Here is a 57671-nt window from a genome sequence, read left to right as displayed (position 1 = left end):
AAGAAAAAATTCCGCCTTCTCCGTGGTTGTCGGCTTTTAGCGTAAGCCAAATATATTTGATGGTAGTTTGAAATACAAGTGTCCAGAAAATAAGTGAGACTCCACCAAAAACCAATATTTCATCAATTGGTTTTTCGCCAACGATTGCTTTCAGAACATAGAGTGGACTTGTTCCAATGTCGCCATAAATGATTCCGAGCGCGACTAAAAGTGTTCCGAGTGTTACTTTTTTGGAATGTATGGTTGCCTCAGACATAGAGCAGGTTTTTCTCTATACAAAGCAACCGCAGATTTCATAAATATCATATTAAACTATGAGCGAGAAGCATAAAGATTTTATAAAGATTAATCTTTTGCCGTAAAACGATAGCCAACTCCGCTTTCAGTAATAATATGTGCGGGACGGTTTGGGTCATTTTCTATTTTCTTTCTTAATTGAGCAATGAATACACGCAAGTATTGTGATTGGTTGATATAACCTGGTCCCCAAACCTCTTTAAGCAAATAATGATGAGTTAAAACCTTTCCTTCATTCTTGGCAAATAAAGCAAGCAATTTATATTCGGTTGCGGTAAGTTTTATGATTTCGTTGTTTTTCTTCACCACCCGAACAGATAAATCCATTTGAAAATTATTGCAGTCAATCACTTGTTTTGTTTCTTCTGACGATTGGCTTCGCAGGGAAGAACGAATGCGCGCCAGTAATTCGCGCGTTCGGAACGGCTTTATTAAATAATCATTTGCTCCGTTATCTAATGCTTTTACAATATCGTCTTCATTGTTCTGCACCGAAACAATAATTATAGGCTTCGTATACCATTCCCTGAGTTTTTTTAAAACGGAATGTCCTGATTCATCGGGCAAACCAATGTCGAGCAAAATTAAATCAGGAGGATGGCTTGCTGATAGAGCCAATCCCTCTTTTGCATTTACGGCCTGGTTCACTTTATAGTCATTCGATTGCAAGGTTATTTCAAGCAGTTTGCGAATCTGCGCTTCGTCATCAATAATTAATATCTCTGCGCTATTCATGTTGCCTCACCCCAACCCCTCTCTTCATGGAGAGGGACTAAGGATTTATTCGTGTTTTAGATTTTTCAGATAAGATGTTTCAGCAGGAATATCAATGGTAAATCGTGCTCCACCCGTTGAGATATTTTCCAATTTTATTTTACCGCTCAGCGCTTCTACAAATCCTTTAACGATGGAGAGTCCAAGCCCCGTTCCTCCCGCTTTAGAGTTTTTCAGACGGTAAAACTTATCAAACACTTTTGCTATTTCATCAGCAGGAAATCCATTGCCGTTATCCTCTACTATAATTTGCAATATATCCACATGGCAGACAGCTGTTATTCCAATAGCGCTTTGCTCCGGAGTGTACAGAACCGCATTGGATAATAAATTATAAATAACCTGTTCGATCATTCCTTTGTCCAGTTTAAACATGGGAATTTCCGGATTGATATTGATATTTATTTTCTGTGTGATTTTATTTTCTTCCACTCGTTTAGCCACATTGTAAATTAATTCTGTAATGTCCATCCAATCTTTTTTCGGCTGAATGAATCCCGATTCCAGCCTTGACATGTTCAGGAGATTTTCTACCTGCTGATTGAGGCGGGAAGTGGCAGACGAAATTTCTGAAAGCAATTCATCTTTATTCTGCTCGGAAAGCTTACCAGCATTGCTTTCTAAATTATCAGTTGCTCCCATGATCGTTGCAATGGGAGTTTTTAGTTCATGAGAAAGCGAATTAAGAAGTGTGTTATAAAGCTTTAGTGTGCGTTCTTTTTCTTCTTCCTTCATCGTTTCTTTTTCTATCTGCCTTATTTTATAAGTCAGCACCGCGTTTACTGTGGCAATGAGAAAATACATTAAGAACATTAAAACATCCTCTGTATCTCCGATATGAAAAGTGAATTTTGGAGGAATAAAAAAGAAATTCCAGATCAATGCGCTTAACAATGCTCCCAGAAGAACAGGAAATATGTCAAAAAACATCGCTATGAATGAAACGGTAACAAGTAAAATGAGCGCTACAACTCTATAGCCCATGTAAGGAGAAAACACATAACACAAAGCAGATACAGCAGAAACAAGTAATATACTTATAATAAACTGTCTTGTTTTGTTTCCTTTATATAACAGGTGCTTGTTCATCTATGGCACAAATGTATTGCGCTACTTATTAAGAAAGCATAAAAATACTTAATGGTACATAAAGATTTTATAAAGACTTGCTGTTTGCTGAAGTTACATCCCTATCTCCATTCCGTCCGTATTCACTTTCATGTTTTTGCGCTTGAAGATGGAGGTGTCAAATTTTCCAAAGCGGTAAGAAAAATTCACGCGTACTAAACGAGGGTCACGCAAACGAGAGGTGGTTTGATTGAAGTAGGCGGAGTTGGTAACAGTTTCATTAATATCGGTTCCGAAGATATCGCGAATGTTCACACTTAGGCTTGCGGCTTTGTTTTTCATGAACTCATACTTTATTGCGGCATCCACTGAATAGCGTGCCTTGATGTAACCCTGCGCAGTGGAAGTTGGAGACGATTGAAAACCACTCATGCCTCCGTATTTAGTATCTCCGCGTGAAACAGGAACGCTGGCTTGCGAACGGTATTCAGGATTGAGTTGTATGCTGAAATTTTTCGGAAGCTTGAACGTAAAATTTTCTTTTGTGAACCAACTGAACTGTTCGTTGGTAAGGTTTGCCTCAACATTTTTTGCATCCATTAAGGAATAATATACATTGAAGTTGAACGTGAAATCCAGCCATTTTTTTATTCCGTGCTTGCTGGTGAGTTCTGCACCATACACATAGGTTTGATCTGCATTTTCATAAGTATTGACGATTGCCATACGCTGAAGCGTTGAATCGTATTCTCGCGTTTGGTAACCTGTAATGAGCCCATCTGTGTTTTTGAAATAAACAGTGGCAAGAATATTATTTGAGGAGTTAATTGTTTTGAGATAAGAAAGTTCAAGCGAATGGGTGAACTCCGGTTTCAAAGCGGGATTTCCTCTTTTGAGATTGAGTGAATCGGAATAATCGGTAAACGGAATTATCTGAAAGAAGGAAGGGCGGTTGATTCTTCTTGAATAAGAAAACTGAAAATTATCCTTGCCATTCAAATCGTATGTAGAAGAGCAACTAGGGAACAGGCTGATGGGAAAAATATTTTTGAAGGTCTTGTTGGAGTCAATCAATTCTCCTATGTAAGATGAGCTTTCACCTCTTAAACCAATCTGCCAGCTGAATTTATTTTTATGCATTCCGTAGGTTACATAACCCGCATATACTTGGTCAATGAATTTATAGTGGGTGCTTTGGTTTTTTATGAGATTGAAATCTCCCGTGCTGTCGTCTTTCAGAAAATTATCTGTCTTGCTCAGAAAATCTCTGTACGAACCGCGGATTCCTGTTTCTATTTTTGCTTTTCCGGATGTATCTTTTGAATTCAGCGGAAGAACCAAATCAGTTTGCCCGGTGAAAATTTTGTTATAGCCGTTCCCGCTCATGTTCTGAAAAATGTTCAGCCCGGTGGAATTTCCGCTGGCGTCATAATATTTTGAAGTGTAATCTCCCAGCCAGACAAACTGACTTTGGTTGTAATTCAAATCAGCCGTCCACTCTTCTCCTTCGCGCGGGAAAATATGTTTGTATTGGAACGAAGCGCCTGTGTTGCCAAATCTTCTTTTAGTATTTGAAATTCTATTATAGGAAGAAAAATTTGTATAAACGGGATAGACCGTGTCGGTTTGTGTGTGTAAGCTGTCTTCAGGTTTAAACCTTCCTGTCATATAATTTCCGGAAAGCGTAAAAGTATTACGGTTGTTCATGAAATAATCAACGCCAGCCCGCCCCATTCCGAAATATCCATTGGTGATTGAATTTTGAGTTTGAGAAATAGTTGTAAGCGGATATCCGATAAGATTTTCTCTGTTCGTTTTTCCTGTTGTTAAAGAATAACGCTGATTGAAGTTTCCGCTGATGAAAGCATTTATTTTTCCGTCTCTTGCATTCATGTCGGCTCCTCCATTGAATCTCAAATGCTGGTCAATCCCCGCGCGGATGTTTCCGTTGTAGCCCATGCGCTTCTCTTTTTTCAGAACGATGTTCAGAATTCCTCCTTCTCCGCCAGAAGCGTCATACTTCGCGGATGGATTTGAAATTATTTCCACGCTTTGAATGGCGTCAGCGGGAATCTGGTCAAGCGTTAGCGTGGTGGGTTTGCCATCCACAAAAATCTGTGGAGAAGCATTTCTCATCGTTACGTTTCCATCTGCATCGACACTCACTGAAGGAACCTGTTTCATCACATCTTCGGCAGTTCCTCCTGTCGAAATCATATTCTTCTCCACATTAAAAACTTTTTTATCAAGCTTTAGCTCCATCACGGAAGCTGTTGAAACAATTTCTACTTCTTTAAGTTGTTTTGCCTGCGGTCTTATTTTTATGTTTCCTAAATCTTTATCCATCGCGCTCAACATGCTCATGCCTCCGTTTTTAATTTTTTCCATATCCACATCAAACGAGATGGCAATTTCTTTCAGCGCGTATCCCATCGCGATGATTTTCAATTTGAATTTTCCCATCACATTAATTTTTTCCAAACTGAAATCACCGTTTGCTTCAGTTAATTGCCCCGCTACCACGACATCTTTTTTCATTGTCTTTGTTGTTGTATCAAAGACATTTCCGATAAGTTGAACAGATGCGAATTCAACTCCTTTATTATTTGTGCTGTCAACAATCTTTCCGTAAAAATGTCCAACCTTCATTTTTTCAGACATCTCTTTCCAGTTGCCACCGCCACCGCCCCATTGGGCAAAGAGGCCCATCCCCGTCCCTTCCCAAAGGGAAGGGAGCATAAAAAAAAGTAAAGCAACCAAAAGTCCTTCCTTTCGGGAAGGACTTAGGATGGGCTTCAGAAAATATTTTTTCATAGGATGCAATGATACTGCTTTATTGTTTTTGACAGATGGATTGCACAAAGGTTTAACAAATTTTAACTATGAACTATTTCTTGTTCGCATTGGAAGCAATCACCACCGCCATCATGATGAAACCGACTCCCATTCCAGCGAACATGCATACATTAAAATGACCGAAGAACCATCCCATTGCCATTCCGATGAACATGCAACCTGTGAAAAGAAGACCGCCAGTTTTCTGAGCGTCTTTCTTTTTTTGTTTTTCGATGTCTTGAATTTGTGTTTCCATTTTAGTTGATTTTATATTATGATTATTTTTTATCTATTGAATTAGAAATTTCTTCTTCAATTGAATCAGAAATTTCTTTTTCTATTTTATTTTTCCATTTTTTCTTGTGAACTGTTTCAAGTCCATTGCAGTCTAAACATTTTAATTCTTCCGAACCCATCATCCATCTGCGTCCGACCATGTCGCCATCATACGTGTCGGTTTCGTTATGCACATCGTCAAGAATATCGCTCATGTTTTTTGCGAGGTAAACGGTTTTCCCTTTAGGAATGCGCACTTCAATATGCACTTGCTGGTTTCTCCATTTTTCTTCCCTGGGAATGGAGAAATAGGGCATGAGTTCAATCAAAGAATCTTTTTGAAAGATTTCGTAATTGACATTGCACGCAAAATGAAGCGCTTCTTTTTTGTCTTTGCCCATTGCATTATTGTAAACAACAATCTCCATGCTGTCGGATTCGCTTTTCACTATGTCGAGCGTTGGATATCCGAAATAAATATTTGAACTGTCGGATGAAAACAGTCTGTGCTTTCGGAATGACACGTGAAAATGTTTTTTGTGAGAATAATCCCTCGCGTTATCATTCCAATCCTTGACTTCTCTCACGCGAAGAAAAAGCGTATCGCATTTTGTTTTTGTCATTGTAAATTCTTGTTTGCTTTCTGCTTCTTCTGAAAACTGCTGAGCCACTTGAATTCCCATTGTAATCATCAGAGCGATTCCAATCACCCAGAGAATTCCTGCCGAGAGATTTACAATTCTGTTTCTCGCTCTTATTCCAAGAAGCATTTTCACTCCTCCGTATACGAGCATGATGAGCGGAACGCCAAGGAAAAGCACAATAGCGATGGAGGCGAGTGTCATCTGGTCTCCGCTTTCATAAAATGTGTAGAAGAAATCGTGAAAGGAAAAGGAATGATTATCTATGTGAATCATTCCTGTTCCGCCAAAAAGGGAACTGATGATTGCTACGAGTAAAATCAAACCGAAGATGACGAAAAATACTCCGAGCAGTTTCGCGAACACTTTGAAGAAGGCGCCAAACACTGAGGTGAGAAAATCAACCAACCGGTCAACAAAATCTCTGCCTTTGGATGAAGTGGCTGTCTTCTTTACTTCTTCTCCCCAACTTCCCACTTTCTTTCCGAAATGTTTCATTTCTTCCTCTACTTTTTTTCCGATGTTGGAAACGTTGATGTCTTCTCCGTGCATTTCCAGTTTCTCTGCGGAGGTTTTCGCTTCGGGAATTACAATCCACAATACTATATATAGAAGGAAGCCGATTCCGAATGAAAAGAAGCAAACTACTAATGCAAGTCTCAGCCAGAGCGGATCTATGTTGAAATAATTTCCAATCCCTGAACAAACGCCTCCAAGAATTTTATTGTCTGTATCGCGGAACACTCTTTTGCGTTTTCCTGATGAAGAATAGGTGGGTTGTTCTTTTTTAGTTTCTTCACTGTGAGCTTTATCTCCAGCGAAATCTTCGGGTTTACCCATCACACCGATTACATAATCTACATCTGTCATGAGCACAACTTGCTTTCTGTCAGAAACTTTTTCAGAAAGCATTTCGGCAATTCGGTTTTCGATGTCCGCCATGATTTCATCTCTGCCTTCTGATTCGGAGAAGTATCCTTTTATGGTTGTCAGGTAACTTGACAATTTCAGGTAAGCGTCTTCGTCTATATGAAAGATGATTCCGCTTAAGTTGATGATTACTGTCTTGTTCATTGTAGTTGGTTTTATTGTTTCGTACTTTCGTACAGTTTCGTTTTTCGAAAATTTTATTTTGTGATTTTGTTTACTGATTTTACAAGGTCTTCCCAGTTCGTTTCCAATTCTTTCAGGAATTGTTTTCCAACAGGAGTTAGTTTGTAGTATTTGCGCGGTGGTCCGGATGTGGATTCTTCCCAGCGATAGCTGAGCAGCCCCATGTTTTTAAGGCGTGTGAGCAGGGGATAGAGAGTTCCTTCCACCACTACGAGTTTTGCATCTTTCATCTTTTCAATGATCTCGGTCGGGTATGCGTCCCCGTTCGTGAGTGTGGCAAGAATGCAAAACTCCAGGACTCCTTTCCTCATCTGCGCCTGTGTGTTTTCAATGTCCATGTTTTTATTTTGAGTTATGTTTTTACTGATTGACGAAACAAAGGTATACATAAAACAGTACCATGCAACACATAATACCATGTTTAAGCCTGTACTTTGCATAACTTGTTGAAAATGAGAAAGAATAATTTCAGTTGAAACGAAACTTTTCTGTGTACTTTTGTATTAAACACCGATTACACAGATAAAAATATCTGATTACACCGATTAATTCCATCAGTGTAATCTCTCTTTAAATCTGTGTAATCATTTTCAACAATGGACTTAGCGCAGAACTTTCAGGAACTTTTTTCGGTGCATGCAGTCATCAGCATGCTCACGCTTACCGTGCTTGAGATAGTACTTGGGATAGATAATATTATTTTCATCGCGATTGTAGCAGGAAAACTTCCAGACAGAAAAGATCAGCGAAAAGCGAGAGGAGCAGGGTTATCGCTTGCCCTTTTAATGAGGATTGCGCTTTTGTTCAGCATCACCTGGGTGATAGGTTTGAAAGACCCATTGTTTTATATCAGTGATTTTGGCGCAACAGGACGTGACCTGATTTTATTTTCTGGTGGAGTTTTTCTTCTTATTAAAACCACCATTGAAATTCACAATAAGATGGAAGGGCGCGATGAAGAAGGAATGAACATTAAGAAAATTGCGTTGAATGCTATCATCATGCAGATAGTTTTCATAGATATTATTTTTTCATTTGATTCGATTTTAACAGCAGTGGGATTAGTGAGCAATGTTCTTATAATGATTGGTGCAGTAATTATTGCCATGATCATCATGCTTTGGTTTTCTGAAATAGTAAGCGACTTTATCAATAAACATCCAACCATCAAAATGCTTGCGCTTGCGTTCCTGCTTATGATAGGCATGGTATTGATTCTTGATTCTTTCCATTACCATGTGCCAAAGCAGTATATATATGTATCCATGTTGTTCTCTCTGCTGGTGGAAGGATTAAATATGAGAGTTAGAAGCAAGAGAGCAAAGCGAGACACTCACAAGTAAAGTTCTAGAAGAAAGAAAACCGCAAACACCACACTTGCGATTCCGTTCGTGGTGAAGAACGCCAGATTTACTTTTCGCAGATCATTTGGTTTAACAAGAGTATGCTGATAGATGAGAAGTGAAATAAAGAGGACAGAACCAATCCAATACCAAAGATGAAATCCCGCAAAGTATCCTGCGAACAATACAATTGAAGCAGAAACCAGGTGAAGGATTCTTGAAAGCATCAGCGCATTTTTCTTTCCCAGCAAAACAGGAATTGATTTCAGATTTTGCGAGCGGTCAAACTCTTCGTCCTGCAAAGCATAGATAATATCAAATCCGCTTACCCAGAATAAAACCACAAAAGAGTAGAGTAGAGGAAGCAATCTGAATTCTCCTGTCACAGCAAGAAAAGCTCCGAGAGGAGCAAGCGATAATCCCAATCCTAATATTAAATGACAAAGCGGAGTGAATCGTTTTGTATAGCTGTAGCCAAGAATTACTGCAAGAGCAACCGGTGAAAGAAAAAAACAAATCCGGTTGATGAAGAAAGCAGTAACAATGAAAAGAATGCAGTTTGTGATTACAAACGCTAACGCATTGCCTGAAGAAATAATCCCGCTTGGTATCTCACGGATTTTTGTCCGCATGTTTTCTTTGTCATATTTATTATCCGCCCAGCGGTTGAATGCCATGGCGGAACTGCGCGCAAAGACCATGCAGAGGATTACGAGGAAAAATAGTTTCGCCTCACCCCTCAGTCCCCTCTCCTCAAGGAGAGGGGAAGAATCAGCCAGCCCAAGAAAAAATCCAATCACTGCAAAAGGCATTGCGAAAATAGTGTGGCTGAACTTTACAAGCGAAAGATAATTTTTAATCATATGTGAGCGCAATGCTAATATACTAATGCGTACGAATGATACAAATTTTTACGAATATACAAATGTACATTTCCTGATTAGTATGATTTGTATTATTAGTTTCATTAGTATCAATTTGTATATTAGCATCGAATATGGAAGAGATTATCGTAAGCACATCCAATCCGAGAATAAAAAATGTTCTGAAGCTGAAAGAAAAATCTTCAGAGCGGAAAGCACAGGATTTGATGGTGGTGGAAGGGCTGAGAGAAATAAAGATGGCAAAGGAAAATCGCTATGAAATAAAAACTCTTTTTGTCTGCGACACTATCCATCAAAAAAGAAACAAAGAGATACTTTCAAACATTCCACATCTCGTGTGGGTAAGCAAAGAGGTTTTTGAAAAAATATCGTATCGTGAAAACTCAGACGGGCTGCTTGCGCTTGTCAAACCCAACCATCTTCGGCTTTCTGATTTAAAGCTTTCAGCAAATCCACTCCTTGTAATTCTTGAATCGGTGGAGAAGCCCGGAAACCTTGGAGCGATTCTCCGCACGGTGGATGCGGCAAATGCGGATGCGGTGATTGTGTGCGATGCGAAAACAGATATTTATAATCCAAACGTAATTCGCTCCAGCATAGGTTGTGTTTTCTCCAGGCAGGTGATTGCAGCAGATTCCGATGCAGTGATAAAATTTCTGCGGGAGAAAAAGATAAAATCATTTTCAGCAGCGCTAACGGCAAAGCAGGTTTACACAAAAGCAGATTTCACAAAACCCTGCGCCATTGTTTTCGGAACCGAAGCCGTTGGGCTTTCACAAACATGGCTTTCATTTGCTGAACAGATTAAAATTCCGATGCTTGGTAAAATAGATTCGCTGAATGTATCTGCCAGTTGCGCGGTGATTGTTTATGAAGTGGTGAGGCAGAGGAGTAGCAGCCAAAGCCCATCCTAAATCCTTCCCATTAGGAAGGACTTTTAAAACTAAATGAATGTCCTGAAAAAAATAATTCTCTTACTCATTTTTGTTTCTCCTTTCCCTTGGGGAAGGGAAGGGGATGGGCTTCTTTTCGCCCAGCAAAAAGCCGTTCAATACGACAAGGATTTTGTCTTCAAAGAGGGCATCTATCTTTCGTTTTTTAATTTCAAAAACAACTCTCCGGTTCCTTCTTCCAAAATAATTTTCAGTTCAAATAAAAACGATAAGGATTTTCTGAAGTATGTGCTTGACAAAACCACGTTCACCTATATTGATTCGCTTGGAAAGGAACAGGAAGTGAAAACCGATAACGCCTGGGGTTATTCATCCAACGGAAATGTGTACATCAATCACGGAACCGATTTTAACCGCGTGAATATCATCGGTAGCATTTGCCATTTTGTTGCCACCGTGCCGGTGAGAGTGGGAATGAGCGACCCGTTTTATAATAATGACCCTTTTTATAATCCGCAGCAATTCACATACGTTTCAAACCAATACGTTATTGATTTTGATTCAGGAAAAGTTCTTGAGTTTGATGTGGATAACATGGAAATGTTTTTGCAGAAAGATGATGCGCTTTACAAAGAATTCAGCGCGCTGAAGAAAAAACAAAAGCGAAACAGCATTTTTCTTTACCTGCGCAAGTTCAACGAGAAGCACCCGGTTTATTTTCCTGAGTAGTTATAATGCCAATATACCATTGATTAAAATACTAATATACTCAGGACATACGCAAAAACAAAAAGCAATGCCACTAAAGCACAAAGACACTAAAAAATGCACACAAAACTTTTGTGAACTTTTGTGTTTTAGTTACGAACTACGAACTTTGCTGTTTTTCGTACAGTAAATTTATAATGCCATCTGCTAATCCAAGTTTCGGAACGTAAATGTCATTTATGTCAGCCCATTTCATTACTGACAAATATATTTTAGCAGCAGGAACAATTACATCAGCACGGTCTTCATTAAAGCCGAATTTTTTAATGCGCTGTTCAATGCTCATATCCGAAAGCTCTTCGTAAAGTTCTTTCATTTTTTTATATCCTATATATTTATCCCCCGGGTCCAGAAGTTTGTAAAGTTTGTTGATGTTACCTCCTGTTCCGATTGCAATCAGGGGAGAAATGTCTTTGCTTATTTCTTTCACGGCTTCTTTCATCTTCTCCCACTCGTTTATCGAAACCTTATCGTAAAGCAGCCGCACGGTACCGACAGGAAAAGAATTTGAGAAAATTAATTTTTCTTTTGAAAACAAGGTAAGTTCTGTGCTGCCTCCTCCTACATCAACATATAAATAAGATTTGTTGTGATTAAGTTTTTCGGCTACATGGCAGGAGTAAATCATTTCTGCTTCACGTTTGCCGTCAATTATTTCTGCTTTTAATTTTACTTCATCTTTTATTTTATCAATAATCTTTTTTCCGTTCTCTGCTTCCCTAAAAGCGGAAGTAGCGCAAGCCATGTATGTCTTTACTTCGAAAAGTTCTATTAAGGATTTGAACGAAGCAAGCGCTTTGATAAGTTTTTCGGTTTTCTCTGTTGAAATCTTTTGCTGAAGAAAAACATCTTCTCCAAGGCGGACAGGCACACGAATGAAAACACGCTGTTTGTATTTAACCCCGGAACCATTTTCAATCACTTCGGTGATAAGTAAACGCAATGCGTTTGAGCCGATGTCTATTGCAGCAAACTTCAATTAAAATAAATTTTGACGTAAAGTTAAAGCTCAGTGAAAAATCAAAACGTATATAAGCCGGAAGTTATAAACATGAACTTGTGTGCCGCAGAATAAAAAATCAATGGGATAGAATAATCCGCTTTGTCACACTTCCTTTCCCGGTGTTGAGATGAATGAAATAAATTCCGCTCGGCTGAGAAGATAAATCAATTTGAGAATTTGAAGATTTACTAATTTGAAAATTATCAGCCGAAAAAACTTTGTCTCCTTCTGTGTTATAAATCTCCATGCCTTTCATTTTCAAATTTTCAAATTGTCTAATCAGCACATTTGCCTTTCCCCTCGTTGGATTCGGATAAACAGAAATTAAATTTTCTATTTCGGTTTCAGTTATTCCGTTTCCGTTCGGGTCGTATTCCCAGAAGTCATTTTTATACCCACTTGCATTTCCTGTGCCAATGTATCCATAGTTATTAATAGAAAAACCTATGGCACTGCTTCTTGCTGTTCCTCCAAAATTTGTTTTTGCTGTCCATGTATTTGTAAACTGGTCCCACTCCCATAAATTTTGTTGCTCAACACCTGATGAATTATTCCCAGTGCCAACATATCCTTTACCACCAATGACAAATCCTGTTGCGTATCCTCTACCGGAAGGCAAGTTTGCTTTTTGTGTCCATACATACGTAGAGGGATTCCATTCCCAGAAATCGTTAAAAGTGGAAACATCAGTTTTCCCTGCTGCTATATATCCTTTGTTTCCAATTGAAAAACCAACTGATCCATACCTTGCCGTTCCCGTTAAACTTGGTTGTTGAGTCCATGTATTGGTTGCCTGATCCCATTCCCATAAATCCTGTAATGGAAGAGTTGCATTCCCTGTTGCAATGTATGCTTTGGTGTTAATAACAAATGCAGCAGCAGATTTTCTTGCGGTTCCTCCAAAACTTGTTTTCTGTGTCCAGATATTTGTTATCTGATTCCATTCCCACAAAACATATGTTGTTCCGGTCGCATCTTCGCCTGTTCCGATATATCCCTTCGTGCCGATGGAAAAACCTATTGCACCAGTTCTTGGTGTTCCGCTAAAACTTATTTTTTGTGTCCATGTATTTGTGATTTGATCCCATTCCCAAAAATCTTTAATCAAGCCACTTGCATCTGATCCTGTTCCGATATATCCTTTCGTGCCAATAGAAAAACCAACGGCTTCTTTCCTTGCTGTTCCTCCAAAATCCGCCTTCTGAGTCCAGGTTCCCTGTGAGAAAGAGTAGGCAGTTGGCAATAGGCAATAGACGAAAAGAAAAGGCAAAGGTTTTCTCATTGAGCAAATGTATAGAAAATAAATCGGTTCTCAAAAAACCCCTGCGGAGAAAAGTGCAATTTGTATATTCGCAAACTAAAATCAATTTAGGATTAAGGAATAGGGATTTGGGATTTTAAATCCTTAATCATAAATCCTTAATCCTTAATCTTTCATTATGTCAGAAGGTCGTCAGGTCATTTTCTCGATGGTGAACGTCAGCAAAACGATTCCCACCAACCAAAAAGCGATACTCAAAGATATTTATCTCTCGTTTTATTACGGGGCAAAGATTGGCGTGCTGGGTTTGAACGGCTCGGGTAAATCCACGCTGCTCAAAATCATTGCCGGTAAAGAAACAAGTTATCAGGGAGAGATTCATAAATCTCCGGGATATAATATAGGAATGCTCGATCAGGAGCCCGAACTTGACAACAAAAAAACCGTTCTCGAAATTGTGCGTGAAGGAGCGCAGGAGCATGTTGCCATTCTGAAAGAATATGAAGAAGTGAACAATCTGTTTTCAGATCCTAAGTATTCTGCACCCGAAGCCATGCAAAAGCTCATTGACAGGCAGGCGCGGTTGAATGATTTGATTGATAAGCATGATTTATGGAATCTTGATAACCGTTTGGAACAGGCTATGGATGCGTTGCGATGTCCGGAAAGCGATACGCCTGTGAAAAATCTTTCAGGCGGAGAAAGAAGAAGGGTGGCACTTTGCAGATTATTAATTCAGGAACCCGAAATTCTTTTGCTCGATGAACCCACCAACCATCTGGATGCCGAATCAGTTGAATGGCTCGAACTGTATTTGAAAAATTATAAAGGAACTGTCATTGCAGTTACGCACGACAGATATTTTCTCGACAATGTGGCAGGGTGGATTCTCGAACTGGACAGAGGAGAAGGAATTCCGTGGAAAGGAAATTATTCAAACTGGCTCGACCAGAAAGCAAAACGTTTGCAACAGGAAGAAAAAACGGAAAGCAAGCGCCAGAAATATCTGAAGCGCGAGTTGGAATGGGTACAGAAAGGTGCGAAGGGCAGGCAGGCAAAACAAAAAGCCCGCTTGCAGGATTATGAAAAGAAGATGGGCGAAGATGTGAAATCAAAAGAAGACACATTGGAAATTTTTATTCCCAACGGTCCGCGCCTCGGCAACGAAGTGATAGAAGCGAAAAAAGTTTCAAAAGCATTCGGAGATAAATTACTCTACGAAGATTTGAATTTCAAACTTCCTCCTGCGGGAATTGTGGGCATCATTGGTCCGAACGGTTCGGGAAAGACCACCATCTTCCGGATGATAATGGGGCAGGAGAAAGCCGACAAAGGACAATTTAAAATTGGTCCCACCGTGAAGATCGGTTACGTTGATCAGGCACATACCGATATTGATCCGAAGAAAACGGTGTATGATGTAATCAGCGGTGGGCTTGATAATATTTTGCTTGGGGGAAAGCCGATGAACTCGCGCGCTTATATTTCACGTTTCAACTTTGGCGGAACCGATCAGGGGAAAAAATGCGGAGTGCTTTCGGGCGGAGAACGCAATCGTTTGCATCTTGCTCTCACACTGAAATCAGAAGCAAACGTTCTTCTCCTCGATGAGCCGACAAATGATTTAGACGTGAACACGCTCCGCGCACTCGAAGAAGGATTGGAAAACTTTGCCGGCTGTGCGGTAATTATTTCTCACGATAGATGGTTTCTCGACAGAGTCTGCACACACATACTTTCTTTCGAAGGCGATTCAAAAGTATATTGGTACGAAGGAAGTTATTCTGAATACGAAGAGAATAAAAAAATGCGTCTCGGAGATGTTACACCGCATAGGGTGAGGTATAAAAAACTGGTGGTGTAGAACACGTCATCTGCGAATACGAATCTTCCGAATTTGCGAATCAAATGCCAGCCACAGTAAAACGCTCCGATTTACTTTTTCCTGAATTGAGTTATCAGATTGTAGGTTGCGCTTTTGAAGTATATAATGAATTGGGATTTGGACACCATGAGAAATATTATCAGCGTGCCTATGCAGAAGCGTTAAAGTTGAAGGAACTGAAATTTACCGAACAGGTTTACTTTCCATTAAAGTTTAAAGATAAAGTCATCGGTAAATTTTATTTTGATTTTCTAGTTGATGAAAAAGTAATTGTAGAGTTAAAAAAAGACAATCGCTTTTCAAAACAGCACATTGACCAAGTAAAAGGATATTTGAAAGTTTCCGGGTTGAAACTGGCCATCCTAATAAACTTTACACGCACTGAAGTACTTTATAAGAGAATTATAAATGAGTAACATTCGTAGATTCGCATTGATTCGTATTCGCAGATGAAACAAATCCGCCACTTCGAAAACATTCACATCCCGCTATGGTTAATGAAGGATACTTGCTGGCTTCTTCAATGGAAATTACTAGGCGTAACTATGATCGTTCCCACACTTGGTGTTGCCATTGCGATTGCTATAATGAACCTGCGTCAAAAAGACGAAGCGTTTTGGATTAACCTCGCTATATGTTTCTGGATTACCGCCAATGCTTTCTGGATGTGTTGCGAGTTTTTTTATCATGAGGAATATAAATTCTACGCGGGATTTCCTTTTGCACTTGGGTTTGTAAGCGTTGGGATTTTTTATTTGAGGAGATTATTGTTAAAGCGTTCTGCAAAACTTGAGGATTACCTGTGACATCAGCGAATGCTAATCAGTACGAATTTGCGAATAACGACAATAAATGATTTGATTTTGATTCGTACATTCGCAAAAATTCGTATTCGAAAATGAAGGTTTCCGTCCCCAAAGGCACACGCGATTTTTCTCCCATCGAAATGGTGAAGCGCAATTTCATTTTCAAAACCATCCGCGAAGTTTTTGAGAAGTACGGCTACCAGCCCATTGAAACTCCTGCAATGGAGAATACAGAGACATTGATGGGAAAGTATGGAGACGAGGGGGATAAGTTGATATTTAAGATTATTGAATCCGGTGAATTCACTTCTGAGTTAAATGAAAACCTTTGGAAACGATTTCAAGATATAATTGTTGAGGAAGAACAGAAAAATATCATTATTAAATTATCTGAAAGTGTTGCGAGGCAGATTACGAATATATTAGATCAGAAAGAAAAGCTGTCTAAGGAGTATCTTCTAACTCATTTATCTATAGATAAGTTCTTTTTAGACTTGAATATGGATCCCATTTATTGGTATGGTATTAAAAATGCTTTTGTTGGGTATATATTTGCAAGGACAAGTTATTTTAAAACGAGACCCTCTGAAACTACAGAACATGATATTAGAAGAATTAAGTATTATAGACAAATAAAGAATCGTATTGACAGGGAAAATCAGATTAAGGACGATCTTAAAGTATGTGCGATTGGAAGTAAAAAAATTAAAGAAATAATTAGGTACGAGACTATCCTTCGTAAAAATATTAATCCAACAAGTCTTTCTCAGTTAATTTCAAAAAAAGCCCTTCGTTATGATTTAACAGTTCCCTTTGCTCGGTACGTTGTTCAGCATCAGAATGAAATTACTTTTCCTTTCAAACGCTACCAGATACAGCCTGTTTGGCGTGCTGACAAACCTCAGAAAGGACGCTACCGTGAATTTTATCAGTGCGATGCCGATGTAATTGGAAGTGATTCTTTGATGAATGAAGTGGAGATAGTGCAGATAATGGTTGATGTTTTTTTGAAATTGAAAGTGCCATTTGAAATAAAATTTAACAATAGAAAAATCTTAACAGGTATGGCGGAAGTTTTTGCTGTGAAGGATAAGTTCATGGATTTAATAATAGCCATTGATAAGTACGAAAAAATAGGAGATAAAATTTATGATGAGCTAAAAGAAAAGAAATTTAGTTTAGCCATAATTGAGAAGGTAAAAAGTTTTATTACACAGGCGTCATTAAAAGATAAAGGCGATAGGTATGTTGTGTTTCAAGAATTTTTTAGTGGCAATGAAACCGCCTTGAAAGGTTTCGAAGAAGTTAAGCAGATGAGTGAGATGATGGCTGTTGCATTGCAAGGATATGATGTAGCTATACTCAATAATATCAATCATAGTCTTCTTTTAGCTCGTGGTTTAAATTATTATACTGGAACTATCTTCGAAGTAAAAGCAAACGATGTTCAGATAGGAAGCATCTGCGGTGGCGGTCGCTACGATGACCTTACAGGAATTTTCGGCTTGCCCAACGTTTCAGGTGTTGGAATTTCATTCGGTATCGATAGAATATTTGATGTAATGAACGAACTGAATCTGTTTGACAGCATTGGTCTGACTGCTTCCACCACAAAAGTTTTGCTCGCCCACTTCGGAGAAGAGGAAAGAAAATATTGTATTGGCGTTGCTTCACAGCTTCGCTTTGCAGGAATCAATACAGAGATTTACCCTGATGTCACCAAGAAGATTGCCAAGCAGTTTGATTATGCAAATAAAAAACAAATTCCGTTTGTGATTGTAGTTGGTGGCGATGAAGTGGAATCGGGAGACCTTGCTTTGAAGAACATGTCGAGTGGAGAGCAGGAGAAATTAAAAATCGATACAATTATTTCAAAACTGAAATGAGCGTATATAAAATAAATTCCAAGATAGATTTTAAAACCATTCAGAAAATAATTGCTGAAAAGAAAACGCTTGCTTTGTCTGACGAATCAAAGAAGAAGATTATAAAATGCCGTGAGTATCTCGACAAGAAAATAAAATCCAGCAAAGAATCCATTTACGGAATCAACACTGGTTTTGGAGCGCTGTACAACAAAACCATTCCTGAAAAAGATTTAGAAAAGTTGCAGGAAAATCTTGTCATGTCTCACGCCTGTGGACTTGGCGATGAGATTCCTCAAGAGATTGTAAAACTCATGATGCTGTTGAAAATTCAGGGACTTTCTTACGGTTATTCGGGCGTTTCTGTTGAACTTGTCGAACGATTGTTAGAGTTTTATAATCAGGAAGTTATACCTGTCATATATACACAAGGTTCATTAGGTGCTTCTGGTGATCTTTCTCCTCTTGCACACCTCTCGCTTCCGCTCATCGGGAAGGGAGAAGTTTATTTTGAAGGAAAGAAACAAAGTGCAGAATCCGTTCTGAAAAAATTGAAACTTGCTCCATTAAAATTCAAATCCAAGGAAGCGCTTGCCTTGCTCAACGGAACGCAATTCATGAGCGCTTACGGAGTTTGGATTTTGATCAAAGCAAAACATCTTGCCGATTGCGCTGATGTAGTCGGAGCGATTTCGTTGGACGCTTTTGATTGTCGCCACGAACCGTTCAAAGAAATAATTCATAAAGTCCGTGCGCATGCCGGACAAATGACTGTTGCGAAGAAAATCAAAAAGCTTTTAGACGGAAGCCAACTCATTAAAAGAAAAAAGGAACATGTGCAAGACCCGTATTCCTTCCGTTGCATTCCGCAGGTACATGGAGCTTCGCGCGATGCAATTGAATATGCAGAAAAAATTTTCCTGACAGAAATAAATTCTGTTACCGATAATCCTACCATCTTCCCCGATGAAGATGAAATAATTTCCGGAGGAAATTTTCACGGACAGCCATTGGCAATCGCGTTTGATTTACTTGCCATAGCTTTATCTGAACTCGGAAGTATTTCTGAAAGAAGAACGTATCAGTTAATTTCTGGACAAAGGGGACTGCCTCCTTTCCTTATTGCGAATTCCGGTTTGAATTCAGGGTTGATGATTCCGCAGTACACAGCGGCAAGTATTGTTTCGCAGAACAAACAGCTTTGCACTCCTGCTTCAGTTGATTCCATCGTTTCTTCCAACGGGCAGGAAGACCATGTGAGCATGGGAGCGAATGCTGCAACTAAATGTTTTCAGGTAGCAAATAATCTTGAAAAGATTCTGGCTATAGAACTTTTCACTTCTGGACAGGCATTGGAATTCCGCAGACCATTAAAATCTTCCCCCGCACTCGAAAAAATAATTTCTGATTACCGAAAGGAAGTGAAGTTTATTAGAGAAGATAAAGTGATGTTTGAAGAGATTCAAAAAACTATTTCCTTTTTAGAAAAAACTTCTTTCTCCCTGTAGTCCGAAGGACTCCTTCGGAGGGACAGGGCATTCTACTGCTTTCCCTTCATCTGCTCATCGGCTCTTTTTTTCTCGGCAATTCTGTAATTGATAGTGTTTACGTATTGAGCAGCGGCTGATTTATTGCCCCTGTCGTAAGATTTTTTTGCCCACTCTAATGCCAGATCAAGATTGCCTTCTCGTTCACAAGCCACCGCCATGTTATAATTGGCATGCCAGGCAATTTTTTTATCGCTGTTCAGCGCTTCTTTTTTCCAGAGTTCCATGGCGCCTTTCCAGTCGTTGATCGCCCGGGCTTTTTTTCCGGCTAGCTTCATGTTGTCATTTCCCTTGGTATAAAAATATCTGCTGACGTTAATCCACTGCGGAGAAATTCTGAAGCCGTAAACAGTGCCGGCATGGTATCCTGTCTTTTTTATACAATCGCGTTTATTAGGCAATTGCTGTGTTGCCTGTTCCGGAGTAGCTCCTTTTCCGTCAAAGCTGAGATAATCAGAAAATCTATTTTCATCTACAATTCTTTTTTCTTTCGGAAAATAAATTCTCCATCCTGATTTCACTTCCATCTGAGCATGCGTGTAAAATTCAGTGGTGGTAACTGTTTCTCCCGGTATGGAAGCACTTCCTTCAGGGCAATCAAGTGAATTCCATTTTCCGTCTTTATTAATGTCTTCAGCAGGGTCATTGTTTCTGTTTTTATTTTTATCCCAGCAATTGTAGGACGGATTTTGAACCTGAACAGGTTTTGAATCATACGTCATTCGCGAATCAGAATCAAATGATTCAAGCACTATCAGCGCTTCAGAATTATATTGCTTGCATAGCAAATCAACTTCTTCCCAAGGGAGGGGGTTGGCGAACATTTCGGTTCCTGTTCCTTTGTATTCGATAGATGCCTGTGTGATGGTATAGCGTGGAGTCTGCTGCATGATAGACATTACACCGGAAAGACATTGGTCAGCGCCTTCGCGGTCGGCTAAAATTCCTTCGCCTGTGAGAGCGCCTTCTACAATATTCCATAGCTGATTTTTCTTATCAGGTTTTGTGCGGTTCACCAATGTGAACTTTTGAATGTCTTGAGGGAGTGTAACATCCGCTGGTTTCAGAACAGGCAGGCTAATAGTAGATGTGCAGCTTGCAAATATTAATGCAATGATGGAGATTGAGAAAAGTTTTTTCATATATATTTATTAATGTATTTAGCAATTCAACAACTATGCCATTTCAAATTATGAATTATTCGAATGGCGAATTTAAAATTTAATAGCATTTGTCATTTTTTCAAATTCTCTCCCAGGAATGCGTACTGAATCAGGTTGGCTCCCATCTTCAATGCCTGCTGGCGTTTTTCTTCAGGGTCGTGATGAACTTCAGGATCTTCCCACCCGTCACCTATGTCGCATTCAAAATTGAAAAAACAAACAACACGTCCATTATAAATCAAACCGAAGCCTTGCGGTGGTTTTCCGTCATGCTCATGAATTTTTGGCAAGCCGTTCGGAAAATCATATTTCTGATGATAGATGGGATGATTGAAAGGCAGTTCCACAAAATCCAGTTCGGGAAAAACCTTTTTCATTTCTCTTCGGATGAAAATATTCATGCCGTAACTATCGTTGATGTTCAGAAACCCGCCAGCAATTAAATAGTTGCGGAGATTTTCTGCTTCTGAAGAACTGAATATTACGTTGCCGTGTCCTGTCATATGAATAAAAGGGAAATTAAAAATGTCCTTGCTTCCTGCTTCAACTACATTTTCTTCTTCATTAATATTTGTTCCGATATTTTTATTGCAGAAGCGGATTAAATTCGGAAGAGAAGTCGGGCTCACATACCAATCGCCACCGCCATTGTATTTCAATCTTGCTATTTGATAAGTAGGAGGAGAAAAAAATGCCAGTAAACAGTAAACAATAGGCAATAAAAAAAGGCAAAAAAATATTTTTCGTAGTTCGTAAGTTCGTAACCAATTCGTACTTCGGTGCAATAATCGGTGTAATCTATTTTTTATCGGTGTAATCACAAATCAAAAGTTTGGCTTCAGAGAATACTTCGTATAAAATTCATCAATTATTTTTACCACCTCATCCGAAGTATCCACCACCTTATAAAGGTCAAGATCATCAGGGCTGATGTATCCTTCACCCAGAACTTTATTTTTCCACCAATCAAGCAAACCCTGCCAATATTCTTTTCCCACGAGAATGATGGGATACTGGGCAATTTTATTTGTCTGAATAAGTGTGAGCGATTCACTGAGTTCATCCATCGTTCCGAATCCGCCCGGCATGGCAACAAATCCCTGCGAGTATTTCAAAAACATTACTTTGCGTACGAAAAAATATTTGAAGCTCACCAGTTTATCGGCATCAATGAATGCATTCGGACATTGTTCAAACGGAAGTTCAATGTTAAGCCCCACGGATTTCCCTCCGCCAGCGCGCGCGCCTTTGTTGGCAGCTTCCATAATGCCGGGTCCTCCTCCTGAAATTACGCCATAGCCGGCACGCGTGAGTTTGAAAGAAATTTCTTCGGCAAGCTTGTAATATTTAGTGCCGGGTTTTGTGCGGGCAGAACCAAAAACAGAAACGCAGGGACCTATACGCGCCATCTTTTCAAAACCTTCCACAAACTCCGACATGATTTTGAAAATCTGCCATGAGTCGGTTGCTTTAATGTCGTTCCAGTCTTTCGTTGCCAGCGCTTTTCTTATGCGCTCTTCATGATTGTTTTCCATTGAAAATATTTTCAGTAAAAATAAGATTTTAATTCTGAGCAATTGAATCACTAACTAATTCCTTCTTCAGATATTTTGCCGTATAGGAGTTTTTATTTTTGATGATTTCCTCCGGTGTCCCCTCGCAAACAATCGCCCCGCCTTTTTCCCCGCCTTCAGGTCCCAGGTCAATAATATGGTCTGCCACTTTTATCACATCCATGTTATGCTCAATCACAATCACCGTATTGCCGCTGTCAACTAATTTATTCAGCACATCCAGCAGCATCCGTATATCTTCAAAGTGAAGTCCTGTGGTCGGCTCATCAAGAATGTAAAGCGTTTTTCCCGTATCGCGCTTGGCAAGTTCCCCGGCAAGTTTCACACGCTGCGCTTCCCCCCCCGAAAGAGTGACTGACGATTGCCCCAGCGTAATATATCCAAGCCCCACGTTTTTCAGCGAACGTATCTTCTGAATGATGTTCGGAATACTTGAAAAAAAATCCACCGCCTCATCAATGCTCATGTTCAGCACATCGCTGATAGATTTTCCTTTATAGCGGATTTCCAGTGTTTCGCGGTTATATCTTTTTCCTCCGCAGGTTTCACATTGCACATATACATCAGGAAGAAAATTCATTTCGATGGTGCGCACCCCAGCGCCCTGGCAGGTTTCACACCGCCCGGCTTTCACATTGAAAGAAAATCTTCCTGGCTTGTATCCGCGGATCTTTGCTTCTGGAAGCATCGCGAATAAATTCCGTATCTCGGAAAAAACTCCCGTATAAGTGGCAGGATTCGATCGGGGAGTTCTTCCGATGGGCGACTGGTCCACATCAATTACTTTGTCCAAAAGCCCAAGCCCTTCAACCGATTCATGTGGCATCGGCTTATGATGTGAACGATAGAAATATCTGCTGAGAACAGGGTAGAGGGTTTCATTAATGAGCGTTGATTTTCCGCTTCCCGAAACTCCCGTTACGCAAATAAATTTCCCAAGAGGAAAATCCACATTTACATTTTTCAAGTTATTTCCTTTTGCACCCCTGATGTTGAAACAGTTGCCGGTTCCTTTTCGTCTGACAATCGGAACAGCAATGCTTTTCTTTCCTGACAAGTAATCTGCTGTTAATGATTTTTTTTCTCCATCTGCCATCTGCCACCTGCCATCTGCCATCACTCCGATAATTCTGCCTCCGTTATTTCCAGCGCCAGGACCAATGTCAATCACATGATCGGCAGAGAGAATCATTTCTTTATCATGCTCTACCACAATTACAGAGTTGCCTAAATCGCGAAGTGATTGCAGCGCCTGTATGAGTTTTGAATTATCGCGTTGATGCAATCCTATGCTTGGTTCATCTAATATGTAAAGCACATTCACAAGTTGTGAGCCAATCTGCGTGGCAAGGCGAATGCGTTGTGCTTCTCCTCCTGAAAGTGTTTGTGCGCTCCGGTCGAGGGTGATATAATCCAGACCAACATCCGCTAAAAACTGAATCCGCTTCCTGATTTCTTTCAAAATCTCTTTCGCGATGATATTTCTTTTTTCATCCAGATGTTTCTCGGCTTCGTCAAACCATTTTTTCAGTTCTGTAATATCCATTCCTGATAAATCAGAAATACTTTTGTTTCCTATCTTGAAATACTGAGATTCTTTTTTCAATCGCGAGCCGTTGCACTCGGGACAGATTTTTTCGTTCATGAAATCATCAATCCATTTGCTCATCGAAGGAGAAACGGATTCGTCATTCTGCCGTATAAGAAAATTCACAATCCCCTCAAACGAAAGAGAATAGTTATATGCGCTGCTGTGCGGATCGCTTTTTACTTTGAACATTTCATCCGAACCGTAAAGGATGATATTCAACGCATGTTCTGGAATTTTTTTAATCGGGTCACGCAAAGAAAAATGATATTTATGCGCGATGGCTTCCATCTGACTGAATATCCAGTTGGATTTGTGTTCTCCTATGGGAATGATGCCTCCTTTGTAAATACTCTTGCCGAAATCAGGAATTATTTTATGCACATCAATTTCGCTGATATGACCCAGTCCGTTGCATTTCTGGCAGGCACCATAAGGTGAATTAAACGAAAAAGTATTTGGCTGGGGTTCATCGTACGAAATTCCTGAAGTGGGGCACATTAAGTTTTTTGAAAAAAAACTTATTTGGGAATTAGGATTAAGGATTTGGGATTTTTGAAAATCCTTATTCCTAAATCCTGAATCCTCAATCATGATTGTTCCTTTTCCATACTTCATAGCCAGTGCAATAGAATCTGCAAGGCGTTTTTCATTTTCAAATCTTACTTCAGGGGTGTCAATTACCAATTCAATGTCGTGTACTTTGTATCTGTCTGCATGCATGCCGTGTTTCAGCGGAGAAACTTCTCCATCAAGGCGCACTTTTGTAAAACCATTTTTTCTGAACTGCTCGAATTGTTCTCGGTAATGTCCTTTCCTCGCACGCACAACAGGAGCGAGAACCATTATTTTTTCTCCCTTATATTTTTTCCGGATTATATCAAGAATCTGGTCTGAAGTGTAGCGCACCATTTTTTCTCCCGATACATATGAATAGGCATCCGACACACGTGCAAAAAGTAAACGCATGAAGTCATAAATCTCCGTGATGGTTCCCACAGTTGAGCGCGGATTTCTGCTAACCGTTTTCTGCTCTATCGAAATTACAGGAGAAAGCCCTGTGATCTTGTCAACATCCGGGCGCTCCATATTTCCCAGAAACTGGCGGGCATAGGCTGAAAATGTTTCCACATACCGCCTTTGCCCTTCAGCGTAAATAGTATCAAAGGCAAGAGACGATTTTCCGCTTCCGCTCAAACCTGTGATGACGACCAGCTTATTTCTCGGAATTGAAACATCAATGTTTTTAAGGTTGTGAACCCGTGCTCCGATTACTTCAAGGAATTCTGTTTCTGATATTACATCTGAAACAATTTCATCTGCTTCGTTCATTGCTGTCTCAGGGAATCGTGCGGGGTGATTGGAACTTCGGGCTGGTAGGTTTCAGTGCGCATGCCCAAACTATCAGAAGAAGAAAGGCGGGCAATGTATTCTTCGTTGTAACCGGGCTTAGGAATCTCTATGATATAAGTTTTTTTATCCTTGTTGGTGAGATAATTTTTTCTGAGCCATGGGTTGAAGTATTTCAGGATTTTATAACTCAGGTTATTTGTTTGCGCGAAGTCAGCCAGATCGGTAATAGAACTGTCAATTTTTATTTCCTGAGTTGGAATAGAAGGATACAAATCTTTTTTTCTTAACTGATATCCGTATTTTTTCGGATTGGAAATCACTTCCTTGACTGCGAGAATTCTGAAAATGTAACGTGCGGTTTCTTCGTTCAATGCTAAATCGTAGTAGGAACTTGCCTTTTGCCTGTCAATTTGTTTTTTCAATCCGTCAATACCAACGTTATAAGAAGCAGCAGCAAGAGTCCAGTTGCCGAAAGTTTTGTAAGCATCTTTAAAATATCTGCAAGCTGCTTCTGTAGATTTTTCCACATTATAGCGCTCATCCACTTCCTCATTTACCTCAAGTCCATATTGTTTTGCTGATCCATCCAAAAACTGCCAGTAACCCGTTGCCCCTTTTGGTGATACGCTGTTGGTGAGATTGCTTTCGATTAGCGCGATATATTTGAAATCATCGGGCACTCCGTTCTTTTTCAGAATGTCAGCAATAAGAGGAAGCCACCGATTGGCGCGCTTGTGCATTAAGATAGTTTGTGAATGAAAATAAGTATTTACAAGCAGTTCGCGTTCCATGCTTTCAATTACAGTGAAATCAAAGACAGGAACTTTTTCATTGGCGAACTGCAGGTCTTTCGGAATCATCACACCGTAAATTTTATTATTCGCCAGAAATGATTTCCAGTATAAATCATCTTCATCAGTCATCTTAGCTGAGAAAATAAAAAACTCCAAAGGAATCAGCAGGAGAAGAATCATTACGGTGATTCCCCAGAATTTTTTTCTTTCGGAAAAAAGGATATTAATTTTATGAAAGATGTTTTTCAGCATTCTTGACAAGGTCTTTTGTGGAAATATCAACAGGGTCAGGTGAACGTTTAACAATTTTCTTTTTGACTTTTGTGATAGCGAAAAGGAAAAAGAAAACGGTGATAGGAAAAATGGAGAACAGAGAAAATTCTTCAATTCCCCATGAAGTGACTTTGGTTTCAATAATGTAAACAATCACCAGTGAAACAAACCCGATTCCTCCAAACAGTACAGCAATTCTTTTTTCGGTAATACCTATGAAAAATAAATTATGCGTAGTATGATCTCTTCCGCCTACGAATGGAGAGTGACCTTTAAGCATTCTGTTTAATACGACAATGGTCGTGTCGGCAATCGGCAGAATAAACGCTGTTGCAACAACCATGATTTGTTTTGAAGGTTGAATTATGTTGCTGAGTGAAGTGGAATCATTCCAGAAATAAATTATTCCTATGGATGCGAGCATCAGCCCGATGATCTGGCTGCCTGTATCGCCCATATAAAGTTTTGAAGGATGCCAATTGAAAATAAGAAATCCGCTAATCGAACCAACGAGTCCGATAAGAATCAGGAAATGAATATTGTTATGCGCGCCTGAAGAATAAATCAGCATCCCGGCAGTTGAAAAAATAAAAATTGAAACAACTGATGCGATGGCATCCATGTTGTCGAGCATGTTTACGGAATTCATGATGCCAACCACCCAGAGAATGGTGATAAGGTAATTCAAAAACATATCTTCGAAAATTCCGATATGAATTCCTGAGTAGCAAAGTATTGCTCCGCATAAAATCTGAACAAAAAGTTTCAAAAGAGGTTTTGTGTTGTAGGCATCATCGGCAAGTCCCATCATGAATGCAAGTGTGGCTGTGCCCAGCAATCCTACCACTTTTTTATTCCACAAAACTTCCTGTGCCTGAAAAAACATGGAGTAACAGGTGAGCGAAATAAGGAAAACAATATAAAAAGATATTCCCCCAAAAGCTGGTTTTGAGGTGCTTGCCCATCGGATGATGGTTTCTTTTTTATCGCGGATACCGAGCGTATGGGCAAAGCGAAGAAAGAGCGCATTAATAAGGAACGAAAATCCAAATGCACATAGAAAAAAGATGATATAAAAAATTGCCATGCTTTCTTAAATGAAACCTAAAGATAAGAAATTTCACGGTGACAAGAATGAAAAAGAGGAGCAGAACTATTTCTTGAATAATCCGTGCAGTTCTCCATCAATCTTGCGGATGATTTTTCCCAGATCTTCTTTCTTCTCAGAAAATTTATTGTCGTCAATGTCAATAATGAGAAGACGGCTGGTTTTATGCTCCTGCTCGTATTTTGTAACCCATGCTTCGTAGCGTTCATTCAGGCGCTGGAGATAATCAAGGCGGATTGCTTTTTCATATTCGCGCCCTCGTTTCTGAATTTGTTCAACAAGAGTTGGTATGGAAGCGCGGAGATAAATCAATAAATCAGGTGGCTGAACAAACGATTGCATGAGGTTGAAAAGACCTAAGTAGTTTTCAAAATCACGCGTTGTCATCAATCCCATGGAATGAAGATTGGGCGCGAAAATATTTGCGTCTTCATAAATGGTTCTGTCCTGAATTATATTTTTTTTGCTCTTGCGGATTTCAATCACCTGTTCAAAACGGCTGTTCAAAAAGAAAACCTGCAGGTTGAATGACCAGCGCTGCATGTCTTCGTAAAAATCATTCAAGTACGGATTGTTGTCTGCGTCCTCGTAATGAGCCGTCCATTTATAATGTTTCGCAAGAAGCGTGGTGAGTGTGGTTTTTCCCGACCCGATGTTGCCCGAAACGGCTACATGCATGGTGGATGCGGGGCTATTTTTGGTTTTTGACATGGTAAATATCTAGGCTTTTTTGTTTCAGCAAATATAGTTTTTCTTTTTCTGTGCGGGCATCAATAATATTGATTTCGGGGAGGGAAATTTCTGCATCTTCAAGCGTTTTCATGTTGTAGCTTTTGAGTTTTCCCTCCTTGAAATAAATTATATCGTCATTTGAAATTTGAAAGTGATGAAGTCCTTTGATGGGTATGATTTTGTTGTAAGTTCCGTATATATCAAAGACAAGAATTCCCTTTAGAGAATCGTTCATAAAAACTTTGTTGTATTGTTCTGTGACGAAGTCAGGATTTGTTTCCATTCCTGTTAGCTGGGAAATATTTCCCGTCTGTTGTGTCTTCTGAAGATTTTGATCAAAGCGGATAAGTTCAGAATTCTGCTTGCTGAAAATCCAGAAACCGTTATCATGAGAAGAGCAGACGAGAGAAGTTTGATTATAACCCAGTGCATCAAGCGAAATAGAATTTCCCGAAGGAGCAAACATATTATCTAAAAGAAGAATCTGCTGAAAAGATTTATAGAACAATAAAACCTTTAGTGAATTGCTTGCGTCAACAGAAGTGATGTTGCCAAGATTTTTGTTGCTGAAATTTTTAAGAAGATTTCCATCGCCATCATATTTTTCAACAAGGGTTCCATTAAATAAATAAGAGTTACCAAGATTGTCGGTTGTGATAGAAGAGAAACTTGCAGGAATGGATTTTAGTAATTTGAATTTTTCATCTTTGTCTAAAGCCCATGTTTGTTCCGGGCTTTGCTGTAACCCCGACATTAATGTCGGGGTTAATAATACAAATGCAAATAAGGGCTTCAGCCCTGATTTTTTTTTGACGTGCAAAAATATTTTTTTCATTTGTGTGAGCCGAGAATGGGATTTGAACCCACGACCCGCTGATTACGAATCAGCTACTCTACCCCTGAGCTATCTCGGCAAAAATAGTTCCAAGTTTCATTGCATAGAAATAATTTCATCAACATATTTTCTTTCATTGGAGAGACGAGGAATTTTGTTTTGTCCTCCCAGTTTATTTTTTTCTTTCAGCCAGTTGTAAAAGGTTCCTTCTTTCATCTGACGGACGATAGGCAAACGTAAAACAAAGTTATTAAAACGCTTTGCTTCGTAGTCAGAGTTCAATGATTTCAATGCGTTATCCAAAACCTCAGTGAAATAATTTATATCTTCAGGAAACTTTTCAAATTCTATCAGCCATTCGTGAGCACCACTTGATTTTCCCTCCATGTAAACGGGCGCAACTGTATATTCTTTCACCAGCGAATTTGATTTTTCGCAGGCAATCTTAATTGCTTTTTCCGTATTATCAATAATTACTTCTTCGCCAAACGCATTCAAAAAATGTTTTGTTCTTCCTGTGATTCTGAAACGATAGGGATTTGTGGATGTAAATTTTATTGTATCTCCCAGTTGATAGCGCCACAATCCTCCGTTAGTAGAAATTACCATTGCATAGTTTTGCCCTGTTTTTACTTCGTGAAGGGGAATTGTTTTAACGTTCTGGCCATTATCTGTCGGAAAAAACTCATAGTAGATTCCGTAGTCAAGCATGAGTAGAAGTTCACTTGATTTTTTCTGGTCCTGCAAGCCGAAGAACCCCTCTGATGCGTTGTAAAGTTCAAAGTGATGTACGTTTCCTTTTCCGAAAAGTTGTTTGAAGTTTTCCTTATAAGGAGAAAAATTTACTCCTCCATGAAAATAAACTTCAAGGTTGGGCCACACTTCTTTTATGGTTTTCTTTCCAGAAATTTCCAAAATGCGTTTCAGCAAAACATTCATCCAGGAAGGAACACCAGCAATGCTCGTTACATTTTCAGTCATGGTTGCGTTCGCCATCTTATCAAGTTTCTCTTCAAAGTTGCTCATAAGTGCGATGGACAAATCGGGTGCGCGGAAAAATTCTGCCCACAGAGGAAGGTGTTGCATGAGAATAGCGGAAACATCTCCGTGATACGATTCATGATTGCCGAAACTGTCGGTGTAATGGCTACCACCAAGCGCCAAACTTTTTCCTGTGAAGAGTTCCGTTTCCGGATAGTTGTTGCAATAGATTGCCAGCATATCTTTTCCGCATTTGTAGTGGCACTCTTCCAGCGATTCTTCACTCAGGGGAATGAATTTGCTTTTATCATTTGTAGTGCCTGATGATTTCGCGAACCATTTTATTTCTGTGCTCCATAAAATATTCTGTTCACCTCTGCGGATGCGCTCAATGTAAGGTTTCATGGAGTCGTAATCCTGAAGCGGAACTTGTTCTGAGAACTGAGTGGGTGAGGAAACAGAATCATATCTGAATTTTTTTCCCCATTCTGTATCCTTTGCTGAATCAATCAGTTTTCTGAACCACTCGTTCTGAACTTCATGCGGGTATTTCATAAACAACTCAATCTGGTGCATGCGTTTGGTCATGAGCCAGGATGCGAAGGAATTTAATAATGCCATCTTTCTTTAGTATCGCGAGTGTGAGATTCGAAGTTTAGTAGACGAAGATAATAATTTGATAATGGATACAGACAGATTTAATACATATGCAATTCCGATTTATCGGGACTGAATCCGTTCTAATCCGTTTGAATCATTCTTGTATTTTAGCAATATGAAACTGACAGGAAGAATAATGAAAATGAAATCGCAACTCGCTGATAAAGTTATTTACCATTTGCCATTGGAAGACAAATTAATTCCGATGAATGAACTGGTTGGCAAAAACATTTCTTTGAAATATGAAAATGAGATTTACTGCATCAGCTGCGGGAAGAAGACGTACAAATCATTCGCGCAGGGATTTTGCTATAACTGCTTGATTTCTTCTCCTGAAGCTGCTGAATGTATAATCCGTCCGGAACTTTGTCTGGCGCATGTGGGAAAAGGGAGAGATATAGAATGGGAAAAAGAACATCACTTACAGGAACATTTTGTTTACCTCGCGCTATCCAGCGAAATAAAAGTGGGAGTTACCCGCTCCACACAAGTGCCAACGCGCTGGATAGATCAAGGCGCTTCTTCGGTGATTCGTTTGGCGAAAGTTCCGTACCGTTATCTGGCGGGAGTGATTGAAGTGGAAATGAAAAAACATTTTACGGATAAAACAAACTGGCAGAAAATGCTCAAAGGGAGCGAGGAACAAGGGAGAAGGGATGAAAAGGATTTAGTGGCAGAGAAAAGAAAAGCAAAGGAACTTCTTCCGGAAGAGTTCAAACAATATTATTCGGATGATGATTTAATTACAGTTATCACTTATCCTGTGATAAAGTATCCTGAAAAAGTGAAGAGCATTGATTTTGAAAAACAGAATTTAGTTTCAGGAAAACTAATGGGCATTAAAGGGCAATACCTTATTATGGAAGACAACTCCGTGCTGAACATCCGAAAGCATAGCGGGTATGTTATTCGTGTAGAGTTTTAGAATTTTAATTTGAGTTGCACTTTCACCTCGCTCTTTGTGTGTCCTTGAATTTCGGTGAGTGAGCCCGCGCTGATTACGTTTTGGTTGGCATAATACGTTTGCGACCAGCGCACCCAAAATTCTATGTGGCGCGTGATGTCGTAGTTTATCATCACGTATGCACGGCTTCCTTTATAATAGTAGGAGGGAATGGAGTAGGCACCGGGGATGTCGGTTTCAAAAGCGTAAATGCGCGTGTCGTAACTTTTTGTGTCGAAGAGCGCGTAGCGGAGCGCAAGAGAAATTTTGCTTCCCATTTTTTTCCAAATCAGATCCTGATAAATGAGGTAGCCGTTTTCTTTTTCGGGTTTTGATTTATCATCGAGCACAATATATTCCACGCGGTTACGGAGTTTCAGCGATGGAGAAATCTGGTAAGCGATATGCCATCGGTAATTTGTCTGCTTAAACGGTGTGATGAAATCAATTTCATCCAGCGAATTATCATTCACAAATTTATCTTTTTGTTTATAGCGAATGTATGTGTCAAATTTCTTGTTCGGTGTATAGTTCAACTGAACAAGAAAATCATTTCCGCTGGATGGCGCATTGACTTGATATTTCAGCCATGGGAAAACAAAATGGTCGTAGTAGGCATTGAGAGAAATTGTTCTTGATGGTTTTGCCGTTATACCGAAATATAATCCCTGTTCGTTTGCTGGTGTAGAACTTTCAGCAAAAGCATTTGCAAATAAACTTTGATAATTTTTTGGGAAGTTCCTATGGAGAACAGAAAGAGAAAGTTTCGGGTCGAGGGCGATGATACAGCCATTCAAGTAGGACAGGTTACTAACCTGTCTAACACTGCTGCTCATGGCAACTTCACCGAAGAAATTAAAATTGCGAATGAGGAGTGAATAATCCGCGCCAACATTCGTGAGTTGTTTTCCCGTGAACTCAAACTGATTGTAAGTGGAAAGCGAACGGTTGAGTTCTGCGCCAAACACAGATTGAATGCCTGTAACGCCTATGGAATATTTTCTTTTGTGATAAGAAACATTTCCGCCAAAAATAGTTTGGGTGATGGCGTGCTTGTCGGCAATTTCAGATGGTGTGGTGTGAAGACCTGTGGTTTGAAGGGAAGAAACTTCTTCTACGTTTAAACTGTCGGAGAGCGTGATGTTGGCATCAATTTTTTTCTGTGAGAAGAATCCTGTTGCCTGAAATATTTTGCTTCCACCCGTGAACGCCAAACCACGCATGAAAAGATTTTCATCTGCGGATGTATAAGGTCGAACGCCTCCTGCGTTTTTCTTGATTCCCATCGCGTCAGAGGATTTTCCATACGCAAGTCCGCTCCATGTAGTCAAACCCTGTCCAAAACCAACCTGATAATCTCCAATCGCCAGCGCTTTGATAAAGCGAATGTTTTTGATGAATAAATGCGCGGAATAAAAATCAAATCCGTCTTTTGGTTTTCCTTTCAGTAAAGAATCATAATAAGGATATTTAAAGTTTTGATTTTGCTTGAAGAATAATTCTCCCGGGTCTTTGTCTGCGGTAATTCCTGCGCTCACATTGCTTCCATAAGTAAAACGGTAGCGTGAATAAATATGCTGAGGACTTCCGATATAACGGGAGTTCGGGCTGCCATTAATTCCAGCAGAATCAATAGGAGAAAATCCTGTTTGGTCTTCTAGAATTTGTTGTCCGCGCAGAATGAAAGTATGATTTCCCTGCTGAAGAATTTCTTTCAGCGTAACGTGCGGATCTTCGCTGATGTCAAGCACTTTTATATAAGGAAGAATTTTTTGTATTGTTCGCACATCAAAGCCGTCAATGCTCTGAAGTTCGTACAAAGAAATAAGTTTTCCATTTTTCTCTATGTGGGCGAGCAGATTTTCAATTTGAAGTTCATCCAGCAAACCGAGTTCTGTAAGTTCATTTGTATTCGTATTGTTTAAGTTAATGGGGCGCTTATTATAAACGGTCAGCGCTTCAAGAAGAATGGTATAATCGGTTTCTTCGTTCTGCGATTGTTCAGCAAGGTTTTCTAATTTTTGTTCGATGGAGGTTTCGATTGTGTCCTGAGCAATTGCCTCACCCCCAGCCCCTCTCCGAAGGAGAGGGGAGAAAAATATAAGAAGAAGAAAAATTATTTTCCTCATCACTTCTCCTCCCCTTCGGGGAGGTTGGGAGGGGCTTTTGGTTTTCATTTTTCCTTTTCAAATTGATAAATCAATCCCACCTGCGGACTGAATCCAAGCGTGGAATGATAAGTGGAAGAAATATCTAACCTGAATTGTTTCAGGTTTACTCCAATTCCAAAACAACTCAGCGAAGGGTTTGAAGAAACACCCGCGCGCAGAAATAATTCTTTAATCAGTTTGTATTCTAATCCTGCTTTTATCATTGCCTTTTTCTCAATGTCTTTTTCTGTTTCAACGGCTATGAAAACTTTTTCAGAAAATTTGTAATCAAAACCTAATCGCATGATGGTTGGAATGCGTTCATCATTGTAAGAAACAAGTTTTGCTTTTGCAAGATTGAAGATGTGTGCTCCAATTGTAAAATTTTTTAAAGGCTTTGCCTGAATTCCTGCTTCAGCAACGAATGAATTTTTCTTTCCGTATTCAGAAATGTTTGTTCCGAAATAATCCAAAGAAATCCCTGCTGATATTTTTTCTCCGAAAGATTTTCCGAAGGAAAGTCCTGCTTTGGTTTCGTTGTAAACCGGGTAGCCGAAAGTAGAAACAAGAATTCCGAAAGTTCCTCCTTTCACAGGCAAAGCAAGCGCCAGCGCTTTTGTGCTGAGTTCCTTCATCATAAAAGGATTCTGGTAAACAACTCCTCCGATAAATGTTTTTTGAAATCCTAATCCCGCCTGGTTGTTTTGAACTGCCCAGACATCTGCAAGAGAAACGGAAGCGTTGCCTAATCCAGATGAGCGAGAACCTAATGGCTGATTTTCAGTAGCCAGTAGCCAGTAGCCAGTAGCCAGTAGCCAAAAGGAAGTTAGTAAGGTAGTTTTCATTTTAATTGTCTGAGGTAAAGTTGAACAGTATTTTCAAGTCCGTAGTATAATGTGTCTGAAATTAAAGCATGTCCGATTGAAACTTCGAGCAAGTTAGGAATATTTTTATAAAAGTAATTGAGATTTTCCAAACTCAAATCGTGCCCTGCATTTATTCCGATACCAAGTTTGTTTGCCAGTTTTGCAGATTCAATAAACGGTTTGATGGCTTCTTCCTTAGTCTTTGAAAAATTCTTTGCATAGGATTCTGTGTAGAGTTCAATTCTGTCCGCTCCTGTTTTCACTGTGTTCCGAATGTGTTTCAGATTCGTTTCAATAAAAATAGAAGTTCGGATTTTATTTTTCTTCAGTTCTGAAATAATTTCTTTCAGGAAACTTTCATTTTTGACAGTATCCCATCCTGCGTTGGAAGTTAAAACTCCAGGCGGATCGGGGACAAGCGTTGCCTGCTCTGGCTTTACTTTCAAAACCAAATCCATCCAGTCCTTTGAAGGATAACCTTCAATATTAAATTCTGTTGTGATGAACGGTTTTAGTTTCACCGCATCATCGTATCGGATGTGCCGTTCATCAGGTCGTGGATGAACAGTAATTCCCTGCGCTCCAAACCGCTGAATGTCAACTGCACATTTCAGAACATCAGGTAAATTTCCTCCCCTAGCATTGCGGAGCGTTGCAATCTTATTTATGTTGACAGAGAGTTTTGTCATATTCAGCTCTAAAAGTAAAAAATGTACATTTGTAACAAAGGTATGTTTATAAATCTTTTATTGACGAAACATATCAGCACATCGCACGTTTAATTTTGAAAAGCGAAACAAAATGCTCGCCTACGAATTGATTACAGAAGAAGTTCCTTCACTCAAACCCACCGACACTGGTAAGAAAGTTCTTGACTGGATGGAGGACTTCCGCATATCTCATCTCCCCGTTGTAAACAAAAGAGAATTTCTCGGACTGGTTTCTTACACTGATCTTCTTGATTTGAATAACACAAAAAAAACAATTGACCACCTGCGTGTATCAATGATAAAAGCATTTGTGCGCGAGGACTATCATATTTTTGATGTGCTCAAAGTAATTTCAAATTACAACGTAAGTGCAGTGGCGGTGCTTGACGCGGACAATAATTATATGGGCGTTATCACTGCAGATTCCATCATCCAGAAAATTGCGAACATGCCTTTTGTGCACGAACCGGGTAGTATTGTTATTTTGGAGTTGAACACTAAAGATTATTCTCTTTCACAGATCGCGCAACTTGTGGAAGGCAACGATGCAAAGATTCTGAATATGCACATCAACGCACATCACGATTCTACAAAAATCGAAGTCACGCTGAAGATTAACAAAGAAGATTTATCCCCTATTCTGCAAACATTCAACCGCTACAACTACACCGTGAAAGCCACATTCCATCAAAATAATTTTAACGATGACCTCAAGAAGCGGTACGATGAGTTTATTCATTTCTTAAATATCTGACCGATGCAATGCTTTGTTACAAAAAAACATTTCTGCTGATTTTTCTTTTTCTTTCTTCTTCATTTATTTTTTCTCAAACTGATTCAGTTTCATTTCATGCGAAGCCGAATGACTATGTGGTGATTAATGAAATCAACATCATCGGAAATAAAGTAACCAAGCGCCACATCATTCTTCGGGAAATTCCTTTTTATGCCGGAGATACAATCGAAAAATCCGAAATTGCTGGAAAATTAAAATCTGTGAAAGAAAATCTGCTGAACACTTCGCTTTTTAATTTTGTGACTGTAGATACGATTCCTTCTGGAATCAATCAGGTAAATATACTTATAACCGTTGCCGAACGATGGTACACATGGCCTGTTCCGATTTTTGAGGTGCAGGAGCGGAATTTCAATGAATGGTGGAAGACCAAGAATTTTGACCGTGCCAACTATGGATTTTTTCTCAACCGTGAAAATTTCAGGGGGAGAAAAGAGGAGTTGAGTATTTACGCACAGTTTGGATATACAAAGAAGTATGGGATTGCGTATGATATTCCATATCTCAACCACAAGCGAACCAGCGGTGCTGGTTTTTCTTTTTCTTTCTCACGCAATCATGAGATACCTTATATGACGCTCGATAACCACCAGCTCTATTTCAAAAATCCTGATGAGTATGTTCGAAAAGAATTTTCAGGGAAGCTGAAATATTATTACCGAAAGGGAATTCATAACTCTCATTATGGCGAAGCAAAATTTGTTGATGCATTTGTTCACGATACTATCCGCTCACTCACGATAGATTATTTTGTGAACAACCAGACGGAGATGAAATATCTTGCATTGGATTATTCTTATACTAGTGATTACCGCGATTCAAAACAATACCCTTTGAAAGGCTATTTTTTTGAAGTTGAAGCAATCAAACTTGGTTTAGGACTTCTTCCTGATGAAAAATTAGATATCACAAATTTCTATTTCACTTTCAGGAATTATCAGAAACTATCAAACAGATTTTATTTTTCTGGCGGAATACACACAAAACTATCTGCTAATATCAATCAACCCTATTACGTTCAGAGAGGGCTTGGGTGGAAAGATTATGTTCGCGGTTATGAGTATTATGTGATTGACGGGCAACGATACGGAACAGCGAAACTCGGATTAAAATATGAAATCATTAAACCGCATGTGAAATCGATTCCGCTTCCGCTCAATAAATTCAATACGTTTCATTACGCGCTTTATGCAAGTATTTATGGAGATGCAGGTTATGTTGACGATCATCAGTATTCTGGGGCAAATCCGCTTGCCAATTCTTTCCTTTATGGATATGGTTTTGGTTTAGATTATGTGACTTATTATGACATCATCATCCGCCTTGAATGTTCAGTAAATAAAATGAAAGAGATTGGATTTTTTGCACATTTCAATGCAGGAATTTAATTCTTCCTCTCACATTCCATTTTTGTATATTCGTAAATCATGACCGTTGCTATCTACGCACGACCGCATTCTACAAATGCTTCTGCAGAAGCGCTTCAGACGCTTTACCGTCAATTGAAAAAAAACGGAATCGAAGTTATTATTTACGAACCTTTTATTAAAGAAGCCGGAAAGAAAATAAAACTGAAAACAAAAAATACATTTACAAAGCATAAGGATATAAAAGGTAAAGTAAAATTTCTTTTCAGTATTGGAGGTGACGGCACTCTTCTTGAAACCTTAACGCTCGTCCGCGATTCGGAAATTCCGGTAATGGGAATCAATACAGGGCGTTTGGGGTTTCTTTCGAGCATTTCTGCCGATGAAATAGAAATAGCCTTGGATGCAGTGCTGAAAGGAAAATATTCTGTAGACAAAAGAACGTTGCTTGAATTGGATGTGAAAGGAAAACTTTTTGGCGACTGCAAATTCGCATTGAATGAAATTTCTGTACAGAAAACGGATTCTTCTTCCATGGTCACCATTCATGCTTCTCTGAATGGAAAGTTTTTGAACTCGTACTGGGCGGATGGATTGATTGTCGCAACACCCACGGGTTCAACCGCCTATTCTCTCAGTTGTGGCGGTCCCATCATCATGCCCGATTCAGATAATTTTATCATCACGCCTGTTGCTCCGCATAATCTGAATGTGCGCCCTGTGATTATTTCTTCAAATGATGTTATTGAGCTGGAAGTGGAGGGAAGAATACCGAATTTTTTATTATCCCTTGATTCCCGCTCAGAAAACATTCAATCATTCGGAAAACTTAAAATCAAAAAAGCAGATTTCTATTTTTCAATAGTTAAACTTGATAATCATGATTTCCTTTCTACCCTCCGGAATAAACTGATGTGGGGAGCAGATAGGAGAAATTGATTAAAATATTTATTCATTATCTTCGTTAACCCCGTAGGATAATCCCGTTGAACAATAGGGTGAGCTAAACTAAAAATATCCAACGGGGTTAAGGCAATTATGAAAAGAATTAAAAAATATTTTGTATTATTTCTCACTTCTCACTTCTCACTTCTCACGTTGTATTTGTCCGCTCAGGATGGTGATATGTATGTCCCCCGTCCGCTCAAAATCAATCCTGCCTCCGCTGAACTTGGAATTTTTCTTGGCGGAAGTTATTATACTGGCGATCTGAATCCGTCCGGGCATTTTAATCGTTTCACCCGGCCCGCAGGCGGATTTCTTTACCGTTTGAATTTTAATTCCCGCTTTTCAGCAAAAGCAATTGGTTCGCTTGGCATTCTTGAAGCCGATGATGCCTATTCGCTGAACGATGCTCATCACAACAGGAATCTGAACTTTAAATCAAAGATTATGGAATTTGCAGTGGAGGGTGAATTTAATTTTCTTCCTTACACTACAGGAAATAAAAAATCTGCTATCACCACTCCTTATGTTTTTGCCGGAGTTGCAGTATATCACTTTAGTCCTCAGGGATTATTGCAGGGAAGGTGGTATAATCTTCAACCGCTGGGTACTGAAGGGCAAGGTACTACCTTCTCAGGCGAAAAATCCTATTCACTCACGCAGTTTTCAATTCCATTTGGTGTTGGAATGAAAGTGAATACCGCAAAGCGCATTGGCATCAACTTCGAGTGGGGCTTGAGAAAAACATTCACCGATTATCTTGATGATGTTAGCGGAAAATATGTTGACCCTGTTCTTCTGGCTTCCGAAAAAGGTCCTGCTGCCGCAGCGCTTTCTGACAAAAGTATTGTTAAAGAAGGTGGCAGCAATACCGGCAGGCAAAGAGGCAATTCTTTTACAAAAGATTGGTACTCTTTTGCAGGTGTAATTATCACTTTCAGAATGAAGGGCAACGAAGGCGAGTGCGATATTCCTCATTAGTTTATAGGTGTGTTTGGATTTTGGGTTATTACTATTCCCCCTATCCTATTTCTTCCATTATCTTTGCAACCCTATGCCAGAAGAAAAAAAAGAAATGTCTTTCTTGCAGCATCTCGAAGCGCTGCGCTGGCATTTGGTGCGCTCCGCTATAGCGGTAATGGCGCTTGCTTGCGTATTATTTTCCTATAAAGATTTTGTTTTCACCACCGTCATTTTCGGTCCCATGCATTCTGACTTTCTTACCTACCGCGCCCTTTGTAAAGTTTCTTATTTAGTTGGTTTAGGAGATTCACTTTGCATGCAAAGCATTTCGTTCGAACTGATCAATATTGATTTGTCCGGACAATTTACCACACATATCTGGACCTCTGTAATTGGAGGATTGATCCTTGGCTCTCCCTATGTTTTATGGGAACTTTGGAGGTTCATCCGTCCTGCCCTTCAGGAAAAGGAAAAAAAATATACTACGGGTGTTGTGCTGTATGCTTCATTACTTTTTATCACAGGAATTCTTTTCAGCTATTATATTATTGTACCTATGACAATAAATTTTCTTGGCAATTACCAGGTAAGCACATTGGTTCAGAATAAAATCTCGATGGATTCGTACATCGGCACAGTAACGATTCTTACCTTAATCATGGGGTTGGTATTTGAACTGCCCATCATCATTTTTTTCCTGACTAAGATTGGTCTGATCGGTCCTTCATTCATGCGCAAATACCGCAAGCACGCTGTGATTGTCATTCTTATTGTTGCAGCTATTATTACGCCTACTTCAGATATTCCTACTCTTGTTATAGTGTCTGCGCCATTATATGTATTGTACGAAGCAAGTATATTTGTTTCGAAATATGCAGAAAAAAAATCTTCTACTTGAACGATTGTTGATAAGAACAATATAGTATGCAGATAAGATACTTCTCTATTTCATTTCTTCTGTCTTCTGTCTTCTGTCTTCTGTCTTCTGTCTTCTCATTTTCTCAGGAGACTAAAATCACCGGAAAAGTTTATGACTCACAGACACGGGAAGCGCTCCCGTTCGTAAACATTAAATACAAAGGAGGCAAACCCTTCACAACAACGGATGTGGATGGTAATTTTTCTCTCATCACGTTAACTCCCTCTGACAGCATTGAGATTTCGTATATCGGCTACAAGACCAAAAAACTGAAAGTCAAAAAAAATAGTGCACAGGCACTGAGCATTTCGCTCGATCCGGATCAGTTTACATTAAATGAAGTGGTGATTCTTCCGGGAGAAAACCCTGCGCACCGCATTCTTAGAAAAGTAATTGCACATAAAGATCAGAACGACAAGGAAAAACTTTCCTCTTTTGAATACGAAGTATATAACAAGATAGAGTTTGATATGAATAATATACCGCCTGAGTGGAAGAAGAAAAAAGTTTTAAAACCGATAAAATTCGTTTTTGATTATATTGACAGCACCAGCGTGACAGAAAAACCTTACCTCCCCTTGCTTTTATCAGAAACCATTTCTGAGTATTTCTATAAAAAAAATCCGAGATTCAGAAAAGAAATCATCACGGCAAGCAAAGTATCCGGAGTGCAGGACAAGAGCATATCGCAGTTCATGGGTGAAATGTATCAGAACGTGAACATTTATGACAACAATATTTTAGTTTTCGGCAAGCAATTTCCCAGTCCGATTTCTGATAATGCGTTGAACTATTACAAGTTCTATCTCATCGACAGTGTGTTTGTTGGAAATAACCGTTGCTATCAGCTCCAGTTCAAGCCCAGAAGAAAGCAAGAGTTTGCTTTTGCCGGAAACCTATGGATTGCAGACACAACTTTCGCGGTAAAACGCCTCGATATGTCAGTTCCCGATGATGTAAATCTCAATTTTGTAAAAGCACTGGCAGTCGTACAAGAATATTCGCAAATTAAAAAAGATTCTCTTGATGAAGCAGGCACCTGGATGCTGAGCAGAGACAGGCTGGTGATAGATTTTAAATTGGATGATAACCGGAAAAAACCAAGGCAGGCTGGGTTCTACGGAAGGAAAACCACTTCTTATAAAAATTTTGTCATCAACAAACCGAGAGAAGACGATTTCTATAACCGCACGGATAACCTGGTAGTGCAGGATAGTGCTGAATTGAAGGATGACAAGTTCTGGGAAAAAGCGCGGCACGACACATTGTCTAAGAATGAAAAATTAATTTATCATATTGTTGACACAGTAAAATCCATGCCCATCTACCGCACCTGGTATAACTGGATCTACATTTTTGTTACAGGATACAAGCAGTTCGGCAAACTGGAGTTTGGACCTTATTACAAAACATACAGCTATAACGATGTGGAAGGACACCGTTTCCGCGCGGGTTTCAGAACTTCTGATGATTTCAGCCGATGGGTTGAGTTCAGCGGTTTTGGCGCGTATGGAACAAAGGACGAAACATTCAAATATAATCTGGCTTTTAAATCTTTTATCACGAAAAAACCACGACAGATTGTTTACCTCGATTATAAAGATGATTTGGAAATTCTCGGTCAGAGCGCCAATGCTTTCACGAGCGATAATATTATTGCCACGGCTTTTCGCAGAACTCCTCTTAATAACATGACCAGCATTCAGCAATCAAAAATCGGCTATGAGTGGGAGCCATTTCCGGGTTTCAATACAAAATTATTTTTAACAAACAGGGTAATGACACCCAAAGGCATACAGAGTTATAAATACGTGAACGATTCCAATGACACCTTATCGCTTAACAATATTATTTCTTCTGAAGCCAAGGCGCAAATTCGTTTTGCCTACAATGAAAAATACATTGAGTACACTTTTGCGCGAACCAGCACCGGCACGCGTTATCCTGTTGTTACATTAAACTATACCTACGGAGCAAAAAATATTTTGAAAAGCGATTATGAATATCACAAACTTGCACTTAACATAAATGACCGCTTCCGAACCATGCCATTGCTTGGCTATACGGATTACATTATTGAAGCAGGAAAAATTTTCGGAACAGTTCCTTACCCGCTTCTTGAACTTCATGGCGGAAATGAAACTGTCATATATGATGCCTATGCTTTTAATATGATGAACTATTATGAATTCGGAAGCGACCAGTATTTAACCGTTCAGGCATTTCATCACTTTGACGGATTTTTTCTGAATCACATTCCGCTGATGAGAAAATTAAAATGGAGAGAAGTCATATCAGCAAAAGGATTGATTGGCGATATAACAAAAGAAAACAAAAATTCCCTTCTGTTTCCTGGAACCCTTTCATCGCTCAACAAAAAACCTTATTACGAAGTGAGCGCAGGCATCGAAAACATATTCAAAGTTTTCCGCATTGACGCCTTATGGCGTTTATCCTACACCGATAAAGAATACAAAGCCGCCTATGCATTGAAGAGCGGAGGAAAACATGTTCCGGAATTCGGAATAATGTGGAGTTTGCAGATAACATTCTAACTTTGCAGCATGATTCTCAGAACAGAAAATCTTGTTAAACGCTACCAAAGCCGGGTGGTAGTCAATGATGTTTCTGTGGAAGTGAAACCGGGCGAGATTGTTGGGTTGCTGGGTCCGAACGGAGCCGGAAAGACCACCACCTTCTACATGATAGTTGGATTGATAAAGCCCAATGAAGGAAAAATATTTCTTGATGATAAGGAAATTACCAACGAACCCATGTACAAGCGCGCGCAACTGGGGATCGGATATCTGCCGCAGGAGGCATCCGTGTTTCGCAAGTTAAGTGTGGAAGATAATATCCGTGCCGTGCTGGAGATGACCAAACTTACTAAATCAGAACAGAAAAATAAATTAGAAAGCCTCATTGATGAATTCGGATTAAGCAAAATCAGAAAAAGCAATGGCGATTTGCTTTCGGGCGGAGAAAGAAGAAGAACAGAAATTGCCCGATGCCTTGCCACCAATCCCAATTTTATTCTGCTCGATGAACCTTTTGCGGGTATTGATCCCATAGCGGTAGAAGACATTCAGAACATTGTGCGCAAGCTGAAAGAAAAAAACATCGGCATCCTCATCACCGACCACAACGTGCACGAAACCCTAAGCATCACCGACCGCACGTATCTGCTCTTTGAAGGAAGCATCATTAAAGCAGGCACCGCCCAGGAACTTGCCGATGACGAACAGGTGCGCAGGGTTTATCTCGGAAAGAATTTTGAGTTGAGGTAATTCCCGTCAGTCCGTAATTACTAATTTGTCTGTTGCTAAAGTTTTACCCTCTTCTGTTAAGCGAACAAAGTACAGCCCGCTTGGGAGATTGTCACGGAACAGAGTAACTGTATGCCCGCTGATGTTTTTTATTTCTTTTACTGCCTGCCCGTATAAATTGTAAACAGTGAGAGTTGCGTTGAGTAAAAGATTGTTTGTCTGCATTGTTGTCTGCGCGTAAAATGGGTTAGGAAAGATTGAAATAGAAATTGGATTTTTATATTCATTAATTCCATTTCCGTTAGGATCGTATTCCCAAAAATCTTTATAGCCTATCCAGAATTCATTGCTTCCTGTTCCAACATATCCTTTATTGCCAATAGAAAATCCTACAGCTTCACATCTTCCTACTCCACTAAAGGTAGCCTTTTGACCCCAGATGTTTGTTGATTTATCCCACTCCCAGAAATCATTTAAGTAATATGTTGTATCACTTAGACCGGTTGCGATGTATCCTTTTGTGTTAATTGAAAAAGCTGCTGAATTATATTTTGGTATTCCACCATAGTTTGATTTTTGAGACCAGGTATTTGTTGTCTGATCCCATTCCCATAAATCATTGTAAGTATTTCCACCTTGATAATCTCGCCCAACTCCGATATATCCTTTTGATCCAATTGAAAATCCTATTGCCTCTTGTCTTATTCCTCCGGCAAAATTTGCTTTTTGAGACCATATATTCGTAGCAGGATCAAATTCCCAAAAATCATCTAATCCTTGCGTTAGTGTTAGAGAGCCTGTTCCAAAATAACCTTTAGAGCCAATTGAAAAACTAACTGGGAAATATCTTCCTGTCCCACCAAAATTTGCTTTTTGAGTCCAAATATTAGTTGCTTGGTCCCACTCCCACATGTCTTTAGCCCACCCCGTAGTATCAGCACCTAATCCTATATAGCCTTTTGTGCCTATCGAAAAGCCAATTGAATATAATCTTGCTGTTCCAGCAAAATCAGCCTTTTGAGTCCACGCATTAGTTGTCTGATCCCATTCCCAAAAATCTCTGAGTAAAGAATCCGGATATGGATAAGCAAATGGATGATATCTCCCGGTTCCGATATAACCTTTTGTCCCTATTGAGAAACCTACAGCATTTAATCTGCCAAAAGTTCCTACATCAGCTTTCTGTGTCCAAGTCCCTTGTGCATTTATCTGATTATGAAAAACTATTAAGCATTGAGAAACTATCAAAGTAAGTATAAGTTGTCTCATTGTTTTTTGTTTGGGTGTTTTTGCTAATTCGTTCTCGCACAACAAATATACAGTTTCTCTTTTGTTTTCCGCGCAGGGTAGTTAATGAACAGCATATATAGAACTTACGCAGTTTGGACTAAAGTCCGTATTGTGTTGCATTATTTGCCACGACCTTAAGGTCGTGGCAACTGACAAGACACTGAGTTTGCGTACGTCCTATTCTTATTTCTTATCCGGCTCAAAGTCCAGCACAATCGAATTCATGCAATAGCGTTTTCCGGTGGGCGGAGGACCATCATCAAAAATATGCCCGAGGTGGCTGCCGCATCTTGTGCATAAAACTTCTGTGCGGGCCATTCCGATAGAATTATCTGTAACATAAGTGGTGCTGTTCTTCCGGATGGATTCAAAAAAGCTGGGCCATCCGCAGCCGTTTGCAAACTTTGAATCTGAACGGAAGAGCGCGTTTCCGCAGGCAGCACAGTAGTAAGTTCCGGTTCCTTCAAAGTTCCAGTATTTGCCTGAGAAAGCGTATTCGGTGGCTTTGTTGCGGGCAACCTGATAAACACTGTCAGATAAAACTTTTTTCCACTCCGCATCAGAAACATTTAAAGTGGTTGTATCAGTGCGTGAATAATATGGATTGTTTGTATGCTGGGTTTCGTTGTTCATAGTTGTAATTGAATTGTTTTGGTCAGTAGAACTTCCTGCGGAACATCTGAGGTTTAATAAAACAACAATAGAACAATAAAACCATAAAGCAATTGTTAGTTTGTCAAATTGTTTTATTGCTTTCATTTCCCGCCAATCATTTTCTTGATTTCATTCAACTTCATCAGTGCTTCCACAGGCGTAAGCGTATTGATGTCGGTTTTTAAAACTTCATCGCGTATCTGTTCCAGCACCGGGTCGTTCAACTGAAAGAAAGAAAGCTGATAATCGCCAGCCCCTCTTCCGTCTCCCCCAAGGGGAGAAACTCCCTTCCCTTGGGGAAGGGATGGGGATGGGCTTCTTCTGTCTTCCAGTTTCTGCAGTATCTCATTCGCCCTGTCCACCACTTTTTTAGGCACTCCAGCCATTTTCGCCACATGAATTCCAAAGCTGTGCTCGCTTCCGCCCGGAACAAGTTTTCTGGTGAAAATAATTTTGTTGCCAACTTCCTTTACTGATACATTGAAGTTTTTAATTCTTCCTTCCCTCGTCCCTTGTCCCTCGTCCCTCGTACTTTTCACTGTCTTTTCCATTTCATTCAGCTCGTGGTAATGCGTGGCGAAAAGTGTTTTTGGTTTGGTGGGATGATGATGCAGAAATTCCGCAATCGCCCAGGCAATGGAAATGCCATCGTAGGTGCTGGTGCCTCTTCCGATCTCATCCAGCAATATCAAACTTCTCTCAGAAAGATTATTCAGGATGCTGGCGGTTTCATTCATCTCCACCATGAATGTGGATTCTCCGAGCGAAAGATTATCCGATGCGCCCACGCGGGTAAAAATTTTATCCACCCTGCCGATGTCAGCGTGCTGTGCGGGAACAAAACTTCCCATCTGCGCCATGATAACGATGAGCGCTGTCTGCCTCAGCAAGGCAGATTTGCCCGACATGTTGGGTCCGGTGATGATGATGATCTGCTGATGCTCGTTGTCGAGATAAATATCGTTGGCAACATATTCATTGCCGATGGGCAGCTGCGCTTCAATCACCGGATGCCTGCCCGCCTTGATGTCAATTATTATTGAATCGTTGATATGCGGACGCGTGTAATTATTTTTCTGCGCGGTGCCTGCGAACGAAAGCAGGCAATCAAGCCGTGCTATGAGAGAAGCGTTGAGCTGAATAGGAGGGATGTAATCTGCCAGCGAGAGAATAAGGTCGTTGAACAAACGCGCTTCGAGGGCAAGAATTTTTTCTTCCGCGCCCAGAATCTTTTCTTCGTATTGTTTCAGCTCTTCGGTGATGTATCTTTCGCAATTGCTTAATGTTTGCTTGCGGATCCACTCAGCGGGCACTTTGCTCTTGTGCGTGTTGGTCACTTCCAGGTAGTAGCCAAAGATATTATTGAACCCCACTTTCAGCGAACCGATGTGGGTGCGCTCGCTTTCGCGCTGTTGAATTTCCAGCACATAATTTTTTCCTGACGACATTATTTTCCGCAGTTCATCCAGTTCGGCATTCACTCCATCCGCAATCACTTTTCCTTTGTTGAGCATCGGTGGCGGGTCGGGAACAATTTCTTTTTCTATCCGTTCTCTGATGAGCAGACAAGGATTCAATTGGTCTGCAATTACAGCCCATCCTAAATCCTTCCTATCTCCGTTTCTCCATTGACCTGCGGTCGCAACCTGCGGTTGTGTTTCTGAATCGGAGAGTGGGATAATCGGGGAATCGGGGTTGGGATGGGCTTGGTTTTTTATTTCTTCCACCGCATGGAGCGCTCGTTTTAGATGCGCCACTTCTCTGGGCGAAATTCTTCCGGTGGCAACTTTAGAGATCAGTCTTTCCAGGTCTCCGATGAGGCGAATCTGATGGGAGATTTTTTCCTGAAGTTCCGGATGCTTCAGAAATATCTCCACCATGTTCAGGCGTTCTTCGATTGGCTGTTTTTCTTTCAGGGGCATGGAGAGCCAGCGCTTCATCATGCGCGAACCCATAGGAGAAATAGTGTTGTCAAGAATATCGATCAGTGTTTTTGCTTTTTCGTTGGGGCTCCAGAAAAGTTCGAGGTTGCGGACGGTGAATTTATCCAGCCATACGTAATGCTCCTCTTCAATGCGGGAGATGGACTGAATGTGCTGAATGCGGTCGTGCTGGGTGGCGGCAAGGTAATGAAGCGCAGCGCCAGCGGCAACAATCCCGAAATTCTGATTCTCTATCCCGAAACCTTTCAGCGATGCCGTGCCGAAATGTTTAAGCAACGTTTCATGGGAGAAGTCCTCGCTGAAAACCCATTCGTCCAACCCGTAAGTATAAAATTTCTCTCCGAAGAATTCCGAGAACTTTTTCTTTTTATTTTTCTGAAAGAGTATTTCGCTCGGCTTGAAGTTCTGCAAAAGTTTTTCCGCGTAATCAATGGTTCCCTGCGCCACAAAAAACTCTCCTGTGGAAACATCCAGGAAAGAAACGCCTGCGTTCTTGTCATCAAAGTGAATGGCAGCCAGAAAATTATTTGTTTTATGGTCGAGGATCTTATCGTTGTACGAAACGCCCGGTGTCACCAGCTCTGTGATTCCGCGCTTCACCAGTTTCTTGGCAAACTTCGGATCTTCCAGCTGGTCGCAAATGGCAACGCGGTGCCCGCCACGGACCAATTTTGGCAGATAGGTATCCAGCGCATGATAGGGAAATCCTGCCAGGTCCACTTCAGAAGCGGCACCGTTCCTTCTTTTCGTGAGCGTGATTCCCAGCGTGGCGGCAGTTTTAATTGCATCCTCACCGAAGGTTTCGTAAAAATCTCCTATTCGGAAAAGTAAAATAGCGTCAGGATATTTTGATTTGATGCTGGAATATTGCTGCATCAGCGGAGTTTCAGAATCATTCTCGCTTCCTTTCTTGGCAGTGCGGTATTTATAGATGGACGACATTACAATTTACGATGTATGATTTACGAATTTATCGAATAACTTTGAACCCTTAACATTGAACTTTGAACATTTGATGAGAAAATTAAAGAACTCTGAACTCGAAAGAAAATCATTAAAGGAATTCCGTTCATCGGAGAAACTTCCTATTGTGATTGTTTTGGATAATGTACGAAGCGCATACAATGTGGGTTCTGTTTTCCGAACGGCTGATGCATTTCCTGTGGAAGCCATTTATCTCTGCGGAATAACCTGTTATCCGCCTCACAAGGAAATCCGGAAAACGGCTCTTGGCGCTGAGGATACTGTTTCATGGAAATATTTTAAGTCAATGCTTGAATCAATTCACGAATTGAAGAATGCTGGATATAAAATTTACGCGGTGGAGCAGGCAGAAGGAAGTATACTGCTTGATAACTCTGAACTCCGAACTCCGAACATCAAACTCGCCTTAGTTTTCGGTCACGAAGTGGACGGTGTTCAACAGGATGTTGTGAATGCCTGCGATGGATGCATTGAAATCCCGCAGGGGGGAACAAAACATTCTCTCAATATTGCGGTGAGTGCTGGCGTGGTGCTCTGGGAATTTTTTAGAAAAGAGAAATAATTATTTCTCACTAACATTCATGGCTTCTTCAAGGGTAATTTTTTTGCCATCTTTAAATGCAGCGATACTGGCATCAGGGAAGTATCCTGAAATCCTGTCTTTCATTTTTTCTGCTTCTGCTTGGGAGGGATATTCTCCTACATAATATTTATACGTATCTCCTTCCTGGTATTCCTTTACATTCAGAATGCCCTTGAATCTTGGTGATATTCTGGGCACCTGCTCACTGGAGGTGACAATGCCGACAGAAAAAATAATTTTAGCTTCACTTTTTATTACAGTAAGGGGAGAAGCAATTATAGTTTTTTTTGAGGTGTCAGCTGACATTTCTGTTTCTGTTTCCTTGTGTGTAACTGACTGCAAATTGCCTTGTTTTTTCAGGAGATCATAATTCCTATATAGTTTTTTTACATCATTGTTTATTTGTACGGTATAGTTGTAATCATAATCAAATTTTTTAGTGAATGAATTGAAAAAAATTTTCGCAATAGGATTTTTAAGCACTGAAACGTCTAATCCTTCAACATTTTCGAAAAGGTCAACGCTGAACTCAAAATAGTAATCTCCTTCATTTAACTTCGGCATGATCGCGTCCACCGAGATTATCTTGGTAACATGCCCTGCCTTGGATATTTTTATCGTGTAGGTCTTTTGTATCGGAAGTTGGAAGGCAACCCATCCTCCAATGTCCGATTCCATTTTCTGAACAACGATAGAGGAAGTATCGGAATAAATTTTTACAAATACTTTATCAAGTTTTTTCTTACCATAGGATATTTGTCCCTTCATATCGAGAAAGTGTTTTTGCTTGGTTGAATCATCCTGGAAAGAAGATGCGTAAGCAAAAGAAACTCCTCTGCCGGAAATCAAACAAGTGATCAGTAGAATTAAAAACCTTTCATACATTTTCAAAACGGATGGGGGTAAAGCGTAAAAATACTACTTTGCTTAATTGATGCAAATAAAAAAACCCAGACAAAAATGTCTGGGTTTTAAAAAGATTGAATATTATTTTTATCCTACGAGCGCTTTAAAATCAGCATTGTCACGGAACTTAAAGAACTCAAGGTCTTCTTTCGCTTTGCTCTTGAAGGATGCATCTTTGTTAATAGCAATTTTAAGATTATTGATAAGAAGGTCAGTAGTGCCTTTTCTTGCGCCAACAATTGCTTTCAGATAATAGGAAAGGGCATCTTCTTTTTCAGGGCTTGCGTCAAGTGTTGTGAGAGCGCCATCACCATTTCCGCTCAGCACTTTTGCAAGGGCAGAGTTGAAAGAATTTTCGCTTCCGAAGTTGGCAGTTGCGTCTCCGTATTTTCCATCGCGGATATTTACAATTCCTTTGTTGTGGTTGACTTCCATGGATGAACCGGCTTTGTTGTAGGAATCCATGGCAGATTTTCTGTCTCCGCTCCAGCGCATAAGAATTCCCAGATTGTTGTTTACCTGTTCGGCAGAAGAATTAAGCCCTTTTGCCTTATCCATGGCAGTTTGAGCGTCAGTTGGTTTGTTTAACAAAATGTTGCAATACCCAACGTTGTTGGAACATCTCCAGTCATTGCCAAACAAACGGTCAGCATTTTTATAGATGCCAAGTTTTATGTTGATGTCGCTGGTGAGAGTAGCAGCGTAAAGGATTTCATCATTCGCCAGACTATCAGGATAAGAAGCGGCAAGTTTTGAGATTTCGTCATCGGGGCGGCTCATCTGCTCGCAGTTCCATGTGGTAACGCTTCTGCGGAGTTTTGGAAGAATTGTTTCAGCCACTTCTTTATAAGTAGCAGAAAGATTTTTAATTTCTGATTCGCGTTTGTCGCCATCAGGATACATTTCAAGAACGCGGAGGATAAGTTCTTTATCCTTCAGGCTTGATTGCTGCATGAGCATTTTGAAACCATCCCAGTCTTCGGCAGTGGTTTTTGTAGTCCAGAATGCTTCAACTTCTCCTCCGGGAATCATTTGCATTTTGTCCTTTGCTTTTCCTTTAGCGAGATTGCCATAGTATTTTGAAGTCACTTTGGCGCGGTTGTCAGCAAGGTTTTCGTTGATGGTTAATTCTCCGTCAGGCGATGCGTAAGCAGAAATGCTTGCGCCTTTGAAGACAAACCTTTTTGCAACTCGTTTTTCTACAATGAATTTTTGTGTCGCAGTCATGCTTTCGCCTTTTTGTTCTGACGAGCGAAGGTCAGATTGATTCACAAGGAAGAAAATCTCAGTGGTTTGCGTTACGGGATAGGATTTCTGAAAATTATCTTTTCCAAGGAGTGGCTTCTCATCATTCTTAACGAGAAGAGGAGTGATGATGGTTCCGTCACCGATTTTTTTAGCAGGAAAATCTTTTTCCTTTTTCTTTTGCTTTCCTTTGATTCGCACTTCAAGGTCGCAGTTTTTCATTTCAGGAATGTAAACAGTTTTATCAGTGTATGAAAAACTTCCGCCTTCTTTAAAGGCAACAGTGGTTCCGCTTCCTTCTGTTACTTTTTCTCCTTTTACAGATACAGGTTTAAGCGCTTTTTCTCCGCCATTGTATTTGAGGATAGGAGTGATGGTGAGTTCAACTTTCTTGGCAAAATACTTTGGGTCATATTTTCCGCTCACAGTTACAACCACAGTATCGCCATGCATTTCAAGCGGATTGGGTTTAACTTCATACTTTACCATCTTGTCATATTTCTTCATCATTGAACCTAAGCCAGCGCAAGACGCAAGTCCTGCAACAGCGAGGATTGATAAAGCAACATTTTGGATTTGGTTTTTCATATTAATTAATGAATTAATGGGTTTGGTTTCAGGGGATTGAATGTTAAGAATTCAGCAAAAGTAATTAATTTTCTAAAAGTCCAAATTTTTTTATTAAATGGTGTTAACAACGAAAATAATGCAAAATTGAAGAAAATCAGGTATCTATTACATGACTAAACTGACTTCAAGTTTATCAGTGCAATCTTGCAGAAGTATTTTAATTGATTTACCAAGAACCGGGTGAATCAATCCGCTGGCTATTTCATTAAGAGGAACAAGAGTAAATTTTCTTTCATGAAGGTGCGGATGAGGAATTTGAAGATGAGCAGATTGGAGGATTAGCTTATTGAAGAAAAGAATATCAATGTCTATCTTTCTTGCTTCCCATTTGTTTGCCCGTTCTCTGCCGAGTTGTTTTTCTATCAAAAGAATTTCTTCAAGCAGCTTTTCCGCTGATAGGATGGTTTCAACGCAGATTGCCTGATTCAGAAAATCATTTTGGTTTTGAATACCCCAGGCCTTTGTATTATATAAAGAGGATTTTAAAATCACTTTCCCGATTTTCTTTTCAATGTGACCAATGGCACATGGCAGAAATTTTTCTCTTTTTCCCATATTACTTCCAATCAAGAGATAGGTGATGTTTTTTTTCACCCAGCGAAATTACTTAACATTTATTAAAAAGAATGATTCCCTCCCGTTATTCATTTTACTTATGTTTGCACACACTAAAAACAAATCACATGAGTAATTTCTGGAGTTCATTTTGGGGTTCAATCGTTGGTTTCATTGTCGCTAATATAGTCTGGGCAATAATCGGATTGTTTATTTTCTTCATGGTCATCGGTTCCATGATTGGCAATCTTTCAAACTTTTCCGAAAGAGATAAGAAGCCAATCACTGTAAAATCTAATTCCGTTCTTTACATTACGTTTGAAGGGCAGATTGTTGAACGCGGCTCAAAAAATCCTTTTCAGAATTTTAATTTTTCCAATCCTGAGAACATGCCTCTTGGTTTGAATGATATTCTTTCCAATCTTGAAAAAGCAAAAGAAGATGATAATATAAAAGGAATTTATCTTGACATTACTTCCATTCCTGCAGGCATAGCCACGCTCGAAGAAATCCGAAACGCGCTTCTTGATTTTAAATCCTCAAAAAAATTTATTGTGGCTTACAGCGAAGGTTACGCGCAGGGAGCTTACTACCTTGCCACTGCAGCAGATAAAATTTATCTGAATCCGGAGGGGATGGTTGATTTCAAAGGATTGAGCCGACAAATTATGTTTTACAAAAATCTTCTGGAGAAACTTGAAGTGAATATGCAGATTTTCCGCCATGGAAAATTCAAGAGCGCTACGGAGCCATTCTTTCTGGAGAAAATGAGCCCTGCCAACCGCGAGCAAACGATGACGTATATAAATTCCATCTGGGATTATTTATTGGAAGGAATTTCAAAGCAAAGAAATATTTCCGTTGATGAATTGAACAGGTATGCTGATAACATGCTTGTTACAGATGGAGAAAGCGCGCTTAAATATAAACTGGTTGACCAGCTAGTTTACAAAGATGAAATGCTTGATATACTTTCCGGATTGGTAGGTGTAAAGTCAGCAGAGAAAATCAATTACGTTTCGATGCATAAATACACACGGGCTCCTGAAAAACATGCAGATGTTTACACAAAAAATAAAATCGCGGTGGTGTATGCTTCCGGCAGTATTGAAGGTGGAGAAGGCGATGATGAAACAATCGGCTCTGAACGGATTTCAAAAGCAATACGCCAAGCAAGACTGGACAGCAATGTAAAAGCAATCGTACTGCGTGTAAATTCCCCGGGCGGAAGTTCGCTCGCATCGGATGTAATATGGCGTGAAATGATTTTAGTGAAACAGGCAAAACCAGTTGTTGTTTCTATGGGAGATGTTGCCGCTTCGGGCGGATATTATATTTCATGCGCGGCAGATGCCATTGTTGCGCATCAAAATACCATCACAGGTTCAATCGGTGTGTTTGGAGTTTTTCCGAATATGGAAAAACTTTTTGGGAACAAGTTGGGAATCAATGTAGATACTGTGAAAACCAATAAACATTCTGATTTTGGAAATCCTTTCCGCGCTGTAGCGAAAGAAGAAACAGATGTGATTCAAAAATGGATTGAAGATGTTTACACTGATTTTATCAGTAAAGTGGTAAAGGAAGAAATATGACTCCAGATCAGGTTGACAGCATCGGACAGGGAAGAGTATGGAGCGGTGTGGATGGAAAACGCATTGGCTTAGTGGATGAGTTTGGGGGAATAAAAGATGCCATCGCTCTTGCCGCTAAAAAGGCTGACCTTAAAGAATATAAACTTCTTGAACTGCCAAAACAGAAAGAGCCTTTTGAAGAATTCTTGAATGAGATTTTAGATAAAGATGAAATGGTGGAGAAAAAACTCAGACAGGAACTCGGCACTACTTACGATAATTACAAGCAGTTGAAAAACGTGATGAAGTATAAAGGAGTGCAGATGCGTTTGCCCTATGATGTGGTGATTTACTAACTATCTTCTTTTATCTCAAATCCTATTGCTTTCATATCGTTCCAGTAATCGGGATAAGATTTTTTTACAACAAGAGGATTCTTGATTTTTATTTCAGGATAAATTAGTGCAAGAGGAGCAAACGCCATTGCCATACGGTGATCATGATAGGTTTCAAATTCTAAATCCGGTTCAAAAGTCTTTTCTTTTCCGGATTTTGAATCATTCTCCTGAGTGTTTATCTCCAACGAAGCATCTCCTGTTTCCTGAGCAACAACACCAATTTTTTTCAGCTCTGCTTTCAATGCCTGAATGCGGTCAGTTTCCTTCTGTCGCAAAGTATATAAGCCGTTTAATTGTGTCGGCAATTTCTTGACTGCTGCTACTACCGCTGTTGTTTGAACAATGTCAGGATAATCTGAAAAGTCAAATCCTAATATCTCAGGACGATAATCTGTTTTTGTAAGTTGAATACCATCCTCAATATATTCTGTACTAACTCCAAAAAATCTGAATAAGTCGGCAATCACCGCATCTCCCTGAATAGATTTTCTTCTGAGTCCTTTTATTTTCAGTTCTGCTTCCTGCGCGAGTGAAACCATTTCATACCAGTAGGATGCTGCGCTCCAATCCGATTCAATATGATAATCCCATCCCTGATAATCTTGCCGCGGAATGGAAATGATATTATTATCCCATTTAAATTTTACTCCGAAATGTTCCAGCACCTTCAACGTCATCATAATGTAGGAGCGGGAAACAATTCTTCCTTTCAGGTGAATGTTCAATCCGTTTTCAAGCGTAGGAGCAATGAGGAGAAGCGCAGTGATAAACTGGCTGCTCACGCCTGCATCCATTTCAATATCTCCGCCTTTAAGTTTTGCACCTTCAATCTTAATAGGCGGACAGCCTTCCGTTCCAAGGTAAGTGATTTTTGCTCCAAGAGAATTGAGTGCATCCACCAATGTTTTTATCGGACGCTGGTTCATTCTTTCCGTGCCGGAAAGAATGCGGGTTCCTTCACGCGATGCAAAAAAAGCTGTTAGAAAACGAATAGTGGTTCCGCCAGGTCCGGTATAATAACTAACTTCTACATTAAGTCTTTTCAGAGTTTGGCTATGATCTCCTGCTGTTTCGTTTTTTAAAACCTCGGCAAGTATTTGTGTGTCCTGCGAGTCTGCCAGATTGGTTGTGCGGAAGCGCTGAGTGCTTAATGCCTGAACGAGAAGCACTCGGTTACTCTCGCTTTTAGATGCGGTGAGGTAAATGGTCCCTTTGAGAGTATTATCTGACTTTGAGATTTTGTATACCACCGCGTATGATGTCTGAAATCTGATTGCGAAACTACTAACTTTTTTGTTTTGGGGAAAGATGTAAAAGGCAATCTATACGAATAAGTCATTAAAAAGAATTATGGATTCTTCAATTAAATTTTCTGGACAAGAATTATTTATTTCTGCTTTTCCGATAGAACTTAGAAGCGTGAAATTTATTTCTGAATCTTTGTTCTTTTTATCTTGTTTCATTAACCCGATAAGATTTTTTATAGAAAACTTTATCTGGTTAGGTTTAAAAACAGAAATTATGAAAGAAATAATTTCATCCAGTTCTTCGCTCTTCAATCCAAGAATCTTTCTTGAAAGATATGCTTCGCAAATCATTCCTATGGCAATGGCTTCTCCGTGAAGTAATGATTTTTTTGTTTTAAGCGAAGCAGATTCAATCGCATGTCCGATGGTGTGTCCGAAGTTGAGCGTTTTTCTTAATCCGTTTTCATAAGGGTCGGCAGAAACTATTTTGTTTTTGATTTCTATTGAATGAAAAATGATGTTAACTCCCTTCTCCTTGAGGAGAAGGGTAGGGGACGAGGCATGTATTTGTTTCCAGTAATCTCTATCCGCAATCAATCCGTGTTTTATTACTTCGGCAAATCCTGAAACAAGTTCACGTTTGGCAAGTGTTTTTAAAAAATCCGGATCGATAAAAACCGCTTTCGGAAAAGCAAATGTTCCGATTTGATTTTTGAAATTAGAGAAATCTATTCCTGTTTTTCCGCCAACCGATGCGTCCACCTGCGCGAGGAGGGTAGTGGGTATGTTGATGAAATCAATTCCGCGTTTATAGGTTGAAGCGGAAAATCCTCCTATGTCCGTAATCATTCCGCCACCAAGATTTATCAGCAAAGATTTCCTGTCAGCGTTTTGTTTGGAAAGTTCCTTCCATATTTTTTCGCAGGTGTAGGTGGTTTTGTTTTTCTCTCCGCTTTTAATTTTAATAATTGATAATTGGCAGTTGTCTAATGATAATTTTTTAAGACAATGCCTCTTCGTATTCTCATCCACTAAAACAAAAACAGAAGAATATTTTTTCTCTGAAATGAAATTATTCAATTCGGAAAGAGAATCGTTTCCGATATATATGTTGCATTGAGTTGTTTTAATTATATTCACAAGAACAAAATTACTTTTCTTTCGCAACTGCAATTTCGTTTCTCATCGTCTGCTTCTGGTGATGAATGGATTCCTGATGAATGCTTTCAAAGATTTTCATTACGAAATCCGCAGTGAGATGTTTCTCCATTCCTTGCTTGGTTCTGTTTTTCACGATTTCGTTCCAGCGTGCGTTCTGTAAAATAGTGACTCCGGTTTGTTTTTTGAATTCACCGATAGAACGGGCAATTTCCATCCTGTTTGCGAGAAGATTAATTAGTTTGTTATCAAGTTCGTCAATTCTATCTCGGCAATCTTCCAGCGAACTGAGAAACTTTCTGTCCTCCACTGTAGAAAGCCGCAAGACAATATCTTTTATAATTTTATCAAGTTCCGCTGGTGTAACTTGTTGTTTCGCATCACTGAGTGCAGAAGCAGGATTGCAATGCGTTTCAATCATCAGTCCTTCATAATCAAGATCAATCGCAGTTTGAGAAACAGTAAACAACAATTCTCTGTTTCCGCAGATATGGCTTGGATCGCAAATCATCGGAATGTCGGGCATTCTTCGCTTGAGTTCAATCGGAAGCTCCCACATGGGTTTGTTTCTGTATTGAGATTTATCCGCTGATGAAAATCCTCTGTGTATCGCTCCGATTTTTGTGATGCCTGCTTTTTGAATGCGTTCAATCGCCCCCATCCATAAATCCAAATCCGCATTCACGGGATTCTTTATCAGCACCGGAATGTTCACGCCTTTTAATGCGTCAGCAATTTCCTGCACGCTGAATGGATTCACCGTAGTGCGCGCGCCAATCCAGAGAAAATCAATTCCCATTCTCAGCGCTTCGTATACGTGTTTCACATTCGCTACTTCAACAGCAGTAGGCAGACCTGTTTCCGCTTTTACTTTTTTCAGCCATTCAAGACCGATGCTTCCGATTCCTTCAAATTGTCCCGGGCGTGTTCTCGGTTTCCAAATCCCCGCACGGAAAATACTCGCTCTTTTCAGTGAAGCGATTTCTCTTGCAGTAGTCAGCACTTGTTCTTCAGTTTCCGCACTGCAGGGTCCTGCGATGATGAGCGGGCTTGAGAGCGTGAGTCCGAGGATATTTCTGATTTTAGTTGTTGCTTCCATGATTGTAAAATTACAATTTCTATTTTAATGACCCCGGCATGAACTCCCTGTGGTCTTGCCACAGGGATGAAATGCCGTTGCGCGAAGCGCAAAAGAGTATGTTTACTTCATGGTAGACACGAGCGAGGAGATATGGTACTGGCATCACAATGTATCGGAG

The 57671-nt window shown here is 39.8% G+C and carries 48 protein-coding genes, 1 tRNA gene and 1 pseudogene (1 of these 50 running past the window's edge); 18 read left to right on the top strand and 32 right to left on the bottom strand.

Going from position 1 to position 57671, the window contains the following annotated elements; translation table 11 throughout:
- The 7 genes from HY841_08115 to HY841_08085 form a co-directional block, all read right to left on the bottom strand.
- Positions 1–256 carry the 5' end (the start) of a KUP/HAK/KT family potassium transporter gene (locus HY841_08115; GenBank protein MBI4930711.1) on the bottom strand. The gene continues 1682 nt to the left of window position 1, outside the view, so the window shows 256 of its 1938 coding nt (coding positions 1–256); the start codon lies at positions 254–256; its stop codon lies off the left edge, out of view.
- A gap of 89 nt (positions 257–345) precedes the next feature.
- Positions 346–1032, bottom strand: a complete 687-nt coding sequence (locus HY841_08110) for a response regulator transcription factor (GenBank protein ID MBI4930710.1) — start codon at positions 1030–1032, stop codon at positions 346–348.
- Between the two features lie 45 nt (positions 1033–1077).
- On the bottom strand, positions 1078–2160 hold the full coding sequence (locus HY841_08105) for a DUF4118 domain-containing protein (GenBank protein MBI4930709.1): 1083 nt from the start codon (positions 2158–2160) through the stop codon (positions 1078–1080).
- Between the two features lie 93 nt (positions 2161–2253).
- On the bottom strand, positions 2254–4953 hold the full coding sequence (locus HY841_08100) for a TonB-dependent receptor (protein ID MBI4930708.1): 2700 nt from the start codon (positions 4951–4953) through the stop codon (positions 2254–2256).
- Positions 4954–5026: 73 nt separating this feature from the next.
- Positions 5027–5230 (bottom strand): hypothetical protein, encoded by a 204-nt coding sequence (locus tag HY841_08095; GenBank protein ID MBI4930707.1) that lies wholly within the window; start codon positions 5228–5230, stop codon positions 5027–5029.
- 22 nt (positions 5231–5252) lie between these two features.
- Positions 5253–6965, bottom strand: coding sequence for a PspC domain-containing protein (locus tag HY841_08090; GenBank protein ID MBI4930706.1), 1713 nt, complete (start codon positions 6963–6965; stop codon positions 5253–5255).
- A gap of 53 nt (positions 6966–7018) precedes the next feature.
- Positions 7019–7342, bottom strand: coding sequence for a PadR family transcriptional regulator (locus tag HY841_08085; protein MBI4930705.1), 324 nt, complete (start codon positions 7340–7342; stop codon positions 7019–7021).
- Between the two features lie 258 nt (positions 7343–7600).
- Between HY841_08085 and HY841_08080 the strand changes: the two genes are divergently transcribed.
- Positions 7601–8347 (top strand): TerC family protein, encoded by a 747-nt coding sequence (locus HY841_08080; GenBank protein ID MBI4930704.1) that lies wholly within the window; start codon positions 7601–7603, stop codon positions 8345–8347.
- Here the strand turns inward: HY841_08080 and HY841_08075 are convergent.
- Positions 8338–9210, bottom strand: a complete 873-nt coding sequence (locus HY841_08075) for a UbiA family prenyltransferase (GenBank protein MBI4930703.1) — start codon at positions 9208–9210, stop codon at positions 8338–8340. The two genes, HY841_08080 and HY841_08075, sit on opposite strands and share 10 nt — an antisense overlap.
- Positions 9211–9344: 134 nt before the next feature.
- Between HY841_08075 and HY841_08070 the strand changes: the two genes are divergently transcribed.
- Both HY841_08070 and HY841_08065 read left to right on the top strand, forming a co-directional pair.
- Positions 9345–10145, top strand: coding sequence for an RNA methyltransferase (locus tag HY841_08070; protein ID MBI4930702.1), 801 nt, complete (start codon positions 9345–9347; stop codon positions 10143–10145).
- 33 nt (positions 10146–10178) lie between these two features.
- Positions 10179–10853: a hypothetical protein gene (locus HY841_08065; GenBank protein MBI4930701.1), complete on the top strand. Its 675-nt coding sequence runs from the start codon at positions 10179–10181 to the stop codon at positions 10851–10853.
- A gap of 139 nt (positions 10854–10992) precedes the next feature.
- On the opposite strand, the gene HY841_08060 is transcribed toward HY841_08065, so the two are convergent.
- Together HY841_08060 and HY841_08055 are read right to left on the bottom strand one after the other, a co-directional pair.
- Positions 10993–11871 carry an exopolyphosphatase gene (locus tag HY841_08060; GenBank protein ID MBI4930700.1) on the bottom strand — a complete coding sequence of 293 codons (879 nt, stop codon included), beginning with the start codon at positions 11869–11871 and terminating at the stop codon, positions 10993–10995.
- A 100-nt stretch (positions 11872–11971) separates the two neighbouring features.
- Entirely contained in the window at positions 11972–13177 is a 1206-nt protein-coding gene (locus HY841_08055; GenBank protein MBI4930699.1) for a T9SS type A sorting domain-containing protein, read from the bottom strand.
- A gap of 157 nt (positions 13178–13334) precedes the next feature.
- On the opposite strand from HY841_08055, the gene ettA reads away from it, so the two are divergent.
- The 5 genes from ettA to hutH all read left to right on the top strand — a co-directional run bounded on the left by ettA (position 13335) and on the right by hutH (position 19220).
- Positions 13335–15020 (top strand): energy-dependent translational throttle protein EttA, encoded by a 1686-nt coding sequence (gene ettA / locus HY841_08050; GenBank protein MBI4930698.1) that lies wholly within the window; start codon positions 13335–13337, stop codon positions 15018–15020.
- A gap of 44 nt (positions 15021–15064) precedes the next feature.
- Positions 15065–15457 (top strand): GxxExxY protein, encoded by a 393-nt coding sequence (locus HY841_08045; GenBank protein MBI4930697.1) that lies wholly within the window; start codon positions 15065–15067, stop codon positions 15455–15457.
- A 33-nt stretch (positions 15458–15490) separates the two neighbouring features.
- Positions 15491–15847: a hypothetical protein gene (locus HY841_08040; GenBank protein MBI4930696.1), complete on the top strand. Its 357-nt coding sequence runs from the start codon at positions 15491–15493 to the stop codon at positions 15845–15847.
- Between the two features lie 92 nt (positions 15848–15939).
- Positions 15940–17733 (top strand): histidine--tRNA ligase, encoded by a 1794-nt coding sequence (hisS, locus tag HY841_08035; protein ID MBI4930695.1) that lies wholly within the window; start codon positions 15940–15942, stop codon positions 17731–17733.
- Complete coding sequence (hutH, locus tag HY841_08030) at positions 17730–19220, top strand: histidine ammonia-lyase (GenBank protein ID MBI4930694.1); 1491 nt, start codon at positions 17730–17732, stop codon at positions 19218–19220. The genes hisS and hutH overlap by 4 nt, the downstream gene beginning before the upstream one ends.
- 32 nt (positions 19221–19252) lie before the next feature.
- Here hutH and HY841_08025 read toward each other — a convergent pair whose 3' ends face one another.
- From HY841_08025 to HY841_07980, 10 genes are all read right to left on the bottom strand, one after another.
- Positions 19253–20401: a hypothetical protein gene (locus HY841_08025; GenBank protein ID MBI4930693.1), complete on the bottom strand. Its 1149-nt coding sequence runs from the start codon at positions 20399–20401 to the stop codon at positions 19253–19255.
- A 92-nt stretch (positions 20402–20493) separates the two neighbouring features.
- Positions 20494–21162 (bottom strand): DUF4159 domain-containing protein, encoded by a 669-nt coding sequence (locus HY841_08020; GenBank protein ID MBI4930692.1) that lies wholly within the window; start codon positions 21160–21162, stop codon positions 20494–20496.
- Positions 21163–21246: 84 nt separating this feature from the next.
- Complete coding sequence (locus HY841_08015) at positions 21247–21957, bottom strand: TIGR00730 family Rossman fold protein (GenBank protein ID MBI4930691.1); 711 nt, start codon at positions 21955–21957, stop codon at positions 21247–21249.
- Between the two features lie 28 nt (positions 21958–21985).
- Positions 21986–24916: an excinuclease ABC subunit UvrA gene (gene uvrA, locus HY841_08010; GenBank protein ID MBI4930690.1), complete on the bottom strand. Its 2931-nt coding sequence runs from the start codon at positions 24914–24916 to the stop codon at positions 21986–21988.
- Positions 24913–25983 (bottom strand): lytic transglycosylase domain-containing protein, encoded by a 1071-nt coding sequence (locus tag HY841_08005; GenBank protein ID MBI4930689.1) that lies wholly within the window; start codon positions 25981–25983, stop codon positions 24913–24915. The genes uvrA and HY841_08005 overlap by 4 nt, the downstream gene beginning before the upstream one ends.
- A complete protein-coding gene (locus HY841_08000) occupies positions 25961–27091 on the bottom strand; it encodes an undecaprenyl/decaprenyl-phosphate alpha-N-acetylglucosaminyl 1-phosphate transferase (GenBank protein ID MBI4930688.1) in 1131 nt (376 codons plus the stop codon). Before HY841_08000 ends, HY841_08005 begins: the two co-directional genes overlap by 23 nt.
- 66 nt (positions 27092–27157) lie before the next feature.
- Positions 27158–27790 (bottom strand): deoxynucleoside kinase, encoded by a 633-nt coding sequence (locus HY841_07995; protein MBI4930687.1) that lies wholly within the window; start codon positions 27788–27790, stop codon positions 27158–27160.
- Between the two features lie 13 nt (positions 27791–27803).
- Positions 27804–28679, bottom strand: coding sequence for a hypothetical protein (locus tag HY841_07990; protein MBI4930686.1), 876 nt, complete (start codon positions 28677–28679; stop codon positions 27804–27806).
- 7 nt (positions 28680–28686) lie between these two features.
- Positions 28687–28758, bottom strand: a tRNA-Thr gene (locus tag HY841_07985).
- A 17-nt stretch (positions 28759–28775) separates the two neighbouring features.
- Positions 28776–30281 (bottom strand): GH3 auxin-responsive promoter family protein, encoded by a 1506-nt coding sequence (locus HY841_07980; protein MBI4930685.1) that lies wholly within the window; start codon positions 30279–30281, stop codon positions 28776–28778.
- Between the two features lie 154 nt (positions 30282–30435).
- Here HY841_07980 and HY841_07975 point away from each other — a divergent pair, with 154 nt between their 5' ends.
- Entirely contained in the window at positions 30436–31245 is an 810-nt protein-coding gene (locus HY841_07975; GenBank protein MBI4930684.1) for a DUF2797 domain-containing protein, read from the top strand.
- On the opposite strand, the gene HY841_07970 is transcribed toward HY841_07975, so the two are convergent.
- Genes HY841_07970 through HY841_07960 form a run of 3 tightly spaced genes read right to left on the bottom strand, consistent with a single transcriptional unit; the run spans position 31242 to position 34968 of the window.
- Positions 31242–33440, bottom strand: coding sequence for a helix-hairpin-helix domain-containing protein (locus HY841_07970; protein MBI4930683.1), 2199 nt, complete (start codon positions 33438–33440; stop codon positions 31242–31244). The genes HY841_07975 and HY841_07970 overlap by 4 nt on opposite strands.
- A complete protein-coding gene (locus tag HY841_07965; GenBank protein MBI4930682.1) occupies positions 33437–34258 on the bottom strand; it encodes a hypothetical protein in 822 nt (273 codons plus the stop codon). Before HY841_07965 ends, HY841_07970 begins: the two co-directional genes overlap by 4 nt.
- Positions 34255–34968 (bottom strand): pyridoxine 5'-phosphate synthase, encoded by a 714-nt coding sequence (locus HY841_07960; protein MBI4930681.1) that lies wholly within the window; start codon positions 34966–34968, stop codon positions 34255–34257. Before HY841_07960 ends, HY841_07965 begins: the two co-directional genes overlap by 4 nt.
- A 112-nt stretch (positions 34969–35080) precedes the next feature.
- Between HY841_07960 and HY841_07955 the strand changes: the two genes are divergently transcribed.
- The 7 genes from HY841_07955 (at position 35081) to lptB (ending at position 43266) form a co-directional block, all read left to right on the top strand.
- A complete protein-coding gene (locus tag HY841_07955) occupies positions 35081–35743 on the top strand; it encodes a CBS domain-containing protein (GenBank protein ID MBI4930680.1) in 663 nt (220 codons plus the stop codon).
- 8 nt (positions 35744–35751) lie between these two features.
- A complete protein-coding gene (locus tag HY841_07950; GenBank protein ID MBI4930679.1) occupies positions 35752–37173 on the top strand; it encodes a hypothetical protein in 1422 nt (473 codons plus the stop codon).
- Positions 37174–37212: 39 nt separating this feature from the next.
- Complete coding sequence (locus HY841_07945; GenBank protein MBI4930678.1) at positions 37213–38091, top strand: NAD kinase; 879 nt, start codon at positions 37213–37215, stop codon at positions 38089–38091.
- A 99-nt stretch (positions 38092–38190) separates the two neighbouring features.
- Entirely contained in the window at positions 38191–39078 is an 888-nt protein-coding gene (locus tag HY841_07940) for an outer membrane beta-barrel protein (GenBank protein MBI4930677.1), read from the top strand.
- Between the two features lie 73 nt (positions 39079–39151).
- Positions 39152–39958 carry a twin-arginine translocase subunit TatC gene (gene tatC / locus HY841_07935; GenBank protein ID MBI4930676.1) on the top strand — a complete coding sequence of 269 codons (807 nt, stop codon included), beginning with the start codon at positions 39152–39154 and terminating at the stop codon, positions 39956–39958.
- A 26-nt stretch (positions 39959–39984) separates the two neighbouring features.
- A complete protein-coding gene (locus tag HY841_07930) occupies positions 39985–42534 on the top strand; it encodes a carboxypeptidase-like regulatory domain-containing protein (protein MBI4930675.1) in 2550 nt (849 codons plus the stop codon).
- 9 nt (positions 42535–42543) lie between these two features.
- On the top strand, positions 42544–43266 hold the full coding sequence (lptB, locus tag HY841_07925) for an LPS export ABC transporter ATP-binding protein (GenBank protein MBI4930674.1): 723 nt from the start codon (positions 42544–42546) through the stop codon (positions 43264–43266).
- Between the two features lie 6 nt (positions 43267–43272).
- Here the strand turns inward: lptB and HY841_07920 are convergent, their stop codons facing one another.
- The 3 genes from HY841_07920 to mutS form a co-directional block, all read right to left on the bottom strand.
- Complete coding sequence (locus tag HY841_07920) at positions 43273–44514, bottom strand: T9SS type A sorting domain-containing protein (GenBank protein MBI4930673.1); 1242 nt, start codon at positions 44512–44514, stop codon at positions 43273–43275.
- A gap of 204 nt (positions 44515–44718) precedes the next feature.
- Positions 44719–45294, bottom strand: a complete 576-nt coding sequence (gene msrB / locus HY841_07915; protein MBI4930672.1) for a peptide-methionine (R)-S-oxide reductase MsrB — start codon at positions 45292–45294, stop codon at positions 44719–44721.
- A complete protein-coding gene (gene mutS, locus HY841_07910) occupies positions 45291–48008 on the bottom strand; it encodes a DNA mismatch repair protein MutS (GenBank protein MBI4930671.1) in 2718 nt (905 codons plus the stop codon). The genes msrB and mutS overlap by 4 nt, the downstream gene beginning before the upstream one ends.
- 139 nt (positions 48009–48147) lie before the next feature.
- Between mutS and HY841_07905 the strand changes: the two genes are divergently transcribed.
- Positions 48148–48678, top strand: a complete 531-nt coding sequence (locus tag HY841_07905; GenBank protein ID MBI4930670.1) for an RNA methyltransferase — start codon at positions 48148–48150, stop codon at positions 48676–48678.
- On the opposite strand, the gene HY841_07900 is transcribed toward HY841_07905, so the two are convergent.
- The 3 genes from HY841_07900 to folK all read right to left on the bottom strand — a co-directional run bounded on the left by HY841_07900 (position 48679) and on the right by folK (position 52035).
- Positions 48679–49584, bottom strand: a complete 906-nt coding sequence (locus tag HY841_07900; protein ID MBI4930669.1) for a hypothetical protein — start codon at positions 49582–49584, stop codon at positions 48679–48681.
- Between the two features lie 108 nt (positions 49585–49692).
- Entirely contained in the window at positions 49693–51438 is a 1746-nt protein-coding gene (locus HY841_07895; protein ID MBI4930668.1) for a hypothetical protein, read from the bottom strand.
- 147 nt (positions 51439–51585) lie between these two features.
- The gene (gene folK / locus HY841_07890; protein ID MBI4930667.1) at positions 51586–52035 is read right to left on the bottom strand and encodes a 2-amino-4-hydroxy-6-hydroxymethyldihydropteridine diphosphokinase; all 450 of its coding nucleotides are present in this window, start codon (positions 52033–52035) and stop codon (positions 51586–51588) included.
- Positions 52036–52163: 128 nt separating this feature from the next.
- On the opposite strand from folK, the pseudogene sppA reads away from it, so the two are divergent.
- A pseudogene (gene sppA / locus HY841_07885) lies at positions 52164–53965 on the top strand (signal peptide peptidase SppA).
- Here the strand turns inward: sppA and aroA are convergent.
- The 3 genes from aroA to HY841_07870 form a co-directional block, all read right to left on the bottom strand.
- Complete coding sequence (gene aroA, locus HY841_07880; GenBank protein ID MBI4930666.1) at positions 53962–55257, bottom strand: 3-phosphoshikimate 1-carboxyvinyltransferase; 1296 nt, start codon at positions 55255–55257, stop codon at positions 53962–53964. The pseudogene sppA and the gene aroA overlap by 4 nt on opposite strands.
- Positions 55258–55329: 72 nt before the next feature.
- Complete coding sequence (gene aroB / locus HY841_07875) at positions 55330–56394, bottom strand: 3-dehydroquinate synthase (GenBank protein MBI4930665.1); 1065 nt, start codon at positions 56392–56394, stop codon at positions 55330–55332.
- 10 nt (positions 56395–56404) lie between these two features.
- On the bottom strand, positions 56405–57511 hold the full coding sequence (locus HY841_07870) for a bifunctional 3-deoxy-7-phosphoheptulonate synthase/chorismate mutase type II (GenBank protein ID MBI4930664.1): 1107 nt from the start codon (positions 57509–57511) through the stop codon (positions 56405–56407).
- Positions 57512–57671: the final 160 nt, after the last annotated feature.

The sequence above is a fragment of the Bacteroidota bacterium genome (assembly GCA_016213405.1).
GTDB lineage: Bacteria > Bacteroidota > Bacteroidia > Palsa-948 > Palsa-948 > Palsa-948.
This window is presented reverse-complemented; position numbering and strand designations above follow the sequence as displayed.

Bases quoted from the DNA above. Each gene is read 5' to 3' on its own strand.
- HY841_08110 (MBI4930710.1), bottom strand. From the start codon at position 1,032: ATGAATAGCGCAGAGATATTAATTATTGATGACGAAGCGCAGATTCGC.
- HY841_08105 (MBI4930709.1), bottom strand. From the start codon at position 2,160: ATGAACAAGCACCTGTTATATAAAGGAAACAAAACAAGACAGTTTATT.
- HY841_08100 (MBI4930708.1), bottom strand. From the start codon at position 4,953: ATGAAAAAATATTTTCTGAAGCCCATCCTAAGTCCTTCCCGAAAGGAA.
- HY841_08095 (MBI4930707.1), bottom strand. From the start codon at position 5,230: ATGGAAACACAAATTCAAGACATCGAAAAACAAAAAAAGAAAGACGCT.
- HY841_08090 (MBI4930706.1), bottom strand. From the start codon at position 6,965: ATGAACAAGACAGTAATCATCAACTTAAGCGGAATCATCTTTCATATA.
- HY841_08085 (MBI4930705.1), bottom strand. From the start codon at position 7,342: ATGGACATTGAAAACACACAGGCGCAGATGAGGAAAGGAGTCCTGGAG.
- HY841_08080 (MBI4930704.1), top strand. From the start codon at position 7,601: ATGGACTTAGCGCAGAACTTTCAGGAACTTTTTTCGGTGCATGCAGTC.
- HY841_08075 (MBI4930703.1), bottom strand. From the start codon at position 9,210: ATGATTAAAAATTATCTTTCGCTTGTAAAGTTCAGCCACACTATTTTC.
- HY841_08070 (MBI4930702.1), top strand. From the start codon at position 9,345: ATGGAAGAGATTATCGTAAGCACATCCAATCCGAGAATAAAAAATGTT.
- HY841_08065 (MBI4930701.1), top strand. From the start codon at position 10,179: ATGAATGTCCTGAAAAAAATAATTCTCTTACTCATTTTTGTTTCTCCT.
- HY841_08055 (MBI4930699.1), bottom strand. From the start codon at position 13,177: ATGAGAAAACCTTTGCCTTTTCTTTTCGTCTATTGCCTATTGCCAACT.
- ettA (MBI4930698.1), top strand. From the start codon at position 13,335: ATGTCAGAAGGTCGTCAGGTCATTTTCTCGATGGTGAACGTCAGCAAA.
- HY841_08045 (MBI4930697.1), top strand. From the start codon at position 15,065: ATGCCAGCCACAGTAAAACGCTCCGATTTACTTTTTCCTGAATTGAGT.
- HY841_08040 (MBI4930696.1), top strand. From the start codon at position 15,491: ATGAAACAAATCCGCCACTTCGAAAACATTCACATCCCGCTATGGTTA.
- hisS (MBI4930695.1), top strand. From the start codon at position 15,940: ATGAAGGTTTCCGTCCCCAAAGGCACACGCGATTTTTCTCCCATCGAA.
- hutH (MBI4930694.1), top strand. From the start codon at position 17,730: ATGAGCGTATATAAAATAAATTCCAAGATAGATTTTAAAACCATTCAG.
- HY841_08025 (MBI4930693.1), bottom strand. From the start codon at position 20,401: ATGAAAAAACTTTTCTCAATCTCCATCATTGCATTAATATTTGCAAGC.
- HY841_08015 (MBI4930691.1), bottom strand. From the start codon at position 21,957: ATGGAAAACAATCATGAAGAGCGCATAAGAAAAGCGCTGGCAACGAAA.
- uvrA (MBI4930690.1), bottom strand. From the start codon at position 24,916: ATGAACGAAGCAGATGAAATTGTTTCAGATGTAATATCAGAAACAGAA.
- HY841_08005 (MBI4930689.1), bottom strand. From the start codon at position 25,983: ATGCTGAAAAACATCTTTCATAAAATTAATATCCTTTTTTCCGAAAGA.
- HY841_08000 (MBI4930688.1), bottom strand. From the start codon at position 27,091: ATGGCAATTTTTTATATCATCTTTTTTCTATGTGCATTTGGATTTTCG.
- HY841_07995 (MBI4930687.1), bottom strand. From the start codon at position 27,790: ATGCATGTAGCCGTTTCGGGCAACATCGGGTCGGGAAAAACCACACTC.
- HY841_07990 (MBI4930686.1), bottom strand. From the start codon at position 28,679: ATGAAAAAAATATTTTTGCACGTCAAAAAAAAATCAGGGCTGAAGCCC.
- HY841_07980 (MBI4930685.1), bottom strand. From the start codon at position 30,281: ATGGCATTATTAAATTCCTTCGCATCCTGGCTCATGACCAAACGCATG.
- HY841_07975 (MBI4930684.1), top strand. From the start codon at position 30,436: ATGAAACTGACAGGAAGAATAATGAAAATGAAATCGCAACTCGCTGAT.
- HY841_07970 (MBI4930683.1), bottom strand. From the start codon at position 33,440: ATGAAAACCAAAAGCCCCTCCCAACCTCCCCGAAGGGGAGGAGAAGTG.
- HY841_07965 (MBI4930682.1), bottom strand. From the start codon at position 34,258: ATGAAAACTACCTTACTAACTTCCTTTTGGCTACTGGCTACTGGCTAC.
- HY841_07960 (MBI4930681.1), bottom strand. From the start codon at position 34,968: ATGACAAAACTCTCTGTCAACATAAATAAGATTGCAACGCTCCGCAAT.
- HY841_07955 (MBI4930680.1), top strand. From the start codon at position 35,081: ATGCTCGCCTACGAATTGATTACAGAAGAAGTTCCTTCACTCAAACCC.
- HY841_07950 (MBI4930679.1), top strand. From the start codon at position 35,752: ATGCTTTGTTACAAAAAAACATTTCTGCTGATTTTTCTTTTTCTTTCT.
- HY841_07945 (MBI4930678.1), top strand. From the start codon at position 37,213: ATGACCGTTGCTATCTACGCACGACCGCATTCTACAAATGCTTCTGCA.
- HY841_07940 (MBI4930677.1), top strand. From the start codon at position 38,191: ATGAAAAGAATTAAAAAATATTTTGTATTATTTCTCACTTCTCACTTC.
- tatC (MBI4930676.1), top strand. From the start codon at position 39,152: ATGCCAGAAGAAAAAAAAGAAATGTCTTTCTTGCAGCATCTCGAAGCG.
- HY841_07930 (MBI4930675.1), top strand. From the start codon at position 39,985: ATGCAGATAAGATACTTCTCTATTTCATTTCTTCTGTCTTCTGTCTTC.
- lptB (MBI4930674.1), top strand. From the start codon at position 42,544: ATGATTCTCAGAACAGAAAATCTTGTTAAACGCTACCAAAGCCGGGTG.
- HY841_07920 (MBI4930673.1), bottom strand. From the start codon at position 44,514: ATGAGACAACTTATACTTACTTTGATAGTTTCTCAATGCTTAATAGTT.
- msrB (MBI4930672.1), bottom strand. From the start codon at position 45,294: ATGAAAGCAATAAAACAATTTGACAAACTAACAATTGCTTTATGGTTT.
- mutS (MBI4930671.1), bottom strand. From the start codon at position 48,008: ATGCAGCAATATTCCAGCATCAAATCAAAATATCCTGACGCTATTTTA.
- HY841_07905 (MBI4930670.1), top strand. From the start codon at position 48,148: ATGAGAAAATTAAAGAACTCTGAACTCGAAAGAAAATCATTAAAGGAA.
- HY841_07900 (MBI4930669.1), bottom strand. From the start codon at position 49,584: ATGTATGAAAGGTTTTTAATTCTACTGATCACTTGTTTGATTTCCGGC.
- HY841_07895 (MBI4930668.1), bottom strand. From the start codon at position 51,438: ATGAAAAACCAAATCCAAAATGTTGCTTTATCAATCCTCGCTGTTGCA.
- folK (MBI4930667.1), bottom strand. From the start codon at position 52,035: ATGGGAAAAAGAGAAAAATTTCTGCCATGTGCCATTGGTCACATTGAA.
- HY841_07870 (MBI4930664.1), bottom strand. From the start codon at position 57,511: ATGGAAGCAACAACTAAAATCAGAAATATCCTCGGACTCACGCTCTCA.